The organism is Enterobacter sp. B79-1, assembly GCF_057444735.1.
Map to the genome: position 1 here is coordinate 1 of NZ_JBYAZJ010000005.1, position 57,671 is coordinate 57,671.

The 57,671-nt window shown below is 52.5% G+C and carries 49 protein-coding genes, 1 other RNA gene, 2 pseudogenes and 1 other annotated feature (1 of these 53 running past the window's edge); of the genes and pseudogenes, 26 read left to right on the plus strand and 26 right to left on the minus strand.

The window, feature by feature from the left end; genetic code table 11:
- A partial coding sequence (locus AC2T6E_RS14780) for a hypothetical protein (protein ID WP_486692336.1) occupies positions 1-220 on the plus strand: 220 nt, incomplete at its 5' end.
- A gap of 144 nt (positions 221-364) precedes the next feature.
- On the opposite strand, the gene clpB is transcribed toward AC2T6E_RS14780, so the two are convergent.
- From clpB to rluD, 3 genes are all read right to left on the minus strand, one after another.
- On the minus strand, positions 365-2,938 hold the full coding sequence (gene clpB / locus AC2T6E_RS14785) for an ATP-dependent chaperone ClpB (RefSeq protein ID WP_089600687.1): 2,574 nt from the start codon (positions 2,936-2,938) through the stop codon (positions 365-367).
- A 129-nt stretch (positions 2,939-3,067) separates the two neighbouring features.
- Positions 3,068-3,799 (minus strand): purine nucleoside phosphorylase YfiH, encoded by a 732-nt coding sequence (gene yfiH, locus AC2T6E_RS14790; protein ID WP_108416521.1) that lies wholly within the window; start codon positions 3,797-3,799, stop codon positions 3,068-3,070.
- Positions 3,796-4,776 (minus strand): 23S rRNA pseudouridine(1911/1915/1917) synthase RluD, encoded by a 981-nt coding sequence (gene rluD, locus AC2T6E_RS14795; protein WP_486692340.1) that lies wholly within the window; start codon positions 4,774-4,776, stop codon positions 3,796-3,798. The genes yfiH and rluD overlap by 4 nt, the downstream gene beginning before the upstream one ends.
- Positions 4,777-4,907: 131 nt before the next feature.
- Between rluD and bamD the strand changes: the two genes are divergently transcribed.
- The 4 genes from bamD to pheA all read left to right on the plus strand — a co-directional run bounded on the left by bamD (position 4,908) and on the right by pheA (position 7,683).
- Positions 4,908-5,645: an outer membrane protein assembly factor BamD gene (gene bamD / locus AC2T6E_RS14800; protein ID WP_486692342.1), complete on the plus strand. Its 738-nt coding sequence runs from the start codon at positions 4,908-4,910 to the stop codon at positions 5,643-5,645.
- A 269-nt stretch (positions 5,646-5,914) separates the two neighbouring features.
- Positions 5,915-6,256, plus strand: a complete 342-nt coding sequence (raiA, locus tag AC2T6E_RS14805) for a ribosome-associated translation inhibitor RaiA (RefSeq protein ID WP_003863162.1) — start codon at positions 5,915-5,917, stop codon at positions 6,254-6,256.
- 110 nt (positions 6,257-6,366) lie between these two features.
- Positions 6,367-6,492 (plus strand) — a sequence feature (Phe leader region).
- A complete protein-coding gene (gene pheL, locus AC2T6E_RS14810; protein ID WP_100249759.1) occupies positions 6,368-6,415 on the plus strand; it encodes a pheA operon leader peptide PheL in 48 nt (15 codons plus the stop codon). It overlaps the preceding feature by 48 nt.
- A gap of 30 nt (positions 6,493-6,522) precedes the next feature.
- The gene (pheA, locus tag AC2T6E_RS14815) at positions 6,523-7,683 is read left to right on the plus strand and encodes a bifunctional chorismate mutase/prephenate dehydratase (protein WP_010434130.1); all 1,161 of its coding nucleotides are present in this window, start codon (positions 6,523-6,525) and stop codon (positions 7,681-7,683) included.
- On the opposite strand, the gene AC2T6E_RS14820 is transcribed toward pheA, so the two are convergent.
- Genes AC2T6E_RS14820 through aroF form a run of 3 tightly spaced genes read right to left on the minus strand, consistent with a single transcriptional unit; the run spans position 7,680 to position 10,815 of the window.
- Entirely contained in the window at positions 7,680-8,552 is an 873-nt protein-coding gene (locus AC2T6E_RS14820) for an SMP-30/gluconolactonase/LRE family protein (RefSeq protein ID WP_108416520.1), read from the minus strand. The two genes, pheA and AC2T6E_RS14820, sit on opposite strands and share 4 nt — an antisense overlap.
- Positions 8,553-8,612: 60 nt before the next feature.
- Positions 8,613-9,734, minus strand: a complete 1,122-nt coding sequence (gene tyrA / locus AC2T6E_RS14825) for a bifunctional chorismate mutase/prephenate dehydrogenase (RefSeq protein WP_120159269.1) — start codon at positions 9,732-9,734, stop codon at positions 8,613-8,615.
- Between the two features lie 10 nt (positions 9,735-9,744).
- Positions 9,745-10,815 (minus strand): 3-deoxy-7-phosphoheptulonate synthase AroF, encoded by a 1,071-nt coding sequence (aroF, locus tag AC2T6E_RS14830; RefSeq protein WP_010434135.1) that lies wholly within the window; start codon positions 10,813-10,815, stop codon positions 9,745-9,747.
- A 214-nt stretch (positions 10,816-11,029) separates the two neighbouring features.
- Here aroF and AC2T6E_RS14835 point away from each other — a divergent pair, with 214 nt between their 5' ends.
- From AC2T6E_RS14835 to AC2T6E_RS14850, 4 genes are all read left to right on the plus strand, one after another.
- Positions 11,030-11,404: a DUF2799 domain-containing protein gene (locus AC2T6E_RS14835; protein WP_089600696.1), complete on the plus strand. Its 375-nt coding sequence runs from the start codon at positions 11,030-11,032 to the stop codon at positions 11,402-11,404.
- A gap of 153 nt (positions 11,405-11,557) precedes the next feature.
- Positions 11,558-12,094: a regulatory sequestration protein YfiR gene (yfiR, locus tag AC2T6E_RS14840; protein WP_182401177.1), complete on the plus strand. Its 537-nt coding sequence runs from the start codon at positions 11,558-11,560 to the stop codon at positions 12,092-12,094.
- Positions 12,087-13,307 carry a diguanylate cyclase DgcN/YfiN gene (dgcN, locus tag AC2T6E_RS14845; protein WP_148400952.1) on the plus strand — a complete coding sequence of 407 codons (1,221 nt, stop codon included), beginning with the start codon at positions 12,087-12,089 and terminating at the stop codon, positions 13,305-13,307. The genes yfiR and dgcN overlap by 8 nt, the downstream gene beginning before the upstream one ends.
- A 13-nt stretch (positions 13,308-13,320) precedes the next feature.
- Entirely contained in the window at positions 13,321-13,803 is a 483-nt protein-coding gene (locus AC2T6E_RS14850; protein ID WP_108416517.1) for an OmpA family protein, read from the plus strand.
- A 2-nt stretch (positions 13,804-13,805) separates the two neighbouring features.
- Here the strand turns inward: AC2T6E_RS14850 and AC2T6E_RS14855 are convergent, their stop codons facing one another.
- The 7 genes from AC2T6E_RS14855 to ffh all read right to left on the minus strand — a co-directional run bounded on the left by AC2T6E_RS14855 (position 13,806) and on the right by ffh (position 19,222).
- Entirely contained in the window at positions 13,806-15,176 is a 1,371-nt protein-coding gene (locus AC2T6E_RS14855) for a PepSY-associated TM helix domain-containing protein (RefSeq protein WP_486692347.1), read from the minus strand.
- Positions 15,177-15,214: 38 nt separating this feature from the next.
- Positions 15,215-15,619: a DUF2946 domain-containing protein gene (locus AC2T6E_RS14860; RefSeq protein WP_486692349.1), complete on the minus strand. Its 405-nt coding sequence runs from the start codon at positions 15,617-15,619 to the stop codon at positions 15,215-15,217.
- Between the two features lie 131 nt (positions 15,620-15,750).
- Entirely contained in the window at positions 15,751-16,098 is a 348-nt protein-coding gene (gene rplS, locus AC2T6E_RS14865; protein ID WP_002914145.1) for a 50S ribosomal protein L19, read from the minus strand.
- 43 nt (positions 16,099-16,141) lie between these two features.
- On the minus strand, positions 16,142-16,909 hold the full coding sequence (gene trmD, locus AC2T6E_RS14870; RefSeq protein ID WP_010434154.1) for a tRNA (guanosine(37)-N1)-methyltransferase TrmD: 768 nt from the start codon (positions 16,907-16,909) through the stop codon (positions 16,142-16,144).
- A 31-nt stretch (positions 16,910-16,940) separates the two neighbouring features.
- Complete coding sequence (gene rimM / locus AC2T6E_RS14875) at positions 16,941-17,480, minus strand: ribosome maturation factor RimM (RefSeq protein WP_021241995.1); 540 nt, start codon at positions 17,478-17,480, stop codon at positions 16,941-16,943.
- Between the two features lie 15 nt (positions 17,481-17,495).
- On the minus strand, positions 17,496-17,744 hold the full coding sequence (gene rpsP, locus AC2T6E_RS14880) for a 30S ribosomal protein S16 (RefSeq protein ID WP_003863133.1): 249 nt from the start codon (positions 17,742-17,744) through the stop codon (positions 17,496-17,498).
- A 116-nt stretch (positions 17,745-17,860) separates the two neighbouring features.
- Entirely contained in the window at positions 17,861-19,222 is a 1,362-nt protein-coding gene (ffh, locus tag AC2T6E_RS14885; protein WP_003863132.1) for a signal recognition particle protein, read from the minus strand.
- A gap of 166 nt (positions 19,223-19,388) precedes the next feature.
- Between ffh and AC2T6E_RS14890 the strand changes: the two genes are divergently transcribed.
- Together AC2T6E_RS14890 and AC2T6E_RS14895 are read left to right on the plus strand one after the other, a co-directional pair.
- Positions 19,389-20,180, plus strand: coding sequence for a cytochrome C assembly family protein (locus AC2T6E_RS14890; protein WP_041951454.1), 792 nt, complete (start codon positions 19,389-19,391; stop codon positions 20,178-20,180).
- An 18-nt stretch (positions 20,181-20,198) separates the two neighbouring features.
- The gene (locus AC2T6E_RS14895; protein ID WP_089600713.1) at positions 20,199-21,485 is read left to right on the plus strand and encodes an HlyC/CorC family transporter; all 1,287 of its coding nucleotides are present in this window, start codon (positions 20,199-20,201) and stop codon (positions 21,483-21,485) included.
- A 50-nt stretch (positions 21,486-21,535) separates the two neighbouring features.
- On the opposite strand, the gene grpE is transcribed toward AC2T6E_RS14895, so the two are convergent.
- Entirely contained in the window at positions 21,536-22,129 is a 594-nt protein-coding gene (gene grpE / locus AC2T6E_RS14900) for a nucleotide exchange factor GrpE (protein ID WP_139157916.1), read from the minus strand.
- Between the two features lie 122 nt (positions 22,130-22,251).
- On the opposite strand from grpE, the gene nadK reads away from it, so the two are divergent.
- The 3 genes from nadK to bamE all read left to right on the plus strand — a co-directional run bounded on the left by nadK (position 22,252) and on the right by bamE (position 25,354).
- Positions 22,252-23,130, plus strand: a complete 879-nt coding sequence (gene nadK / locus AC2T6E_RS14905; protein WP_042717523.1) for an NAD(+) kinase — start codon at positions 22,252-22,254, stop codon at positions 23,128-23,130.
- 85 nt (positions 23,131-23,215) lie between these two features.
- Positions 23,216-24,877 (plus strand): DNA repair protein RecN, encoded by a 1,662-nt coding sequence (gene recN / locus AC2T6E_RS14910; RefSeq protein WP_010434161.1) that lies wholly within the window; start codon positions 23,216-23,218, stop codon positions 24,875-24,877.
- 138 nt (positions 24,878-25,015) lie between these two features.
- Positions 25,016-25,354, plus strand: coding sequence for an outer membrane protein assembly factor BamE (gene bamE / locus AC2T6E_RS14915; RefSeq protein WP_014884883.1), 339 nt, complete (start codon positions 25,016-25,018; stop codon positions 25,352-25,354).
- 108 nt (positions 25,355-25,462) lie between these two features.
- Here the strand turns inward: bamE and AC2T6E_RS14920 are convergent, their stop codons facing one another.
- On the minus strand, positions 25,463-25,750 hold the full coding sequence (locus tag AC2T6E_RS14920; protein ID WP_008502503.1) for an RnfH family protein: 288 nt from the start codon (positions 25,748-25,750) through the stop codon (positions 25,463-25,465).
- Positions 25,740-26,177, minus strand: coding sequence for a type II toxin-antitoxin system RatA family toxin (locus AC2T6E_RS14925; RefSeq protein WP_010434164.1), 438 nt, complete (start codon positions 26,175-26,177; stop codon positions 25,740-25,742). Before AC2T6E_RS14925 ends, AC2T6E_RS14920 begins: the two co-directional genes overlap by 11 nt.
- Positions 26,178-26,333: 156 nt before the next feature.
- Here AC2T6E_RS14925 and smpB point away from each other — a divergent pair, with 156 nt between their 5' ends.
- From smpB to AC2T6E_RS14945, 4 genes and pseudogenes are all read left to right on the plus strand, one after another.
- Positions 26,334-26,816 (plus strand): SsrA-binding protein SmpB, encoded by a 483-nt coding sequence (gene smpB, locus AC2T6E_RS14930; RefSeq protein ID WP_006178063.1) that lies wholly within the window; start codon positions 26,334-26,336, stop codon positions 26,814-26,816.
- Between the two features lie 89 nt (positions 26,817-26,905).
- Positions 26,906-27,269: a transfer-messenger RNA gene (gene ssrA / locus AC2T6E_RS14935) on the plus strand.
- A 194-nt stretch (positions 27,270-27,463) separates the two neighbouring features.
- Positions 27,464-28,665: pseudogene (locus AC2T6E_RS14940) on the plus strand (integrase domain-containing protein).
- Positions 28,665-31,877 carry a P-loop NTPase fold protein gene (locus AC2T6E_RS14945; RefSeq protein WP_486692355.1) on the plus strand — a complete coding sequence of 1,071 codons (3,213 nt, stop codon included), beginning with the start codon at positions 28,665-28,667 and terminating at the stop codon, positions 31,875-31,877. Before AC2T6E_RS14940 ends, AC2T6E_RS14945 begins: the two are co-directional and overlap by 1 nt.
- 262 nt (positions 31,878-32,139) lie before the next feature.
- Here the strand turns inward: AC2T6E_RS14945 and AC2T6E_RS14950 are convergent.
- A pseudogene (locus AC2T6E_RS14950) lies at positions 32,140-32,495 on the minus strand (phage polarity suppression protein); the annotation flags it as partial.
- Between the two features lie 486 nt (positions 32,496-32,981).
- Between AC2T6E_RS14950 and AC2T6E_RS14955 the strand changes: the two are divergent.
- Positions 32,982-33,782 (plus strand): DUF4225 domain-containing protein, encoded by an 801-nt coding sequence (locus AC2T6E_RS14955; protein ID WP_486692357.1) that lies wholly within the window; start codon positions 32,982-32,984, stop codon positions 33,780-33,782.
- Here AC2T6E_RS14955 and AC2T6E_RS14960 read toward each other — a convergent pair.
- On the minus strand, positions 33,763-34,074 hold the full coding sequence (locus AC2T6E_RS14960; RefSeq protein ID WP_215230152.1) for a hypothetical protein: 312 nt from the start codon (positions 34,072-34,074) through the stop codon (positions 33,763-33,765). The two genes, AC2T6E_RS14955 and AC2T6E_RS14960, sit on opposite strands and share 20 nt — an antisense overlap.
- 508 nt (positions 34,075-34,582) lie before the next feature.
- Between AC2T6E_RS14960 and AC2T6E_RS14965 the strand changes: the two genes are divergently transcribed.
- Positions 34,583-35,152 (plus strand): hypothetical protein, encoded by a 570-nt coding sequence (locus AC2T6E_RS14965; protein WP_454539379.1) that lies wholly within the window; start codon positions 34,583-34,585, stop codon positions 35,150-35,152.
- Between the two features lie 17 nt (positions 35,153-35,169).
- Complete coding sequence (locus AC2T6E_RS14970) at positions 35,170-35,565, plus strand: DUF7079 family protein (protein ID WP_486692520.1); 396 nt, start codon at positions 35,170-35,172, stop codon at positions 35,563-35,565.
- Positions 35,566-35,670: 105 nt separating this feature from the next.
- Here the strand turns inward: AC2T6E_RS14970 and AC2T6E_RS14975 are convergent, their stop codons facing one another.
- The 7 genes from AC2T6E_RS14975 to AC2T6E_RS15005 form a co-directional block, all read right to left on the minus strand.
- Entirely contained in the window at positions 35,671-36,681 is a 1,011-nt protein-coding gene (locus tag AC2T6E_RS14975; protein WP_454539380.1) for a taurine catabolism dioxygenase TauD, read from the minus strand.
- A gap of 87 nt (positions 36,682-36,768) precedes the next feature.
- The gene (locus AC2T6E_RS14980; protein WP_010434257.1) at positions 36,769-37,308 is read right to left on the minus strand and encodes a LeuD/DmdB family oxidoreductase small subunit; all 540 of its coding nucleotides are present in this window, start codon (positions 37,306-37,308) and stop codon (positions 36,769-36,771) included.
- The gene (locus AC2T6E_RS14985; protein WP_214606182.1) at positions 37,298-38,653 is read right to left on the minus strand and encodes a 3-isopropylmalate dehydratase large subunit; all 1,356 of its coding nucleotides are present in this window, start codon (positions 38,651-38,653) and stop codon (positions 37,298-37,300) included. Before AC2T6E_RS14985 ends, AC2T6E_RS14980 begins: the two co-directional genes overlap by 11 nt.
- 108 nt (positions 38,654-38,761) lie before the next feature.
- Complete coding sequence (locus AC2T6E_RS14990) at positions 38,762-39,988, minus strand: MFS transporter (protein ID WP_108416449.1); 1,227 nt, start codon at positions 39,986-39,988, stop codon at positions 38,762-38,764.
- Positions 39,985-40,590, minus strand: a complete 606-nt coding sequence (locus AC2T6E_RS14995) for an L-threonylcarbamoyladenylate synthase (RefSeq protein WP_174340969.1) — start codon at positions 40,588-40,590, stop codon at positions 39,985-39,987. Before AC2T6E_RS14995 ends, AC2T6E_RS14990 begins: the two co-directional genes overlap by 4 nt.
- A gap of 12 nt (positions 40,591-40,602) precedes the next feature.
- Entirely contained in the window at positions 40,603-41,829 is a 1,227-nt protein-coding gene (locus AC2T6E_RS15000) for an HlyD family secretion protein (RefSeq protein ID WP_089599033.1), read from the minus strand.
- A gap of 10 nt (positions 41,830-41,839) precedes the next feature.
- Positions 41,840-42,316 (minus strand): YbhB/YbcL family Raf kinase inhibitor-like protein, encoded by a 477-nt coding sequence (locus AC2T6E_RS15005; RefSeq protein WP_431643060.1) that lies wholly within the window; start codon positions 42,314-42,316, stop codon positions 41,840-41,842.
- 234 nt (positions 42,317-42,550) lie between these two features.
- On the opposite strand from AC2T6E_RS15005, the gene AC2T6E_RS15010 reads away from it, so the two are divergent.
- Positions 42,551-43,330, plus strand: coding sequence for an L-threonylcarbamoyladenylate synthase (locus AC2T6E_RS15010; protein ID WP_029485171.1), 780 nt, complete (start codon positions 42,551-42,553; stop codon positions 43,328-43,330).
- Between the two features lie 39 nt (positions 43,331-43,369).
- Positions 43,370-43,963 carry an L-threonylcarbamoyladenylate synthase gene (locus tag AC2T6E_RS15015; protein WP_089599031.1) on the plus strand — a complete coding sequence of 198 codons (594 nt, stop codon included), beginning with the start codon at positions 43,370-43,372 and terminating at the stop codon, positions 43,961-43,963.
- On the opposite strand, the gene AC2T6E_RS15020 is transcribed toward AC2T6E_RS15015, so the two are convergent.
- Entirely contained in the window at positions 43,947-44,861 is a 915-nt protein-coding gene (locus AC2T6E_RS15020) for a LysR family transcriptional regulator (protein WP_042713371.1), read from the minus strand. The genes AC2T6E_RS15015 and AC2T6E_RS15020 overlap by 17 nt on opposite strands.
- Positions 44,862-45,201: 340 nt before the next feature.
- On the opposite strand from AC2T6E_RS15020, the gene AC2T6E_RS15025 reads away from it, so the two are divergent.
- The 3 genes from AC2T6E_RS15025 to AC2T6E_RS15035 all read left to right on the plus strand — a co-directional run.
- Positions 45,202-46,608 carry an MFS transporter gene (locus AC2T6E_RS15025; RefSeq protein ID WP_458667986.1) on the plus strand — a complete coding sequence of 469 codons (1,407 nt, stop codon included), beginning with the start codon at positions 45,202-45,204 and terminating at the stop codon, positions 46,606-46,608.
- Positions 46,609-46,792: 184 nt separating this feature from the next.
- Positions 46,793-47,149, plus strand: a complete 357-nt coding sequence (locus AC2T6E_RS15030) for a hypothetical protein (RefSeq protein ID WP_042713370.1) — start codon at positions 46,793-46,795, stop codon at positions 47,147-47,149.
- A gap of 739 nt (positions 47,150-47,888) precedes the next feature.
- Positions 47,889-57,671, plus strand: the 5' portion of a protein-coding gene (locus tag AC2T6E_RS15035) for a BapA/Bap/LapF family large adhesin (RefSeq protein ID WP_486692364.1). The gene runs 1,641 nt beyond the window's last position; only the first 9,783 of its 11,424 coding nucleotides appear in the window; its start codon is at positions 47,889-47,891; its stop codon lies beyond the right edge, outside the window.

Consider the following 57,671-nt stretch of genomic DNA (forward strand, 5'->3'; position numbering starts at 1 on the left):
TCATTTATTGTCCGAAGACATTAAGAATCCATGTCACTTTGAGTGCCCACACAGATTGTCTGATAAATTGTTAAAGAGCAGTGCCGCTTCGCTTTTCGCAGCGGCGCGGGGTGTGCATATTACGCCTTCCCGCTTCAGAGTCAAGCGTTTATTTTCGCTTTTCTCTGCTGACCCGGCGGCGTGTGTGCCGTTGTTCCGTGTCAGTGGAGGCGCATTATAGGGAGTAATTACGAAGCTGCAAGGATAAAGTGAAAATTATTTACTGACTGCTCACTTTCCAGGCAAAGCACCTCCCAGACCTCAATTTTTGCCTGGTTTTTAAACAAAAACGAGCCGCAAGCGGCTCGTTTTTGAGTTTTGTGATTTACTGCACTGCCACAATGCGATCGTCGTTGGCTTCGAGACGGATAACTTTGCCAGGAATCAGCTCCCCGGAAAGGATTTGCTGCGCCAGCGGGTTTTCGATCTGCTGCTGGATAGCTCGTTTCAATGGACGAGCCCCGTACACCGGGTCGTAACCATTCTCGCTCAGCAGCTTCAGCGCCTCGTCCGAGATGTGGATTTCATATCCACGCTCTTCCAGACGTTTATAAAGACGCTGCAGCTGAATCTGCGCAATCGACGCGATGTGTTTCTCACCCAGAGGATGGAAGACCACGACTTCATCAATACGGTTGATGAACTCCGGACGGAAGCTATGGCTGACCACACCGAGTACCAGATCCTTCATATGGCCGTAATCCAGTTCACCGAAGCGTTCCTGAATCAAATCGGAACCCAGGTTCGACGTCATAATCACTACTGTATTACGGAAATCGACCGTTCTCCCCTGCCCGTCGGTCAGTCGACCATCATCCAGCACCTGCAGCAGAATGTTGAACACATCCGGGTGTGCTTTTTCCACTTCATCCAGCAGGATGACGGAGTAAGGACGGCGGCGAACCGCTTCTGTCAGGTAGCCCCCTTCTTCATAACCGACATATCCCGGAGGCGCACCAACCAGACGCGAGACGGAGTGTTTCTCCATAAACTCGGACATATCGATACGCACCATCGCGTCGTCGCTGTCGAACATAAAGTTAGCCAGCGCTTTACACAGCTCGGTTTTACCGACACCGGTTGGCCCCAGGAACAGGAACGAACCGATTGGACGATTAGGATCGGAAAGCCCTGCACGGCTACGACGAATAGCGTTGGAAACAGCCTCAACCGCCTCGTTTTGCCCAATCACGCGATTGTGGAGATCCTGCTCCATGCGCAGCAGTTTCTCACGCTCGCCTTCCAGCATGCGTGCCACTGGAATACCGGTCCAGCGCGCCAGCACTTCAGCAATTTCTGCATCCGTCACTTTATTACGTAACAAGCGCATCGTTTTGCCTTCGGACTGCGTCGCAATCTCAAGCTGTTTCTCCAGCTCAGGAATTTTGCCGTACTGTAGTTCAGACATACGCGCCAGGTCACCGACGCGACGCGCCTGCTCAATGGCAATTTTTGCCTGTTCCAGCTCTGCTTTGATCGTCTGGGTACCAGAAAGGGACGCTTTCTCCGCTTTCCACTCTTCTTCTAACTCAGAGTACTGACGTTCTTTATCGTCCAGCTCTTCGTTCAGCATATCCAGGCGTTTCTTACTGGCTTCATCAGACTCTTTCTTCAACGCCTGCTGTTCCAGCTTGAGCTGAATAATACGGCGGTCAAGACGGTCCAGCTCTTCCGGTTTCGAGTCAATCTGCATACGAATGCTAGATGCCGCTTCGTCGATCAGGTCAATCGCTTTGTCCGGCAACTGACGGTCAGCAATATAACGATGTGAAAGCGTCGCTGCGGCCACGATTGCCGGGTCCGTAATCTGCACATGGTGGTGCAGCTCATAGCGCTCTTTCAGGCCACGCAGGATGGCGATGGTATCTTCAACGCTTGGCTCAGCAACAAACACTTTCTGGAAACGACGTTCCAGCGCAGCATCTTTCTCAATGTACTGACGGTACTCATCCAGAGTAGTTGCACCAACGCAGTGAAGTTCACCACGCGCCAGCGCAGGTTTCAGCATGTTCCCGGCATCCATTGCGCCGTCGGCTTTACCTGCACCTACCATGGTGTGCAACTCGTCGATAAACAGAATAACGTTGCCTTCCTGTTTCGCCAGGTCGTTAAGCACGCCTTTGAGACGCTCTTCGAACTCGCCACGGTATTTCGCACCGGCCACCAGCGCGCCCATATCCAGCGCCAGCACGCGGCGGCCTTTCAGGCCCTCCGGCACTTCGCCGTTGACAATACGCTGCGCCAGCCCTTCAACAATGGCGGTCTTACCAACACCCGGTTCACCAATCAGCACCGGGTTGTTCTTGGTACGACGTTGCAGTACCTGGATAGTACGGCGAATTTCTTCGTCACGGCCGATCACCGGGTCAAGTTTGCCCTGTTCAGCACGCTCGGTCAGATCGACCGTAAATTTCTTCAAAGCCTGACGTTGGTCTTCGGCTCCCTGATCGTTCACGCTTTCACCTCCGCGCATTTTCTCAATCGCCTGAGTCACATTGGCGGTGGTTGCACCGGCAGATTTCAGCAGGTCGGTTAAGGTACCGCGTGATTCAAGCGCCGCCAGAACAAAAAGCTCTGACGATATAAAGTTGTCACCACGTTTTTGCGCCAGCTTGTCGCAAAGGTTCAGCACGCGCACCAGATCCTGAGACGGTTGAACATCACCACCGGTACCTTCTACCTGCGGTAAACGGCTCAGCGCCTGATCGATGGCGGTGCGTAACTGGCCAGCATTAATGCCAGCGGACGTTAATAAAGGACGTACCGATCCCCCTTCCTGATTCAGCAAGGCGCTCATTAAATGAAGAGGTTCGATAAATTGGTTGTCGTGCCCCAGTGCGAGAGACTGGGCATCGGCGAGAGCAAGCTGGAATTTATTAGTAAGACGATCCAGACGCATAACTCCTCCCATTACAGGTCAAATTTGCTACTGGAGATTAAATGAGGTCATCCCTCAATTATTCAAGGTTAATGACCTGAATTATGTGAAAAGAAAACGGCACGTGCCGGATCGTCTTGATTCTTTAGGTTATATCAGCCAAATGAAACTTGCCATACGACCCGTCGTCTTGTCGCGGCGATAAGAGAAAAAATCACCCTTTTCGGTGAAGGTACAGCGATCGCCGCCGAAGATCTGCGTTACGCCCACGTTATTCAGGCGCTGACGAGCGAGCGTGTAGATATCGGCCAGATATTTACCCCCTGAAGGCAGGAAGGCTTCCACTGCTTGCGGATCTTTTTCCATAAAGGCTTCGCGGACCTCTGGGCCCACTTCAAATGCGCGAGGACCAATGGCCGGGCCGAGCCAGGCGATGATATTGTCTGGCTCATCGTTAAAGCAGGCGACAGTCTCTTCCAGCACACCTTCACACAGACCACGCCAGCCCGCATGAGCTGCCGCGACTTCAGTGCCCGCACGGTTACAGAACAGAACCGGCAGGCAGTCAGCGGTCATCACGGCGCACACCGTTCCTGGCGTGTTGCTGTAGGAGGCATCGGCACGCTTAGATGCATAGGGTTCCCCCGACAGCATCAACACATCCTTGCCGTGAACCTGCTCAAGCCAGACTGGTTTAGACGGTAACTTGCCCGCAGCAAACAGACGTTTACGGTTTTCTTCAACGTGTTCCAGGTTGTCACCACAGTGAGCGCCGAGGTTCAACGACTCCCACGCACCCTGGCTCACACCGCCGATTCGGGTCGAACTGCAGGCAGCCACGCCTTCAGGCAGCGGCCACTCCGGAACAATCAGTTTGGTCATAACCAGTCCACTTGATCCTTATGTTCTTCGAAATCTGCACGCATGGCGTCAATAAGGTCCACCATATCCTGAGGGATAGGCGCGTGCCACTCCATCTGAATACCGGTGATAGGGTGATAAAGACGCAGCATGGTCGCGTGCAGCGCCTGACGATCGAATTTGCGCAATACGCTGATGAACTCATCCGACGCGCCTTTAGGCGGACGCGGACGACCGCCGTAGACCTGATCCCCCACCAGCGGATGGGTAATGTGGGCCATATGCACGCGGATCTGGTGAGTACGCCCGGTTTCCAGACGCAGACGCAGGCGCGTATGAATACGGAAGTGTTCCATAATGCGATAGTGTGTCACCGCCGGTTTACCCATCGGATGCACCGACATATGGGTACGTTTGGTTGGGTGACGGCTGATTGGCTCTTCCACCGTTCCGCCAGAGGTCATATGCCCAATGGCTACCGCTTCATACTCGCGGGTGATTTCGCGCAGCTGCAGCGATTCCACCAGACGGGTCTGAGCAGGAACGGTCTTCGCCACCACCATCAAACCGGTAGTGTCTTTATCCAGACGGTGCACGATGCCCGCGCGCGGGACATCCACGATCGGCGGATAGTAATGGAGAAGTGCGTTAAGTACCGTACCGTCAGGATTTCCTGCGCCCGGATGAACAACCAGGTCGCGCGGCTTGTTGATCACCAGAATGTCATCATCTTCATAGACGATGTCCAGTGGGATATCCTGCGGCTCGAAGCGGATTTCCTCTTCGATTTCAGCATTGATGGCGACAGCTTCCCCACCTAACACTTTCTCTTTTGGTTTGTCCCAGATCTTGCCGTTTACCATCACGCGCTGGTCAAGGATCCATTCTTTTATGCGTGAACGCGAATAATCAGGGAACAATTCGGCCAAAGCCTGATCTAAGCGTTGACCGAGCTGATTTTCGGAGACTGTTGCGGTGAGTTCTACTCGTTGTGCCATAAACTGCTTCTTCGTTTAACGTTGGGTTTTACGGCTTTGCCGTTTAATATAGTGTGCTATTGTAGCTGGTCTTAATCGGGAGCAGGAACAGAGTTTCTCCCGGACAAACATTTGAGGAAAGTCAAAACGTCATGACGCGCATGAAATATCTGGTGGCAGCGGCCACGTTGAGCCTGGCTTTGGTGGGCTGCTCCGGTTCAAATGAACAGGTCCCTGACAATCCGCCGAATGAAATCTATGCGACTGCACAACAAAAGTTGCAGGACGGTAACTGGAAACAGGCGATAACGCAACTGGAAGCGTTGGATAATCGCTATCCATTTGGTCCCTATTCACAGCAGGTACAGTTAGATCTTATCTACGCGTACTACAAAAATGCCGATCTTCCGCTGGCTCAGGCCACCATCGATCGCTTCATGCGTCTGAACCCAACTCATCCTAACATCGATTATGTCATGTATATGCGCGGACTGACCAACATGGCGTTGGATGACAGTGCGCTGCAGGGCTTCTTCGGCGTGGATCGTTCTGACCGTGACCCGCAGCACGCACGTGATGCCTTCAATGACTTCTCCAAGCTGGTGCGCGGCTACCCGAACAGTCAGTACATTACCGATGCCACCAAGCGTCTGGTGTTCCTGAAAGATCGTCTGGCGAAATATGAATACTCCGTAGCTGAGTACTACACCCGCCGTGGCGCTTGGGTTGCCGTGGTTAACCGTGTTGAAGGTATGCTGCGTGACTACCCGGACACTCAGGCAACGCGCGATGGCCTGAAGCTGATGGAAAATGCCTATCGTCAGATGCAGATGACTTCGCAGGCTGAAAAGGTCGCGAAAATCATCGCCGCGAACAGCAGCATCACCTGACAGAAGCATCAATGCAAATCGGCAGCCTCAGGGCTGCCGATTTTTTATTCATTTCTGTCACCCGCTGAAGCGCTTTAGCCTCAACACATCCCGTCAACTATGGCCCCAATTTTTGTCTTCGACAAGGTAAATCTCACCTCTTCCTGCCCTGCCTCACAAAAAAGATTCCCTGACAAAAAGCGACAAAATAACGTGATATAAATCACACATTTTGACATTAGGTCGGGTATGCTGGAATCACCAAGACGGAAAGACAAGAGGTAAAATTTATGACAATGAACATTACCAGTAAACAAATGGAAATTACTCCGGCAATCCGCCAGCACGTCGCAGACCGTCTCGCCAAACTGGATAAATGGCAAACTCATTTGATTAATCCACATATCATCCTGTCCAAGGAGCCGCAGGGTTTCATCGCTGACGCAACTATCAATACTCCAAACGGCCATCTGGTCGCCAGCGCAAAACACGAGGATATGTACACCGCTATTAACGATTTGATCAACAAGCTGGAACGGCAGCTCAATAAAGTGCAACACAAAGGTGAAGCCCGTCGCGCCGCAACATCGGTGAAAGACGCCAGCTTCGCGGAAGAAGTTGAAGAAGAGTAATCCTTTAAATTGAGTGTACCGCCAACGCGCCTTCGGGCGCGTTTTTTGTTTTTTATTGACAGGGTGAAAACAGTACGGGTACTTTAACGGTATCAATTTCAGGATGACTTTATGAAACTTACGCCGTTCTTCTTCGCATTCTTTTTTACCTTCCCCTGACTGGGAGGCGTTTCGTCGTGTGATAAAGAATGCGAAGACGAACAACAAGGCCTCCCACAGCGGGAGGCCTTTTTTATTGATAACGATAAAACGAGACAGGCAACACTATGACACCGGAAAACCCGTTACTGGATCTGCGCGTAAAAATCAGCGCGCTGGACGAGAAATTACTGGCGCTGTTGGCCGAACGCCGCGCCCTCGCCGTCGAGGTGGGTAAAGCCAAGCTGGACTCTCACCGCCCCGTGCGCGATATCGACCGCGAGCGCGATTTACTGGAACGGTTGATTCAGCTCGGCAAAGCGCATCATCTTGATGCCCACTACATCACCCGTCTGTTCCAGCTCATCATCGAAGATTCCGTTCTGACCCAGCAAGCGTTGCTCCAGCAGCATCTGAACAAAACCAACCCGCACTCTGCACGCGTCGCGTTCCTCGGTCCAAAAGGCTCCTACTCCCACCTGGCTGCGCGCCAGTACGCAGCCCGCCATTTCGAAGAGTTCATTGAGAGCGGCTGTGCGAAGTTTGCTGATATTTTCAATCAGGTAGAAACCGGCCAGGCGGATTACGCCGTGGTGCCTATTGAGAACACCAGTTCCGGCGCCATTAATGATGTCTACGATCTGCTCCAGCACACCAGCCTGTCGCTGGTTGGCGAGCTGACAATCCCAATCGACCACTGCGTGCTGGTCTCCGGCTCAACCGACCTGAGCAAGATCGAAACGGTTTACAGCCATCCTCAACCGTTCCAACAGTGCAGCCAGTTCCTGAACCGCTATCCGAACTGGAAAATTGAGTACACCGAAAGCACCTCGGCGGCGATGGAAAAAGTGGCGCAGGCTAACTCTCCAACCGTCGCCGCGCTCGGCAGCGAAGCGGGTGGCGCGCTGTATGGCCTGCAGGTGCTTGAACGCAATCTGGCAAACCAGACGCAAAACATCACCCGTTTCGTGGTGCTGGCGCGTAAAGCTATTGATGTCTCGGATCAGGTTCCGGCAAAAACGACCCTGCTTATGGCTACCGGCCAGCAGGCAGGCGCACTGGTTGAAGCGCTGTTGGTACTGCGTAATCACAATCTGATCATGACAAAGCTGGAATCACGTCCGATCCACGGTAATCCGTGGGAAGAGATGTTCTACCTCGATATCCAGGCCAACCTGGAATCTGCATCCATGCAGAAAGCCCTGCGCGAACTCGGCGAGATCACGCGCTCCATGAAAGTGCTGGGCTGCTATCCGAGCGAGAACGTGGTCCCGGTTGACCCGGCTTAATGTTCAATAAATCGACTTTTCTTCATCCCTGCCACGCTGGCGGGCAGGGTGAAGATGGCACCGGAGAGGGGGTACTTCGCCACCTCTTCCGCATCCATATTTTCCCGCGTGGTGGTAATAAACAGCGTTTTCATGTCATCACCGCCAAAACAGACCATCGTCGGGCAACGTACCGGCATGCGGTATTCTTCAAGTTGCTCCCCTTGCGGTGAAAAACGGGCAATACGCCAGCCGTCAAACAGCGCGCTCCAGTAGCAGCCTTCTTCATCCATAGCCGCACCGTCGGGTATGCCTTCCCCCTCGTTAAACCGGCGAAACGCCTCGCGCTTGCCGGGTTCGCCCTGCTCATCAAGCGGCGTACGGTAGATCACGCCGTTTGGCGTGTCTGAGGTAAACATCCACTGCTTGTCCGGACTAAACGCTAAGCCGTTATGCCCGTGAATATCACACTGGATCACTTTCGGCGTCAGGTCGTTATCGATACGCATCAGCATGGCACCGTTATAATCTCCCGGGCCCCAGAAGGTGCCTGCATAGAACCGTCCCAGATGGTCGGTACCCCCGTCGTTAAAACGAGCAAGCTGCGGGTTGGACGGGTTATCGCACACCTTGCGCCGGAGCAGACCATGTTTATCGGTCAGCCAGATCCCCGTACGCATCGCCACAATAAACCCGCCACGCTCGCGCAGCGCGAAACAGCCCACCTCTTCGTGAAAAGAGAGCACAGTGTGTTCTGCCGTGGGCAGATGATAACGATGGATCTCCCCTTCCAGAATATCCGCCCAGTAGAGTGCATTCTCTTCCGCACTCCACGTCGGGCACTCTGGCAAATGTCCGGTGTAATTCAACAGCAGCTGCGGTTCAGCCATGACAGATCCCCAAAATGAAAAAAGCCAGCAATGCTGGCTTTCAGTATATACATCATCGCATTACTGGCGACTGTCATTTGCCTGACGCAACAGCGTGCGGCTTTCACTCTGGAAACGCGTGGCGTAATCGCCGAACCAGTGCTCTACCTTACGGAAGCTGTCGATAAACGCCTGCTTGTCTCCGTGCTCCAGCAGCGTAATAGCTTCGCCAAAGCGCTGATAGTAGCGCTTGATCAGCGCCAGGTTGTTTTCGGAGGACATAATAATGTCCGCGTAAAGCTGTGGATCCTGAGCAAACAGGCGCCCGACCATCGCCAGTTCCAGACGATAGATAGGTGAAGAGAGCGCCAGCAGTTGTTCAAGCTGCACGTTCTCTTCCGCCAGATGCAGACCATAGGCAAAGGTTGCAAAGTGGCGCAGCGCCTGAATGAAGGCCATGTTCTGGTCGTGCTCAACCGCGCTAATGCGGTGCAGTCGCGCGCCCCACACCTGAATTTGTTCCAGGAACCACTGGTATGCTTCCGGCTGACGCCCATCACAGTAGACGACTACCTGCTTCGCCAGGCTGCCACTGTCCGGGCCAAACATCGGGTGCAGACCCAGTACCGGGCCCGTATGCGCAGCCAGCATTGCCTGCAGCGGACCATTTTTGACGGAAGCCAGATCCACCAGAATGCAATCATCCGGTAAAGGAGGAAGCTTCCCGATGATCTGCTCCGTCACGTGGATCGGGACGCTGACAATAACCATTCCGGCATCTTTCATGAGTTCCGGGGCATGCTCCCAGTCCTCTTTTTCCAGAATGCGTACCTGGTAGCCAGAAAGCGTCAGCATTTTTTCAAACAGACGGCCCATCTGACCGCCGCCGCCGACAATCACTACCGGGCGCAGCGAAGGACAAAGGGTTTTGAAGCCTTTGTCATTTTCACTGGAGTAAGATTCGCGCATCACGCGGCGCAGGACATCTTCAATTAAATCCGGAGAAACGCCCAGCGCCTGAGCCTCTTTACGGCGGGAGGCGAGCATAGAGGCTTCGCGTTCCGGGACGTAAATCGGCAGGCCGTATTTGCTTTTGACCTCACCGACTTCAGCAACCAGCGCCATGCGGCGCGCCAGCAGGTCCAGCAGCGCCTTATCCACTTCATCAATTTGATCGCGTAATGCGGTCAATTCAGCAACCATAACTACCCTCTTAAGCCAGACGCGTCGCCAGCTGGCCGTTCAAATCTTTGTGGATCTCACGCAGCAGCGCATCGGTGGTTTCCCAGCTGATGCAGGCATCCGTAACGGAGACGCCATGCTTCATTGCGCTACGCGGTTGTTCCGATGACTGATTGCCTTCATGAATGTTGCTCTCAATCATCAGACCGATAATGGAACGGTTGCCATCTTTAATCTGTGCGATCACCGATTCCGCAACCGCAGGCTGGCGACGGTAATCTTTATTCGAATTACCATGACTGCAATCTACCATCAGCGCCGGGCGCAGTCCTGCCTGTTCCATCTCTTTTTCACACTGCGCGACATCAGCCGGACTGTAGTTTGGCGCTTTACCGCCGCGCAGGATCACATGGCCATCGGGGTTGCCCTGGGTTTGCAGCAGGCACACCTGGCCCGCCTGGTTGATACCGACAAAACGGTGCGGCATTGCGGCAGCACGCATCGCGTTAATCGCCGTCGCCAGACTGCCATCAGTACCGTTTTTAAAACCGACCGGCATCGACAGGCCAGACGCCATCTCGCGGTGGGTTTGTGATTCCGTGGTACGCGCACCAATCGCAGACCAGCTGAACAGATCGCCCAGGTACTGCGGGCTGTTCGGATCCAGCGCTTCGGTAGCCAGCGGCAGCCCCATGCTCACCAGTTCCACCAGCAGGCGACGCGCAATTTTCAGTCCTGCTTCCACATCAAACGAGCCATCCATGTGCGGATCGTTAATCAACCCTTTCCAGCCCACGGTAGTACGTGGCTTCTCAAAATAGACGCGCATCACGAGATAGAGGCTATCGCTGACCTCCTCCGCTAATGCTTTAAATCGACGAGCGTACTCAATGGCGGTTTCAGGATCGTGAATGGAGCAAGGACCGCAAACCACCAGCAGGCGCGGATCGCGGCCAGCGATGATGTCAGAAATGGTCTGGCGCGAGTGCTCGATTTGAGCCTCCTGCGCAATGCTCAGCGGAAATTCCGCTTTAAGCTGATCCGGAGTGATTAATACCTGTTCGTCAGTGATATGTACGTTATTCAGCGCGTCTTTTTGCATGATGGCGATCCTGTCAAGCTCGTTTGCGATAGTTGGTTTTCCTCTAAGAGGTGAAACCACCATACCATAAAAAGTAAACATTTCAATCCAAAATACGTACACATTAGTTTACACAAGCCAATTTATTGCAAAAATCAGCCGATAAAAACGTAAACTTTAAATTACAGACAGATTTTCATTAGCCAGGCTATGCTGAAGAAAAAGGAGAATGGCTATGCGTTCAATTGCTCTTACGCTGTTGTCACTGTTCTTATCAGGTTGCCAGATCAATCCTTACACCTTCCAGCCTGACTGGACCAGCCCGAGTTGGTTTGATGCAGGTAAAGAAGACGCCATGAATGGCCTGCCGGTTAAAGATAATCAAACCCTGGCCGATAGTTTTAACGACCCCCATGTCGATCGGAGTGAATATCTCCGGGGTTATACTGACGGTCAGAAGAAAGTGTGTGAAGAGGGTTTTATTCACGCATGGGGATTAGCAGGTAAATCTTTTCCTGCCAGTTGTGATACTGCCGAAAATGCAGCAAAGCTGCATGAGTCATGGCAAAAAGGGATGGATGAAAGTATGAGTACCAGCAGACTTAATTGAGTCTGGCTTTTAATGTCCAAATATAAGCAATTGTAGGATTTAGCTTAAGTCTGGCCTGCGATTTTTCTGACATAATGACGGCGTTGATAAACAATGGTATTCTGCCAACAACTCTTAAGGACAACTATTTCCAGAGCAGTGTGGCGGAATCTGGTGAGAAATTTATTCTTGATCTCTTTGTTCCGATTCACTCTGGTGATAATGCTGTTCTTTACGGCAGGTTCAGCGACGGCAGCTCCGTTCACAGATACCGATAAATCGGTACGTTCGATTGTTTCCGGTATTGTGAGCTATACCCGATGGCCTTCACTCTCAGGGCAGCCTAAGCTCTGTATTTATGCTTCATCTCACTATACGCAAGTACTCAGCAGTGAAGATGCGCAAAGCCAGTTACCTTATACTCCTGTCATTGTACGTAACGATCGGGAAGCACTCTCCGCGACGTGCGATGCTATTTATTTCGGGGCTGAATCGCCTGCAAAACAACTTGAATTAATTAGTCAATATCAGGGCCGAGCGTTGCTATTAATCTCAGAGCAAAATCCTGAATGTGTTATTGGCAGTGCATTTTGCCTGATAACAGAACAGAACCAGGTCAGATTTTCCGTCAATCTGGATGCATTGACGCGCAGTGGCGTGCGCGTCAATCCAGATGTATTAATGCTTGCACGGAATAAAAAGCATGAATAAGGATTTCGCCTCTACACCGCGTCCGACGTTTAAAAGAACGTTGCGCCGGATCAGCATGATAAGCGTCATCATTACAATGACATTTATATGGTTGTTGCTGTGTTTCGCTTCGGTGGTGACATTAAAGCAATACGCGCAAAAGAATCTCGAACTCACCGGCTCAACCATGAGTCACAGCCTTGAAGCCTCATTGGTTTTCAATGATTCACTCGCGGCCAATGAAACACTTGCTGCCCTTGGAAAACAGGGGCAATTTGCCGTGGCGGAAGTTCTCAATGCCCACCAAAAACGTTTCGCTTACTGGTCATGGGATCCGGAAGATAACACCGACACCCTGGGTGCGCTGGTCAGCCGCTGGCTGTTTCCTGTCCCTGTAGCACAACCGATCGTGCATAACGGCACGGTGATTGGCGAAATTCGCCTTACCGCACGAGACAGCCTTATCAGCCACTTTATCTGGCTGTCGTTTGCTGTCCTGACCGGCTGCATTCTGTTTGCATCTGCCGTTGCGCTCACCATTACACGTTCCCTGCATCACGGTATGGTGACGGAGATGCAGAATATTACCGACGTCGTCCATGACGTGCGCGCCAACCGTAATTTCTCCCGTCGGGTGACGGAAGGCCGTATTGAAGAATTCCATCAGTTTGGCGAAGACTTCAACAGCCTGCTGGATGAGATGGAAGAGTGGCAGCTAAAGCTTCAGGCCAAGAATGCCCAGTTACTACGTACTGCCATGCACGACCCCTTAACCGGGCTGGCTAACCGCGCCGCGTTTCGTAATAGCATTGCGGCACTGATGAACGATTCATCGGCAAAGGCAAACTCTGCCCTGCTTTTCCTCGATGGGGATAACTTCAAGTTTATCAACGATACCTGGGGACATGCGGCAGGTGACGGCGTGCTGATTGAAGTCGCCAGCAGGATGGTTGAGTTTGGTGATAAACGTCATCAGTCATACCGCCTCGGCGGCGACGAGTTCGCTATGGTGCTGTACGGCGTCCATTCTGAGCGTGAAGTTCAACATATTTGCGCTGCGCTTTCGCAGCAGTTTATCCGTCCGTTTGATCTGCATAACGGGCAAACTGCATCATTGTCACTCAGCATTGGCTTCGCTCTGGCGTGGGAAAATGCCTCCGTGGAAGCATTACTGGAGCAAGCCGACCGCAATATGTACCTGGTCAAGAATCAGCGTACAAAAACAATAACTTAGAAAGGAATGTACTATGTTAAAGCGATATATCGCGCCCTTGTTACTCGGATCGCTGGCCCTGGCAGGCTGCCAGACACCGCCAGGTAAATTTACACCAGAACAAGTTGCGGCGATGAAGTCTTACGGCTTTAACGAACTGAATGGCGACTGGTCCCTGGGGCTGTCGGATAAAATCCTATTTGATAAAAATGATGCAAGACTGCGCCCGGAGAGCGAAACACAGATCCAGACCATGGCCTCGCGTCTGGCGGCAACCGGCCTGAACCACGCACGGATGGACGGTCACACGGATAATTATGGTGAGGATAGCTATAACGAAGCGCTCTCGTTAAAACGCGCCAATGCCGTTGCAGACACCTGGGCAAAGGGTGCGAATATCCCACGCAGTAACCTCACTACGCGGGGATTAGGCAAAAAATATCCCGTTGCCAGCAACAGCACCTCGCAAGGGCGCGCTGAAAACCGCCGGGTCGCGGTAGTCATCAGCACGCCATAAGGTTATTTAACGGAGGATCCGGCGAGCGACACGCCTGACGCCGCTCGCCAGCGTAGCCAGTCGACAAATATAAACAAGGCCAGACTAACGCCCATCACCGGCAACGCCAGTCCCAGCAGAGCACTAACTACTATCGTGACCACCCTCCCCCAGAATGACAGCGCCAGCCAGCTCTGACAAAGCGTCCGCACCGGGTTCGCAGCTGACCTCGCCGGACGACGCATCCACCACATTCGGTATCCCCAGATAATGAGCACGCAAAGGGCAAGTCCGAACGCAACGAGCAGCAGCTGATTCACCAGCCCGAATAAGATCCCCATATGGAAATCCACGCCCCAGCGGGTCAGTTTTGCCATTAACGGGAAATCTTCAAAGCGGGTTCTGTCCATGACCTGCATCGTATTGGGATCAACCGCAACGGCATCAACCTGCGTTGGCCAGCCGCGATCGATTTCCGTTACCGTCCAGGCTCGATCGGACGTACTGGCGGGGCGGATCTCAAGCTTGTTAGCATCAATTCCTGCCTTTCGCGCAGCACTCAGCACGCCATCAAACTGCGTCAGATCCATCGCCATCTCCGGCACGATCATTCCCCCATGATGGCCGCGATGTTCGGCGTGTTCGTCCATGACCATGGGCGTACCGGAGAGCATTGTATTGACCTGCGGCGTCAGCCAGTTCATCTCAGTACGCAGCTTATCAACGTTCCCCCCCGCCCACTGGGACCAGGTCAGCCCGGTTGCTGAGAATAACAACATTCCGCCCAGCAGCGTCCAGCCTAACGCCACATGCACTCGACGCCGGTTCTGAAAGGAGTTGTTAATGCGCCGTTTGGGTCGGGTATAAAACCACAGCGCAATGCCGCCGAGCGCAGCGACCCACATCCACGAGGCCGCCAGCTCGCTGTAGAGCCGCCCAACATCGCCCAGCATCAGCGACGTATGCAGATAATCAATGGTCTGACGCAGCGGTAAAATTCCGCTGGTGCCGTATACCGTCATATCCCCCAGCACCGCCAGGCTTATCGGATCGACAAAGATAGCCCGATGTTCCGACGGACCAAGCGACGGGTCAGCAAACATCACGCGGGTGGTTTCACCTTCAGCCAGCCCCGGACGAAAGGCGTGCAAACGCAGATCTGATCCAACGGTTTTTTCCGCCACGGCAATTTGTTCCGCCAGCGGCTGCAACTCGCCCACGGAATTCGTGTGGAGCGCGTGCCGGTAGAGCGCATTCTCCAGCTGCGGGGTTGCCACATACAGCGTACCGGTCAGCGCGGCGAAGAAGATAAACGGGCCGACAAACAGCCCGACGTAGAAATGAAGGCGACGCAGCAGGTTTCCCCATGCCGCGCGCGGCGTGCAGGTAGTCATACTTTTCCTTTTTAAGGCAGTAAGTTATCGGTTTAGTTTTAAAGGGAAAAAGCAGACTGCCGCGGCGGCGCGCGGGTATCAGGGTAAAGCCAGGGGAAAAAGTGCCAGTGGCTGACCGCCTGGCGCGGCGGCTTAACGCGCAGCCTTTGCAGCACCGCGCTGAGCAGGACGATCAGCGCCAGCATCACGCCAGGAACATGCGCTAACAGCACGCAGTAGCCGCAGGCCTCCGCATGGTCAACAGGCATGGAATGCTGCATACCGCCGTGATGGTCATCCATCGACATCATGCTCATATCATGATGCATGCCCGGCATGGAGCTCATGGGATCTTTTTGCAGCGAGACAGAGATAAGCGGCGCGACCACGATCAGCAGGATCGCAAACAGCGCGGTCAATGCCGCTGCACGTTTCCCATTATGCTGATGCAGTACGTTACCCACTTACCCTCCGGTGAAGAGGCAAGCATTGTAAATGATTTATGTCGAAAGAGTTAATGCGTGAGATGCGATTACAAAAAAAAGGGCCAGCCTTTCGGCCAGCCCTTTCTAACAGGATGTCGCTTAAGCGAATCTTAGTTCAGACGCTCTTTAATACGAGCAGACTTACCAGTACGCTCACGCAGGTAGTACAGTTTAGCTTTACGTACAGCACCACGACGTTTAACAGCAATGCTGTCAACTACCGGAGAGTGAGTCTGGAAGACACGCTCAACGCCTTCGCCGTTGGAAATTTTACGAACAGTGAATGCAGAGTGCAGACCGCGGTTACGAATAGCGATAACCACGCCCTCGAATGCCTGCAGACGTTTTTTGGAACCTTCAACAACCCATACTTTCACTTCCACGGTGTCACCTGGACGGAAGGAAGGTACGTCCTGCTTCATCTGCTCTTGTTCAAGTTGCTTAATAATGTTGCTCATAATTTAATCTCTTATCCTGGGTAAACTGATATTCGGGAGCGTATTACGCATTCCCATCATGTTCATGCTGCTGGTGCGCGTGTTCAGTTTTGAACTCGGCTAGCAGCTTTGCTTGCTCTTCAGTCAGAGCCAGGTTTTCCAGAAGTTCAGGTCTTCTAAGCCAGGTTCGGCCCAGCGACTGCTTCAAACGCCAGCGACGTATCTCGGCATGGTTTCCAGACAGTAACACTGCCGGGACGTCCATCCCTTCTAACACTTCAGGACGAGTATAGTGTGGACAGTCCAGCAATCCATCGGCAAAGGAATCTTCCGTTGCCGAAGCTTCATGGCCCAGTACCCCCGGAATAAACCGGGCGACGGAGTCAATCAGCGTCATTGCGGGTAACTCACCACCGCTGAGAACGTAATCGCCGATAGACCATTCTTCGTCAATCTCGGTTTGAATTACGCGCTCATCTATCCCTTCGTAGCGACCACAGACCAGAATCAGCTTTTGATTCGTCGCCAGTTCGCTCACGCCCGCTTGATCAAGCTTGCGTCCCTGAGGTGACAGATAAATCACCTTTGCGCCTTCACCTGCCGCGGCTTTTGCTGTGTGAATGGCGTCCCGTAAGGGTTGCACCATCATTAACATCCCCGGTCCGCCGCCGTAAGGACGATCGTCCACGGTACGGTGCCGGTCATGAGTGAAGTCACGAGGACTCCAGCTCTGGATGCTCAGCAGGCCATTCTTTACTGCCCGGCCAGTTACCCCGTAATCAGTAATCGCGCGGAACATTTCAGGAAACAGGCTAATTATGCCAATCCACATAGCGCCGTCTTTTACCGTTTATCCGGAGAATTTAAAAACCAGGATCCCAATCTACTTCAATGGTTTGAGTAGTGAGATCGACTTTCTTGATAACCTGTCCATCGAGGAACGGAACCAACCGCTCCTTGATGCCAAATGCATCTTTCAGGTTTGCCTTAATGACGAGAACGTCATTTGACCCGGTTTCCATCATATCGATGACTTTCCCCAGGCTGTAGCCTTCGGTAGTGACTACCTGGCAACCCATAAGGTCTTTCCAGTAGTAGTCGCCCTCTTCCAGCTGTGGCAACTGCGACGAATCCACGACAATTTCACAATTAGTCAGGGCATTCGCGGCATCACGATCGTCAACGCCTTTCAGCTTGATGATGATGTCCTGATTGTGGTGACGCCAGCTTTCCAGCTCGACCTCTTCCCACTTACCGCCTTTCTGGATAAACCAGGGCTGGTAATTAAAAATGCTATCAGCGTCTTCAGTGGAGGAAAACACTCTGAGCCAACCACGGATACCGTAGCAAGAACCCATTTTTCCCAATACGATCGGTTCAACAGGTGCTTTATTGCTCATCATGACCACCGTGACAGATTAAGCTGCTTTGTTTGCTGCTTTGATCAGCGTAGCAACGCGATCGGAAACAGTAGCGCCCTGGCCAACCCAGTGAGCGATACGATCCAGATCCAGACGAGTTTCTTCTTCTGCGCCAGCGGCCAGTGGGTTGAAGAAACCAACGCGCTCGATGAAGCGACCGTTGCGTGCATTACGGCTGTCAGTCACAACAACCTGGTAGAACGGACGCTTTTTAGCGCCGTGACGAGCTAAACGAATAGTAACCATAACATCCTCTTGTGTGAATAAAACAACCGGGCCCCATCGAGGAACGGAGCCCGGGTGTCATATTAAAAGCCCGAAAATTTTACTCATTTTCGGGCAAAAAGCAATCTCAAAAGCGATTAACGCCCTGGAAAACCGGGTGGCATCATGCCTTTCATGCCGCGCATCATCTTCGCCATGCCGCCTTTCTTCATTTTCTTCATCATGCGCTGCATGTCGTCGAACTGTTTCAGAAGGCGGTTTACGTCCTGCACCTGCATGCCGCAACCGGCCGCGATACGGCGTTTACGGGAACCTTTGATGATTTCTGGCTTCGCACGCTCTTTCAGCGTCATCGAGTTAATGATCGCCTCCATACGCACCAGCACTTTGTCATCCATCTGGGATTTTACGTTGTCAGGGATCTGACCCATGCCCGGCAGTTTGCCCATCAGGCTGGCCATGCCGCCCATGTTTTTCATCTGACGCAGCTGCTCAAGGAAGTCGGTGAGATCGAAACCGTCACCTTTTTTCAGCTTGCTGGCCAGCTTCTCGGCCTGCGCGCGGTCAACCTTGCTCTCGATATCTTCGATCAGCGACAGCACGTCGCCCATGCCGAGAATTCGGGAAGCAATGCGGTCCGGATGGAACGGCTCCAGCGCTTCGGTTTTCTCACCGACGCCGAGGAACTTGATTGGCTTACCGGTGATATGACGAATGGAGAGCGCCGCACCGCCGCGGGCGTCGCCGTCCACTTTGGTCAGCACCACGCCGGTTAACGGCAGCGCTTCGTTAAACGCTTTCGCGGTATTCGCCGCATCCTGACCGGTCATGGCGTCAACAACAAACAGGGTCTCTACCGGGTTGATAGAGGCATGCACCTGCTTGATCTCGTCCATCATCGCTTCGTCGACGTGCAGACGACCGGCGGTATCCACCAGCAGCACGTCGTAGAATTTCAGCTTCGCTTCTTTCAGCGCCGCGTTAACGATGTCGACAGGCTTCTGCGCCACGTCCGACGGGAAGAAATCCACGCCAACCTGCTCTGCCAGCGTTTCCAGCTGTTTGATCGCCGCCGGGCGATAGACGTCCGCAGACACCACCAGCACTTTTTTCTTGTGCTTTTCGCGCAGGAATTTACCCAGCTTACCAACGCTGGTCGTTTTACCCGCACCCTGCAGGCCCGCCATCAGCACCACGGCCGGAGGCTGAGCGGCCAGGTTAAGCACCTGGTTCTCTTCGCCCATCGCCGAAACCAGCTCGTTACGTACGATTTTGACGAATTCCTGACCCGGAGTCAGGCTCTTGTTAACTTCATGTCCAACCGCTTTTTCTTTTACGCGGTTGATAAAATCACGCACGACCGGTAACGCAACGTCTGCTTCGAGCAGCGCCATGCGCACTTCGCGCAGCGTTTCCTTGATATTCTCTTCGGTGAGGCGTCCGCGGCCGCTGATGTTGCGCAGCGTGCGCGACAAACGATCGGTTAAATTATCAAACATTGTCTCTCGCCTGGGGTAGAAACGTTGGGTCGCGTAAGCGACACATACACAGAATTTTGCCGGAGTATAACATGAAGGCAGCTTTGTTGTTATGCAACGGTTGGAGCACGCGTCACGTAACGTTATACTGCTTATCTTTCTTATTAAGACAACTGTCGACGCCTATATGCCTGTTTTCGCACTGATCGCCCTTGTTGCCTACTCTGTCAGCCTCGCGCTGATCATTCCCGGCCTGCTGCAAAAAAACAGCGGCTGGCGGCGCATGGCTGTTCTTTCGGCGGTAATAGCACTGATAAGCCATGCTTTTGCACTGGAATCTCGCATTATTCCTGGCGACGGCAGCGTGCAAAACCTGAGCGTATTGAATGTCGGCTCACTGGTCAGCCTGATGATTTGTACGGTGATGACCATTGTTGCGTCCAAAAACCGCGGCTGGCTTCTGCTGCCGATTGTTTATGCCTTCGCGCTGATCAATCTGGCGTTAGCCACGTTTATGCCCAATGAGTTCATTACCCATCTGGAAGCGACGCCGGGGATGCTGGTGCATATCGGCCTGTCGCTGTTTGCCTACGCGACGCTGATTATTGCGGCGCTTTACGCCATGCAACTTGCCTGGATTGATTACCAGTTGAAGAACAAAAAGCTGGCCTTCAATCACGAAATGCCGCCCCTGATGGTCATTGAGCGTAAGATGTTCCATATCACCCAGGTCGGCGTGGTGCTGCTGACACTCACGCTCTGCACCGGTCTGTTTTACATGAAAAACCTGTTCAGCGTAGAGAATATCGATAAAGCGGTGCTCTCTATCATCGCGTGGTTTGTCTATATTGTCCTGTTATGGGGCCATTATCACGAAGGCTGGCGCGGTCGTCGCGTAGTCTGGTTCAACGTCGCGGGCGCGGGCATTCTTACCCTTGCCTATTTTGGAAGTCGCTTCATACAGCAATTTGCTGGCTAAGTAACAAAGGAGTTCCCCCTGGAACACATCTCCACCACCACGCTGATCGTCACCCTGATCATCATGGTGGTCATCTCCGCCTATTTCTCAGGCTCGGAAACCGGCATGATGACGCTCAACCGCTATCGGTTACGCCATCGCGCCAAACAGGGTAACCGTGCCGCCCGCCGTGTCGAAAAGCTGCTGCGTAAACCGGATCGCCTGATTAGCCTTGTGCTTATCGGTAATAACCTCGTCAACATTCTCGCCTCGGCACTGGGCACCATCGTCGGGATGCGCCTGTATGGCAACGCTGGCGTCGCGATTGCCACCGGGGTACTGACGTTTGTCGTGCTGGTGTTTGCTGAAGTACTGCCCAAAACCATTGCCGCGCTTTACCCGGAGAAGGTTGCCTACCCGAGCAGCTTCCTGCTGGCACCGCTGTTGATCCTGATGATGCCGCTGGTCTGGCTGCTGAATATGGTGACTCGCCTGCTGATGCGCATGGTCGGCATCAAAGCGGACGTCACCATCAGCAGCGCGCTCAGCAAAGACGAGTTGCGCACCATCGTGAACGAATCCCGCTCGCAGATCTCCCGGCGCAATCAGGACATGCTGTTGTCGGTACTGGATCTGGAAAAAGTCAGCGTGGACGACATCATGGTGCCGCGTAACGAGATCGTTGGGATTGATATCAACGACGACTGGAAAGCCATCGTCCGACAGCTGACGCACTCCCCACACGGGCGCATCGTGCTGTATCGCGATTCTCTGGATGATGCCATCAGCATGCTGCGCGTGCGTGAGGCGTATCGTCTGATGACCGAGAAAAAAGAGTTCACTAAAGAGGTGATGCTGCGCGCCGCAGATGAAATTTACTACGTGCCAGAAGGGACACCGCTCAGCATACAGCTGGTGAAGTTCCAGCGTAACAAGAAGAAAGTCGGTCTGGTAGTTGATGAGTACGGCGATATTCAGGGATTAGTGACGGTCGAAGATATTCTGGAAGAGATTGTCGGCGACTTTACCACATCCATGTCGCCTTCCCTTGCCGAAGAAGTCACCCCGCAAAATGACGGCTCGGTGCTGATCGACGGCAGTGCCAACATCCGTGAACTCAATAAAGCTTTCAACTGGCATTTACCGGAAGATGAAGCGCGCACCGTAAATGGAATGATTCTGGAAGCGCTGGAAGAGATCCCGGCAGCAGGAACGCGTGTGCGTATTGAACAGTATGATATTGATATCCTGGACGTGCAGGACAATATGATTAAGCAGGTGAAAGTCCTGCCCGTTAAGCCTCTACGCGAAAGTATTGCCGAATAAATGTAGGCCGGGTAAGGCGAACGCCGCCACCCGGCACTACAGGCAGCACGTTACGCTTTCGCTTTCGCCACGGTCACCATTGCCGCGCGAATGGTACGGCCATTCAGGGTATAACCTTTCTGCATCACACCCAACACCTTACCGGCTTCAATCTCTTCAGATTCCACCATGGCGATCGCCTGGTGTACGTTCGGATCCAGCGGTACATTGGTATCGGCAATCACTTCCACGCCAAACTTACGCACCACGTCCAGCATCGACTTCAACGTCAGCTCGATACCTTCGATCATTGCCGCGTTATCCGGATTCGCTTTGTCTGCCACTTCCAGCGCACGATCCAGGCTATCGATGACCGGCAGCAGTTCATTGACGAATTTTTCCAGCGCAAATTTGTGCGCTTTCTCAACGTCCAGCTCGGTACGACGACGCAGGTTTTCCATTTCCGCTTTGATACGCAGCACGCCATCGCGTTCGCGATTTTGCGCTTCTACCAGCTGGGCTTCCAGGTTGGCAATTTTTTCATCGCGCGGGTCCACCTGCTCAGCAGACGCTTCTGGCTCTACAGCCTCAACTTCATCGTGCTGTTCCGTGATAATTTCTTCAGGGGCTTGCCCCTCAGGCGTTTTCTGTTCTTTACTACTCATGAATTTCTCCGCGTTTTTCTGCATTCATCTCGCTAACTTCGCTTATTATGGGGATCAGTTTCCGGGATTCAAGGGAACAAGACAGATTGTCATCATTCATCAGGCACAAGGACCTCCAGAAAATGAATAATCATTTCAGGTGTATTGGGATCGTCGGGCATCCGCGTCACCCTACCGCATTAACGACACATGAAATGTTGTATCGCTGGCTGTGTGGCAAAGGCTATGAAGTGATGGTCGAACAGCAGATTGCTCAGGAGCTGCAGCTGAAGGGCGTTAAAACCGGCACGCTGGCAGAAATTGGTCAGCAGGCGGATCTCGCCGTGGTGGTGGGCGGCGACGGCAACATGCTTGGCGCAGCCCGCACGCTGGCACGTTATGATATTAAGGTCATCGGCATCAACCGTGGCAATCTCGGTTTTTTAACCGATCTCGACCCGGATAACGCCCAGCAACAGCTGGCTGACGTGCTGGAAGGGCACTACATCAGCGAAAAACGCTTTTTACTGGAAGCGCAGGTGTGCCAGCAGGACTGCCAGAAGCGCATCAGCACCGCGATCAACGAGGTGGTTCTCCATCCCGGTAAAGTGGCGCACATGATTGAGTTCGAAGTGTATATCGACGAAATCTTTGCCTTTTCGCAGCGCTCTGACGGGCTGATTATCTCAACGCCGACGGGCTCTACCGCCTACTCGCTTTCCGCTGGTGGCCCAATCCTGACGCCATCACTGGATGCCATCACCCTGGTGCCGATGTTCCCGCACACGCTCTCCGCCCGCCCGCTGGTTATCAACGGCGACAGCACGATTCGTCTGCGCTTCTCACACCGCCGTAATGACCTGGAGATCAGCTGTGACAGCCAGATAGCGCTACCGATCCAGGAAGGTGAAGATGTCCTCATTCGTCGATGTGATTACCATCTGAATCTGATTCATCCGAAAGATTACAGCTATTTCAACACATTAAGCTCGAAGCTCGGCTGGTCAAAAAAATTGTTCTGATTTTGCACCCAGCACTTTACTGTATAAAAAACCAGTTTATACTGTATGAAAACACAGTCATGGTTTTTCATACAGGAAAACAATTATGCTGGCACAACTGACCATCAGCAACTTTGCCATTGTTCGTGAGCTTGAGATCGACTTCCACAGCGGCATGACGGCAATCACCGGTGAAACCGGTGCGGGTAAATCTATTGCCATTGATGCCCTCGGCTTGTGCCTTGGCGGCCGCGCAGAGGGCGATATGGTGCGCCGGGGCGCAACCCGTGCCGACCTGTGCGCCCGTTTTTCCCTGAAAGACACCCCTGCAGCCCTGCGCTGGCTGGAAGCGAACCAGCTCGAAGACGGACGTGAGTGTTTACTCCGCCGCGTCATCAGCAGCGACGGTCGTTCCCGCGGTTTTATCAACGGTACAGCGGTCCCCCTCTCCCAGCTTCGCGAGCTTGGCCAGTTGCTTATCCAAATCCACGGTCAGCACGCGCATCAACAGTTGATTAAACCCGAGCAGCAGAAGGCCCTTCTTGATGGCTATGCAGGTGAGTACGCGCTTACTCAGCTTATGGCGGAACACTATCGCCAGTGGCATCAGAGCTGCCGTGAACTCGCTCAACATCAGCAGCAAAGTCAGGAGCGAGCAGCCCGTGCGGAACTGCTGGCGTATCAGCTTAAAGAGCTGAACGAATTCAACCCGCAGGCGGGAGAGTTTGAGCAAATCGACGAAGAGTACAAACGTCTGGCTAACAGCGGTCATTTACTTTCAACCAGCCAAAATGCACTCAACATGCTGGCAGATGGCGAAGACGTAAATCTACAGAGCCAGTTGTATAACGTCCGTCAACTGGTTACCGAACTGGTCGGGATGGACAGTAAACTCTCTGGCGTCCTGGATATGCTGGAAGAAGCGGCCATTCAGATCTCCGAAGCGGGTGACGAACTGCGCCACTACTGTGAACGTCTGGATCTCGACCCGAACCGTTTGTTTGAGCTTGAGCAGCGTATATCCCGTCAGATCTCACTGGCGCGTAAGCACCACGTCACGCCGGAGGAGTTGCCAGCCTTTTATCAGTCTCTCCTTGATGAACAACACCAGCTCGACGATCAGGCTGATTCACTGGAAACGCTGTCTCTGGCGGTAAACCTGCACCATCAGCAGGCGCTGGCAACAGCGAAACAGCTGCACGATATCCGTCAGCACTATGCGCAGGAGTTAAGCCAGCACATCACCGACAGCATGCACACCCTGGCGATGCCGCACGGCGTGTTCAGTATTGATGTTCGCTTCGAAGAGAGCCACCTGACTGCGGAAGGCGCGGATCGCATCGAATTCCGCGTCACCACGAACCCAGGTCAGCCTTTGCAGGCCATCTCTAAGGTCGCCTCCGGCGGCGAACTGTCGCGTATTGCACTGGCGATTCAGGTGATTACCGCGCGTAAAATGGAAACCCCGGCGCTGATTTTCGATGAAGTGGATGTAGGGATCAGTGGTCCGACAGCGGCCGTTGTAGGCAAACTGTTGCGCCAGTTGGGCGAATCGACTCAGGTGATGTGTGTCACCCACCTTCCACAGGTGGCTGGCTGTGGTCATCATCACTTTATCGTCAGCAAAGAGACGGATGGTGAAATGACCGAAACGCACATGAAACCGCTGGATAAACGCGCGCGTCTGCAGGAGCTGGCGCGCCTGCTCGGTGGTAGCGAAGTCACCCGCAATACGCTCGCGAATGCGAAAGAACTGCTGGCGGCATAAACTTTTTCGGGATCTCAGAGTCATAGAGAACAACAAAAACGCCGCCAGACCGGTTTCAAAGTGGGGCAAGGTCTATTATCATCGGCATATTACATATGAGCCGCGTTCTGCTCGGGCCCGAAAAGGAATCAAATCACTATGCGTTGTAAAATGCTGACCGCTGCCGCAGCGGTTCTTCTGATGTTGACCGCAGGCTGTTCCACTCTGGAGAAAGTGGTTTACCGTCCTGACATCAACCAGGGGAACTACCTTACCCCTAACGATGTGTCCAAAATCCGCGTGGGAATGACACAACAGCAGGTCGCTTATGCACTGGGAACCCCGATGATGTCCGATCCGTTCGGTACAAATACATGGTTCTATGTATTCCGTCAGCAGCCAGGCCACGAAGACGTGACCCAGCAGACCCTGACGTTGACCTTCAGCAGCGCCGGTGTCTTAACCAACATCGACAACAAGCCTGCCCTGACCAAGTAATCAGGTGTCAGAAATGCAAAAAGGTGCTCAATGAGCACCTTTTTTGTATCTGAGTTCTTACGAAGTATCGTAGCCCCGGTAAGCGCAGCGCCACCGGGGAAGAAAGCGCTACTTACTGGCCTTCTCCGCACGCTGACGACGCAGTTCTTTCGGGTCAGCAATCAGCGGGCGATAAATCTCAACCCGGTCGCCCTCTTTCAAGACGTCGCCAAGTTTCACCGGACGGCTGTAAATCCCGACCTTATTCTTCGCCAGGTCGATATCGCTGCGAAGCTCAAGGATGCCGGACGCGCGAATAGCCGCCTCGACGGTGGCCCCCTCTTCCAGCGTCACGCGCTGCAGATACTGCTTTTCCGGCAGCGCATACACCACTTCCACCGCAATCTTATGCGACACTGTAAACCTCTTTGGCGCGGGTCGTGAACGCCTGAACCATGTTAGACGCCAGCTCTTTGAAGATGCGGCCAAACGCCAGCTCAATAAGCTTGTTGGTAAACTCGAAATCCAGCTGGAATTCGATACGACAGGCATCTGCGCTCAGCGGCGTAAACTTCCAGCCGCCCATCAGGGTCTTAAACGGACCATCCACCAGATGCATCAAAATACTCTGATTATCGGTCAGCGTATTGCGGGTGGTGAACGTCTTGCTGATCCCCGCTTTGGAGACATCCACCGCCGCCGTCATCTGCGTTGGGCCGGACTCCAGAACACGACTCCCGGTGCACCCGGGGATGAATTCAGGATAAGACTGAACGTCGTTCACTAACTGATACATTTGTTCCGCGCTGTAAGGCACGAGCGCAGTACGGCTAATCTGAGGCATAGCATTTTCCATGGTCACACAACGGACAAATAATAACATTTATCACCTGTTAAAAAAACGCTAAGCCTCATCTCGTGCTAATATAGCGCGTTAGACCTCACGGGACGCAATGAGGTGACTTTTTGAAATCAGATTACCGACGGCTTTACGACACTTATGACGAAGAAAAAAGCACATAAACCAGGATCGGCGACCATTGCGCAAAACAAGCGTGCTCGCCACGAGTATTTCATTGAAGAAGAATTCGAAGCAGGTCTTGCGCTGCAGGGCTGGGAAGTAAAATCGCTGCGCGCGGGTAAAGCAAACATTGGCGACAGTTACGTGATCCTGAAAGACGGCGAAGCTTTCCTGTTCGGTGCGAACTTTACACCGCTGACCGTCGCCTCTTCACACTACGTATGCGACCCAACGCGCACGCGTAAACTACTGCTGAACAAGCGTGAGCTTGAATCTCTTTACGGGCGCATCAACCGTGAAGGCTTTACCGTTGTTGCGCTCTCTATGTACTGGAAAAATGCCTGGTGCAAAGTGAAAATTGGCGTGGCGAAAGGTAAAAAACAGCACGACAAACGTACTGACCTGAAAGAGCGCGAATGGCAGTTGGATAAAGCGCGCATCATGAAAAACGCAGGACGTTGATTCTGCACACTTATTGTACTATTCAATAAGTTAGCGTTTCGGGCTGGTATCCAGGAAGTGAAATCTGGTATACTCAGTTCAACACTATTGGGGCTGATTCTGGATTCGACGGGATTTGCGAAACCCAAGGTGCATGCCGAGGGGCGGTTTGCCTCGTAAAAAGCCGCAAAAAAATAGTCGCAAACGACGAAAACTACGCTTTAGCAGCTTAATAACCTGCTAAGAGCCCTCTCTCCCTAGCTTCCGCTCTTAAGACGGGGATCAAAGAGAGGTCAAACCCAAAAGAGATCGCGTGGAAGCCCTGCCTGGGGTTGAAGCGTTAAAACTAATCAGGCTAGTTCGTTAGTGGCGTGTCTGTCCGCAGCTGGCGTGCGAATGTAAAGACAAACTAAGCATGTAGTACCGAGGATGTAGAAATTTCGGACGCGGGTTCAACTCCCGCCAGCTCCACCAAAATTCTCCATCGGTGATTACCAGAGTCATCCGATGAAGTCCTGAGAGCCCGCACGGCGCAAGCCCTGCGGGCTTTTTTGTGTCTGTCGTTGTCCGAGGCTATCCGCCTGAATCCAGTAAAAATTGGTACACGTTTAGGTACACGCTATACTTTGCTCCATTAAACGTGTACCAATTATGGAAGGGATCCAGACATGGCGCGCATCACACGCCCCCTCACTAACAACGAAATTCTGAAAGCTAAACCTCGCGAAAAAGACTTTACCCTTCATGATGGTGACGGTCTTTTCTTACTCGTAAAAACCTCTGGTAAAAAACTTTGGCGCTTCCGTTACCAACGACCGGGAAGCAGCAGCCGCACAAATTTGAGTCTCGGCTCATACCCTGCCCTTACACTCGCAGCAGCTCGTCAGATACGCGACCAGCACTTAACCACGCTCGCGCATAGCATGGATCCACAGCAGCAACAGGAACAAGCGTCAGAACAACGTAAAATTGAGTTAGACAGCATTTTTTCAACAGTGGCTGCTACTGGTTTCAGATAAAAATCAGAAGTGTCACAGAGGATTATGCAAAGGATATTTGGCGTTCTTTGGATAAAGACGTGTTCCCGGCAATCGGTGCGATACCCGTACAGGAGATAAAGGCCAGAACGATTGTTGAAGCACTTGAGCCAATCAAAGCACGAGGGGCACTGGAGACAGTTCGCCGCTTGGTACAGCGTATTAACGAAATAATGATTTATGCGGTTAACACGGGTCTGATTGATGCAAACCCAGCATCAGGTATAGGTATGGCCTTTGAGAAACCCAAGAAGCAAAATATGCCGACACTGCGGCCAGAAGAATTGCCGAAGCTAATGCGCTCTTTGATGATGTCGAATCTCTCTGTTTCGACTCGCTGCCTGATTGAATGGCAACTCCTGACACTCGTTCGCCCTTCGGAGGCTTCTGGCACTCTATGGACAGAGATTGACTTAGGTTCAAAGCTCTGGACGATTCCTGCCGAACGAATGAAGGCTAAACGTGAGCACATTGTTCCTTTGTCTCCTCAGGCATTGGATATTCTTGAAGTGATGAAACCCATTAGTGGTCACCGAGAACATGTTTTCCCGAGTAGGAACGATCCAAAAAAACCGATGAATAGCCAGACTGCTAATGCCGCTTTAAAGCGTATAGGATATGGTGGTAAGTTAGTTGCACACGGTCTGCGTTCTATCGCCAGTACCACTTTAAACGAAGAAGGATTTAATGGAGATGTTATAGAATCAGCTCTAGCGCACACAGACAAAAATGAGGTACGCAAGGCTTATAATAGAAGTACATACCTGAATCAAAGGCGAGATCTTATGGCATGGTGGGGCATTAAGATTAAAAACAGTTATGGAGAATGGTAATGTCATTTATTTTACACACAGAGTCACCTTCTACTGAAGACATTATTGATGGTAACAGTCACAATAATATCTCGTTAAAAATTGCTAATACTCTTATGCGAGATGACGTAAATATCGTTGGGATAAACGGGCCATTAGGTTCAGGGAAATCCACAGTTATAAAACTTCTTGAGAAAAATCTTCCCAATGGTAATTTTCATTTTATTAATTTCGATGCAGAGTTATACCAGCAAGGTTCAACAAAAAAAGCTCTAATAACAAAAATATACGATGGTTTAGAACCCAATATACCTAATTCACTTAAGCCAAACCTAAGAGAGTTTAAAGATAATGCTCTTGGGAACAATGTTACCTATAAGAAGACTCAAGATAGTGAAATAAGCACTTGGGCTATACTTTTTTTATTCTCTCTTTTTATATGTACACAGTCAATTCGGCCACTTCAGACTGAGTGGGGTAAACCATCAGAAAGCATGAGTTATTGGCTCATGGGTTTGTTTATTTTATTCCTCACATCACCATTGCTTCTGTCTGCAATTTTTTTCATTCGTTCATTTTGGGATAGATCTTTAAAATTCGGGAATATTATTAAAAAAAATTCTGTAGATATAATCTCAGAGAAAATGCTTGTTTCAAAGGATGTAGGTAGTATTGAGTTGCATAATGCCATTAGTGGATTTAAGGAGTGTATACCACCTGGATTAAAATTCCTCTTAATTGTTGACAATCTAGATAGAATTCCATCTGAAAAAGTTAAAGAGCTATGGAGCGACATTGAATTAATCAGTAATTCATCTGAAAAAAGACTAAAGCTATTAATACCCTATTCATCAGAACATGTAGCAAAATCATTATCACAAGATATTTATGAGGGAAGAGAGTTTATTTCCAAGAGAATACCTATTAGTTTCCAAATCCCACCAATATTATCAGCTGGATGGCGGAATGTTTTTTCTCATTTTTGGCAGCAAAGTTTTCCAAGTGAATCCGAAAATTTGCACCATGACACATCAGAACTGATTGAAATCTGGCTTCCAAAGGCTTATCAACCAATAACCCCAAGATATTTAAAAAAACTTATCAATGACATACAGATAACTTCGCTATCAACCCCTTATGACGTAAGAAACATAACATGTGCATATTATATTTTAACTACGAAGCATAATGACCTTCCTTTCGAATACCTTTTAATTGATAATTTTGAAAGCAGCGATCTGGATGAAAAGACAAGGGATAAGTATAAAAAGAGCATTAGAAAGCTTCAACGAATTTATAATAATGACCGTAAGAAATGGATTGATGAATTGCTATGCATAAATTTCCAAACTAACGCTCAACTCGCTGAAGGAGAGTTAATTGATGAACCTCTTAAACTCGCACTAACTCAGTATAACTCAGAGGAGCTAGCGCGAATTTCAAATATGTTTGGTTTTGTATCAGCATGGAGAAGAGTTATTGACACAACAGATCCAACTGATTGGTTCATAACGCTTTCAAAAATGACTTCTGAAAAGAACGAAATTATTAAAGAAATACTGCCTGAGGTTATAAAAGCATTAGATACCATGGACATATCAGGTGCGTCAACTTTGGATAATGAAAATTTCTTGCCTTCATTAAACTCTTTGAAAAAAGATGGATTTAATGTTCATGGTTTATATCTAAGCAATATCCAAAAAACAATAGTACAAGATATCGCTAAGTATATTACTTGTGATGATGATAAGTTGATCGAGCTTGGTCAAAACAATACGGAAATACAACAAGCATTACATCATGGAGAATTGCTTTCACAATTAATCGGATACAATGTATTAAATAATCTATCAAGTGCCCCCAAAACTGTTTTCTACATACTTAACCTCAAAGATAAACCCCTATCATTTGAGAGTTTGGAGATTGAACAGATTAAATTAGAATCAAAAGATTTCATTGGTGGCCTACAATCACTCTTCGCAGGTGGAGTTGACTTTAACCTTACTGAAAAAAATGTAAGTAAGCATATTGAATTTGAAAGTGACGGAATCAAGTTGGTTTTGAAAGAAGGATTGCAGGCTGGATTGGAGTCAATCTTTAACAGTTTTACAAGTGTCAGCATACCTCAAAATATTTTATTATTTGAGATGATGGTGCTGACTCCACAATGGCATTCTGCAAATCTCAACCCTCATTACGCGCGAATTATAAATTATAATATTGATTGGAAGAGCAATTGTCTTGCACATTGGATGTCACACATGATTGCAAGTAAAAATATTGCATCAATAGATAGCTACAAGCAGTATATCTCTGTCGAAGACGATTTAACTTACTTCTTCAGTTGCTACCTAAAGTATATATCTAATTTCACGCACATATTTGAAGCGTTAACCAATGAGACCTTGAATGAATACTTGGTTCCTTCTTTGGAATTATTAGCAAATAATAAAATGCTAAAAATTAGCGATGTAAATCCTATTGTGGCTGACTTCTTCTCAGTTATGACACAGTATCTCTCAGATAATTTCATTGAATGCTTCATACAAAATAATCATAGTGCTTTATGCGATGCAATTGAGAATACCTACATTACAGACATTGATGATTCCCTAATCGATTACGTTGTTAATAACCCAGAAACGAATGAATTAACAAGATCGCTGATTCAAAGTTTCAAAGGTGAGGTAGATACACAAGATAAATTCGATAAAATCGCTAATGAAAACCACCCTTCCTACTCGAAGATTCTAGAGTTCTCGAAGAAAAATTCTGAGCATTTCGATTTTGCTAAAGATTTCATTTTTAATTTCTATGAAACATATAAAATTGACGCTATAGACAGACCGCTCCCTCGCCTCATTTTTGATACCTTATCAGATAACACCAAAGAAATAGCATTAAGAGATCTAAGTGATTTGATATACATGAGAGACCTTGATGTTAAAAGACCACTCGCTTTATTAAAGTATTTTTCAGACGTCTTGAATTATTCAGATGATGAATCAACATCAGGTTCAAGAGCAATTGCTCGTCTATTTAATCAAGTCGGCACTAATCCAGACATAGCTTCATGGCTAGACCGGCAAAATATAAACTTTTCAAAATGGAATATCAGTGATAAACAGTCTGTAGTAACTATCATCGCGAGTAACGCTGAGTTATTCCCTCGCCTTAAGGAAAAGGGCCCCGTTAAAAGCAAAATTCAGGAATTGAGCTTAGAGAACGACTAAAAGGCATAGCCCCCTCAATCTTAGATATTGAGGGGGGATTAAAAATTAATTATTTCTATCCATGCGCGCAATGCTCTCCCCGCCACGCCTGCCCGCTTAAGGGGGCGCTTTTAATGCAGGTGCATGACCGGCCTCAGGGTGCGCCAGTGCTGGTGCTGGCAAGGGATCCAGTGTTTGTAAAACGCATGCAAAACCATGCACCTTATGAATGCATGGCTTTTATACGTAAAAATGGCGGGATTTTCGGGGATTTTTAAGCGGACTACTGCACGACCAGTTCTGCACGACGGCGGATGTAATTCAGGTTCTGTGCAGGCGTGAATTTTTCACGACTATCCTCGCGCGAAGCCGTGCCAGGCCTGAATCCGATGGCCGTTAAAATGTCATTATCCTGCGCCGAATAATTAATTTTTTCACCGGCGACCAGCCAGAGCTGTAGCACCTCGCGCAGACAGTCGAGTGAGTGCTGCATGACGCAGCGCTGAATGGCGGCATGCTGCCCGGAATAATTCATCAGCTCGGGGACAAGGACGGCGGCCAACTCCGCGCCCTGCGCCTGCATAAAGTCATTCAGACGGTTAGGATGCTGATGCGCTGCAACTCTTCATGCGAATGAAGCAAGCTTTTCGCGGTATGCCTTTTCGACCTACGTTAGTTTATCCCTGAGTTGCAGCCGGGTGGAAATGCTTGCCTGACTCCTCATACCTTTGAGTAGCGTCAGTATGATCGCTTTAGTCACTTCGGATGGCTGTTCATACTGGTGCGCCAGCACATTAAACGGCTACCGCCCATTTAGACATAGAAGCACTATTATTGCCAAAAGATAGTGAGAATCAGCATCGAGTACTATTTCAGAAAGTCTCTATTCCGACATCAGTTAATAATACGCTGTCAGAGACATACAGTTCTCTATTACTTGTATTACTAATTGGATACAATTCGGCTGGGGAGTTACAGCATGTCATAAAGGTAGCAAAGAGGGCTTTCCTGGATTAGGAAAATTGCTTCTGCATAGCTTCTTTCATGGCAAGAATATGTACAAACGAATACAGATTGTTATATGCTCTTGGCCGGTACTACCGTAAATCGTACATGAGGGTAATAATGGATATTTCGCTTCTTACAGGACAACGGACTAACGCATGGTCAGCGACCATGATTAATCTTGAAGCTCGAAAACTCATTAATACAGCAAACATGGTAGCGGCTAGCCACCTCAAAGATGGGCTCACCAGAATTCATTTCATGGAAGACATTAAGTCTTTCATCACTGAGCAATTTTCTCTTGCCCGCAAAGCGAAGTCTGAGGAAGAAGGGATTTCCTACATAAAAAATCTAAGGGCTGAGAACGAAAATCTTCTTGAACAGGATCGTTTACTCAGGACAAAGGCTGCACAGATTTATGCCAAAGTTGAATTCATCAAGGAAAACAACAAAATCGTTGGTTATGTGATTTCCGCTGTGCAGGTTGTTTTTGCAGGTTTACAAGCCGCGGGTGGATTGATCCTTGCTAGTTCAATGACACCTGTCGGAGTCTTGTTAGGTGCCACATTAGTGATTGATGCGGCAAATACCGTATCCAGAGAAGTAAATAATCAATTACTGAAAAAATCTGGGTCCCAAGGGTTTGTCGCTGACACAGCGATGTCAGTAGCGGAGTTTATGGGATTTCGCAGTGAAACAGGTCTGGCAGCCTATAAAACGGTAAGTCTTGCTGCAAATGCGTACAGCGTATTCGGTTTACTTCGAAAACCAGGCTCCTGGCGCCTGTTTTATTTTATGCGCTCAGATTTTTACAGAAAAATGGACTCAATGAGTCGACCGAAACTAACTATGAAAATAATCGGATATGGCATAAACGCAAAAATCGTTTTCGACTTACTGACTATTGATAATCCTTCTTAAACCGCCAGGCTTTATACGTTAACTTGAGGGGAGTCATCCAGCAGAAGATACTAAAGATAAACAGTACAGCTACACCTGATGAGATGATATTTTCTGGGGACGCGAAGCACACTGCCAGGATGAACAGAACGATAAGTATGGCTGATAGAATGACAATCCCTTTAAATCGATTTGAAAGAGCAGGAAGCAAAATATCCAATGTAGTACTTTGCGTATCCACATAGCGTTTAAGCTTTCGAAGCTCTTCATTTGTAAAACCAGATTTAAGTAACACTTCTTCCGATATCGCCACGTCATTCCCCTTCCCTCTACGCGAAGCCAGTATACCGAGATCTCAGAAAAAAAAAACTGGCCAACTGACATGAACTTTATGCAGCCCCCTGATAAGCCTAGTTCTTGCTAAATTGTTCGGACAAGTTATTAAGCTGATGCAAGAGCTGTAATAGCTTAATTGGATACAGTACGNGCTCTTCATTTGTAAAACCAGATTTAAGTAACACTTCTTCCGATATCGCCACGTCATTCCCCTTCCCTCTACGCGAAGCCAGTATACCGAGATCTCAGAAAAAAAAAACTGGCCAACTGACATGAAGTTTATGCAGCCCCCTGATAAGCCTAGTTCTTGCTAAATTGTTCGGACAAGTTATTAAGCTGATGCAAGAGCTGTAATAGCTTAATTGGATACAGTACGGGGCCCTGCCATCGCGAGTGGTCATGCTCCAAAACATGAACGACAACACCCGAATGCGGCTCTCCATTGATAAATTCAGTAACATGAACAGCTCTACAACCAGGCAAATTTGTTTGCCAGTAAACCATCAAAAGCTTATGTTTTCTTCTTAGCGAACCCACAGCCACAAAACGCTTCCAGTCCAGACATGGAAACATACCCGGAATTAATGATGCAGCAGGTTCAATCACTATCTCTGATATTAACCCGCGAAGCTAGCGAGTTAACCCAGGCTCAGTGTGACGTCGTACTTAATGGCGAAAGCATGGGTATTCTCGTTCCCGGGCTCGTACTGGAAGCAGCTGTTCAGGTTAATGACCAGCGTTACATCCTGTTTCTGACAGACGATGTCATTTTCGAGGAATCGTTGACCATTGCCCTTATCGACGTGCATGACGGGCTTAAAGAAGTTGTTCGTTTAGATAATGAATACTCGACAGGAAGTTTTGCTGACCTCCAGATCACTGACGATAGCGTGAATTTCAGGTTTATTGGGGATTATATCTGGGCAGTGGAAGTATCAGATTCACCTCGCTTGCGTCTCCCTTTTGTTTCCGACCCGAAAGGTGTTAAACGGGAGCCAAGCCTGAAAAAACACATAGCGATTTCTGCCACTTCCACTCCGGAGAACATAAGTTGAAGCCATTATTAAACAGGATGTTCTCCTTAAATGATGTAGAGCTGATCGCCCGCGTCACCGTCTGGCACGCCTTATCAGAACTCTTTACCGGCCGCGAACTCCAGGAGTATGACTATCAATGGATGGCAGAGGTGCTGAAAAAATCCAGATTAAACCGGGAAGAGATCTTCAGAATTGTGGATGAGGAAGTCACCCCTGCTCTACAGGCTAATCTGCTTTACAACCCAACGCCGGTGATGGACGGTTGGTCAGAGGAAGACATCAAACGGCTTGTCACAGCGTATTTGAAAAGAATGCCGACAATTATCGAACGCATCATTTCTGCCCGGCTACTGTTAAAACAACGGCGTAAACACATCAGCAAGGAACTTAACGGGCTATCCGCTGAGCTGGATAAAGGTGTAATAAGTTAGAAAGCGAGATGATAACTAAAGGATGTTAATAGCACAGGTCTTCTCGCACAGACAAAAAACCGCACACCTCAGGCATGCGGTTTTTATATACCCGTCAGGTCAAGCTTACTCGGCGACCACAAACCCCGGCAGCTCGGCATCGAAATAGTTGTGATACATATTCATCACCTCAGGGTTGCGGAAGCTGTAGGTTTTTAGCAGCCAGCGTTTTTCCGCGGAGTAAGGATCTCGCACCTGGATGATTTCCCGGTTATGCAAAGAGTCCTGATTGGCGAAGGAGAACAGGTCGCCTTTGTTAATCGCGACGCGGCCTTTTGCCGCTTTGGTGATCGACACCTTAAGGTCAATCAATGCTTTGATCGCCTCTGCTGGCGCGTCCGGAGAATAAGTCGTTCGTGTGTCGTAGTAGCGAAAAGTATGAATATTTTCCAGGATCGGATGCAGTTCAGAATCAATCTGGCTGGCGTTCGAATCGCGAGAGTATTCATCAAAAGGGGTAAGAAAAAGCGGCTTTCGTAACCACTCCTGGGATTCAGCTTTCAGGTTATCCAGAATCGCTTTACCGTCCAGGTAGCCGGTAAAAATCAGGTTTTCTTCGCTGCAACGCATGCCTAATAAGCTGAGAAAATCAGCGCGCACGGGGTGAGCGGTACGATCGTTGTGGTAGTAAAGTTCGCCGTCCGTTTTTTGCGTTTGTGTGTTGCTGTATTTTTTGTCGGCATAAACATCATGGAAAAAATCACCGTTGTTGCGCGTGCGGTAGGCCAGTAACGGGGAGTCGGTGAGCTGAGCGAACAGTTCCAGCAGCGCCTCTCCAACAAAGGTCAGCTTTTTGGCGTACTTATCGTTAACGGGATTGGTCTGATCAAATTCAGGAATGATGGTGTCGAGTGGAACGTTTTTTAATAAATGCGCGTTAATCCCCTGATCCTTGCGTTCTTGCCTGACGCGCTCGCAGGCCTGTACAAAAAAAGTAGGCACCAGACCATGTTCAATGAGTTCGGTGATGGACTGCTTGAAAAGTTTGTAGTCCGTATAAGGGCTGATGGTGACGCGGCTGATAAGTTTTGATAGCTCATCTTTTTGAAGATCGTTAAACTCTAGCTGGGTGATCATAGTTTGATTGCCTTATGTACGCTCAAAACAGACGCTGCACCCTGAGAAAGTAAGGCGTCTTGTTTTGAGTCTTATGGTTGTAATGGATTAAATCTTTCCTGTTTGCCTTGCGTAAGCGAACAAGCCACCCGCGGCGACAATGTTCGCAAGTTCCCCTACCGGAGCGGTTTTCAGAATCCCATCAGCAGTAGCGATCTGATGAGCGTCTAAATCGATTTCAATGGTATCCCCCGTTTTCAGCGCACGGATATCGCAGCCTTCATTCAGCGTGACGGGCATGATTTGCCCCGTGGATACACAGTTGCGGAAAAAAATACGGGCGAACGACTGCGCGACAACGGCCTTCACGCCGGATGCTCCCAGTGCCACTACCGCATGCTCGCGCGAAGAGCCACAGCCAAAATTTTTCCCGGCCACAATAAAGTCATAACCGGCACGCTGCGTCTGCGGATTGATAAACGGCAGCGCCCCTTCCGGCAGTCCGCACATGGCAAGCGTTGCCAGCTCTTCACGCCCCTCCGCAGAGGCCGGGTTAATTTTCAAATATTCCGCCGTTAATATCTGGTCGGTATCGATATTGTCGCCTAACACATAAACCGTACCGCGCATTACGTTATTAATAGTCATTAGTTAAGTACCGTTCTGGATTAGTAATAAAACCGGACACTGCTGCGGCAGCCACGGCATACGGTGAGGCCAGATAAATCATCGCGCCCTTATTTCCCATTCGTCCCACAAAATTACGGTTGGTGGTTGAAATCACGCTTATCGGATCCCTGACTCTGCCAAAGGTATCCGCGGGTCCGCCGCAGCAGGCCGCGCAGCCGGGTTCAGACGATAATTTGACGCCAGCACGGGTCAGAATTTCGTATACGGAACGGCCCTTCACCTGCGTGGTGATCAGATTATGTAATACCTCTTTGGTCGCAGGGACGGCATAGGTTGGAATGGTCACCTTGCGCTGCCAGAGTATTTCTGCAGCAGCAATAAAATCATCCGTTTTACCGCCCGTGCAGGAGCCAATATAGGCTTGTGAAATAGCAATGTTTTCCAGCTGCGCTACCGCCACCACATTATCCGGCGAGTGTGGCCGTGCAATAACGCTGGTTAATCCCGAGACGTCAATATCAATCGTGCGAACGTATTGAGCATCTTCATCAGGCGTCATCACGGTATACGGGATGCGGGTTCGGGTCGCCAGATAATCCAGCGTGGCCTGATTCGGCACCATAATGCCGTTTTTAGCCCCGCACTCCACGACCATATTGCACATCGTCATCCGCTCTTCGACCGATAATTCGTCGATGACGTTTCCGGTAAATTCGATGGCATTATAGGTCGCCCCTTCCACGCCCAGTTCTTTCATCAACACCAGAATTAAATCTTTCGCCTGGACGCTTTTCGCTTTCTTTCCGTAGTAATTCACTTTTATGGTGGCGGGAACCATCAGCGGGATCTCCCCCGTGCCCAGGGCATACGCCCCGTCAGTGATCCCCACGCCAATGGCGAAAGTGCCAAAAGCGCCAGCGGTCACGGTGTGAGAATCAGTCCCCAACAGCACCTCTCCCGGCCGGGTATGTCCCCCTTCCGCCAGACCGATATGGCACACACCTTTATAGTCTGGGGTACCCACATCATAAAAATGCGTAATATTTTGCGCGTTTGCGAATTCCCGCATCACCCGAATATTTTGATTCGCCTGTGGGTCTGCGGAATAAACAAAGTGGTCAGGGATCATAATAAAACGATCCGGGTCCCAGACTTTTGCTTCCTCACCAAACTCTTTTTTAAATACGCTGGCGACGCCAGGCGTGCAGGGGTCGTGGGACATCAATACATCAACATTCACGAAAATAACTTCACCCGGTGAAACATGCGTTCTGTTACTGGCTTTGGCGATAATTTTTTCGGTTAACGTCATCCCCTGATTGATATTTACCGACGCATAATCATCAGTCTCGTGAATATTCATTTTTTTCTCCTCATTATCTGATGAGGAAATTACACCGTACAGAGGAGGGTCTTTCAACGGGAATCCGTTATTAGTCAGGTTAGTTTCATTTTGCGTGTGAATTGTTCCTCAGGTGGAACTGTGGTCCCCGCTGCGCAGATTCTTTAAGTAAAGAAGAGCAGATATGCATACCACCGAAATATAGATCAGACAGAAGATCAGCATTAGCGTGGTAAAGTCCCGACTCACAAGCAGCCACGCCCCGACAGCCAGTAAAAATGCATTGGCCAGCCCGAAATCACGCTCCATGCGTGCAAACACGCGCATGCGTTCATCCGGGGTATTGGCAGAGAGATCGAGGTTAGCAAGCGTGACGGGCCGAATCGTCCCTGAGCCAAACCCCAGCAGCACCAGCGCCAGCAGTCCGGAGATAAAATAGTCCATGCCTTTCGCTGCAAGCCATTCATTGCTGGCAAAAAGGCCCAGCGCCGCCGTCATGAAAAGGCTGGTCGTCGCCAGCAGCGCCGTTACCCCAAACCGGGCGATGAAAGGTCCGGCTATTTTGATTGCCCCCCAGGACGAGAGCGTGAAGCAGCTCAGCACGGCACCGAAAAGCAGAGGGTCGACGTTCACCATAATAAAGTAGAACGGAATAAAGCCGATGAAAGGCGCCAGCGTAAACGCTCTTGAGATGGAATAGAACAGCATCCAGAAGAGCTGATCCCCTCTGGGCGAAAAAGAGACCCGCTCAACAGGCCGCGCAGGTTCATGCTCTGCCCCCTGCACGCGAATCAGCAATACGCATCCGGAGGAGATAACGCTCACCAGAATGGCGGCGATAAACGGCCACTGGGGATTATAGTCAAACAGAATGCTCCCCAGCGATCCTGCCACCAGCGTGGCAATAAACATCCCGCTTTGCGACGTGGTCTGGATCTGCATAAACCGGTGCTGATCGCCTGCGGTGAGCTGGCGCAGCAGGGCCGCATCCGTGGTTAGCGCGATGGTAAACCCCGCGCCGCCAAGCAGCTGCGATGCCACCAGCAGAGTAAGATTGACCTCACTTTGCCGGGTACTCCACAGCATCAGCGCCATTCCCAGCGCCTTCAACAGTTCGCCTGCAATCACCGTCTGTCTGGGAGACGAGAAGCGCAGCAGCCAGCCGGGTATGCCGCTGCTGAAAGTACTGGTTAATCCATACAGCGCCAGCAGGAAAATAATCCGGTACATCCCCATATCTATCGTCCAGAAATAGAGTAACAAGACGGGAAGATGGAAATAGCAACGGGAAATAATACGGTAGGCCAGGAACAGGCCATGGTTGCCAGATCCGGGATGTGACCGGCGCGTCGTCATGACGACAGCATCGCCATAATGTCCATATCTCCCGCACGAAGGATGTTAATCTCCTCCTCCAGCAGCGAGACGATGGTGCTCGAGACCGTTGTCACAGGGCGCTGGGCTGCGGGCAGAATATAACCCACACGGTCGCCAAACGTCTGGCGGGCGGCATCAATGTCGATCAGGCAGTCAGACTCCACGCCGGAGATATTGGCAGAACTCATCCCCAGCGGGCGGCCAAACAGCGCAATGACCTCTCGCAACACGCTCTGATGGTTGCACACCAGAGAAACAGATTCAGGCTTCAGATACGGGTTCTGCGGTACTTTATCCGATGCCGGAACCACCACATTCAGCGCGCCGGGCATGGCACCAATCAGCTTGTCGAGCGCAGCGCGGTGCTGAAGCTTATCAACAGCGATGTACTCCCACGCCTGTGCCGGTTCCGCGACAAAAAGCGTCAGCGGTTTCTGTCGTTCGCGTTTTTTGAGATCGTAAATTTTCTGGCAGGCGTCAATATTCCACGGGTCTGCCGCCAGGGCGTAATTGGTATCCGTGGGAACCAGAACCACCTCACCGCGCTTGAGGGCGGCGACCGTATTGTGTATATGCTGCATCTCTTTTCCTGTTTAAATGTTGACGGTTACGCTACGGCCCGCGAGACAGAAACTGGCGGGATCCGGCACGTCTTTCCAGTCGATATCGATATGTGCAGTCAGGACTTTCACGGGCAACTGGCGCCGCGCGATTTCAGGTGGGGGCTGAACGTCCCTTTCCCCTACTGCCACACGTCCACTCCCCGCGCGGAGGGTTCTTATTGTTCCTTTCCAGCGCATGGCTGACGAGGTGCTCAGGCGAACCGTGACGGCCATCCCCGGACGCAGACGATCGGCATCAGACTCATCAAAAAACGCCTCAACCCAGCGGGTGCGGCAATCCAGAATGCGCACAATCGGCGAGCCGTTCTGAACGCTTGCGCCATTCTCCTCGGTGACGTCCCAGATCACGCCGTCCGTGCTGCTGCTGAGCGTCGCCTGCTGACGAGAGTGAAGGAGCGCGGCAACTTCCTGAATGCTTTGCGTCGTCGCCTGCCTGCGGGCAATCAGCTGCAGCCTCTCCTGCTGCATATTCTCGATCGTGAGCGACATATCGCGCTGATTTTGCTGTGGCGCATCCAGCGTTCTTGGCCCTGTCAGCTGAAGGCCGGATTTCGCGGCATTCACGTCCAGTAAACGCTGACGCAGCTCGGCCGCTTTCGCCTCCTGGCTGGCCTGTAGCACCCGCGTGTTGTTCTTGCGCTCTTCATACTCCATGCTGCTGATAAAACGCTGCTGGTAGAGGTTTTTATAGCGCTGAAGCTGCTGTCGGGAGAATGCGGTTTGCGCCGTAATCGCGCTCAGTTCCTCCTTCAGTTGCACAAACGTGGCTGCCGATTGTTTCTCACCTAGCTGCTGCTGCATCCTGCTCTCGGCGAGGTATTGCTGTCGCTGCTGCTGATAAACCTGCAGTCGCTGATCGATCCCCGAAATGTGCTTGTCGAGCTCAGCAAGCTGGATCTCCAGCGCGCTGCGCTGGGCCACCAGGCCAGGGATCTGATCGTTTGCCTGTGTGGTCACCACATTGCCCAGGGACTGTCGGGCCTGGACCGCCTGGCCCGGCGCGATGTTCTTCGCCAGCACGAGCTGTCCCGGCAGCGGGGAGAGCACCGTGGATATTCGGCCATTGATAAAGGCCTCCTTGCTGGAGACCCCCATTCCCGCGAAAAATAGAAGAACAATGGCCGCCAGCACGCCACCCGCCACGCCCCATTTGAGGAGGCTATGCCGGGCGAAAACCGCTCTGATTCGGTTAATCACACACGCCTCATTAACGCTTGTACAGCGTGACGACGCTGGCTTTCTCAAGGGTATGCATGTTGATGAGGAAACGTATCACCGCGTTGGGCAGATCCGGCGTCACGCCCAGATCATCACAGCTCAGGGCGTGCAGGGTGAAGATGTAGCGGTGCGGAATATCTCCTTCTGGCGGGCAGCAACCGCCGTAGCCAGGCGCGCCAAAATCTGATTGTGCGTGTTTGATGTCGGGTGTGTTCGCCGGGTTTCCCGCTCCCGCCGCAAGCGCGGTCAGGCTGGCAGGAATGTTATAGGCCACCCAGTGCCAGAAACCGCTGCCCGTTGGCGCATCAGGATCGTAAGCGGTGACGGCAAAACTTTTGGTCCCCTGCGGGACATGTTCCCAGGACAAGGCGGGAGAGACATTATCGCCATTTCCGCCAAAATTATGATATTCGTTCGCTTTAGTAAGAAAACCGTAGTCGTATAAACCTGCAATAGATAATTTCATAGCGTTAACCTCTGCTTGATTGTTGGCATTTACCGGTGGGTTGTTCTATTGGTAACCGATTGAAAGCAAAACCGGTAACAGAATTCGCCAACCCGGCGAATTGCCCAGGAATAACGCGATATTGTTCCAACACTGAAACAATGCGGTGAAAATTTCTCTGCCGATTGCGAAGCCTCTTATTACACGACATCCTTGCCCTAAATTTATGACACCAGTGTGGTGCAGGGAGAATGAATGATGAATAAGAAAGTCGCGTGGAATGGTCAGGTTCAGCCGGAAGCGATTAACGTATTATCGGCGGAAGGCGGAATGATTGTTTGCCCTACGAAAGTGGGTTATATCATTATGACCTCGGATAAAGAGGGGCTTGAGAGAAAATTCGAAGCGAAACAGCGAAACCGTAATAAACCCGGCGTGGTATTGTGCGGCAGTATGGAACAGCTGAAATCGCTGGCGGAAATGAACCCGGAAATTGAGGCATTTTATCAGGCACACTGGGATGCAGACGTATTACTGGGCTGTATTTTGCCGTGGCGAGAAGATGCCATCGCCAGATTGCCTGATAACGGCCTGAAAGATCTGATGATGGACGGCAGAAAAACCAGCTGCTTCGTGATTAAATTTGGCAAACCCGGTGAAATGATTGCCAAAGAGCTGTGGGAAAAACATCAAAAATTCTCTTTTGCCAGCTCGGCGAATCCGTCAGGCAAAGGCAACCGCGGCATGGTGGAGTTCATTGGGGAACGCATCGAAGCGCGTGCAGACGTCATTATTTGTGCCAACGAGTACGTTAAGTCTATTCAGCCTGATGAAACGCAGGAGAGTCGCTATGAACAAGGCGTCATGGTGTCAATGGTAGACAGTGAAGGGAAACTGGTTCCTGAACAGGGTAGCGCCCGAAAAGTGACCCCTTGCCCGGTATTAATTCGCAAAGGTCTCGACGTCAATAAAATTATTAACTTCATGTCAGCCCAGTTTAATACCTGGGACTATCGCCACGGCGATTATTATTAATATTTCGGGTTTAACCACGTCACAGGGATGTCGATAATTATGTCATTTATAGACAAGGCCATTACCGTATTGCGTAATAGCGGGATCATACTGATCCCTACCGATACTCATTTTGCACTGGCGGCCGATCCTTACAGCCTGGACGCCATGGAAAAATTGACGCTGTTAAAAAGATCGCCCGGTACGAGAGAGATGACGTTTTGCTTCTGCGAACTGGCTGATATATGGGAATGGGTGGATGTCAGCCCGTGGCAAAGAAGCAAAATTGAAATGCTCAGCCGGGCCTGCTGGCCCGGCACCCTGAAAATCAGCCTGCGAAAGAAACAGCGAGCCGGTTTTCTTCCCGGCGCAGGCGATATTCTTCCGGTCGTCTGCGTGAAAAACAGTCAGATGCGAACCATCATCAGCCGGTTAGGCAGGCCTTTGGCGGTCATCCCGGCAGGATATCCGCAGGCTGAGGGCGATCTTGTGAGTTTTACGCTCGCCCGGGAAGACATGGGAGACCGCGTCGATCTGGTCGTCCCGTCCAACTGCAAAAATCCCAGCCGTACCGCCACCACGCATATCTCTTTGCTTGATGACAATGTCTCGATCCTTCGTCATGGCGAGCTGGATATCAGTAGCCTGCTTTGACCTCAGCTCCGGTGATAAGCTGCTGAAGTTCGTCGCTAAAACGCTTAATGCCTGACGTCATCGTATTTTTATTTTTTGACAGCAGCCAGACTTTATATTCATCCATCTGCCAGCCGGGTAAAAGCCGGACCAGTTTTCCGGTGGCGAGACTTTCTCGCGCAATGTAATTGGGCAAGTAGGCAATGCCCAGACCGGAAAGTGCCATGCTGATCAGCGCAACGCTGTTATTGCTTCTGAAGCGGCTATGGACGTCAATATTGACCTTCTGTTTCTCTTTTCTGAACGGCAGCGAAACCGTACGTGCCACACCACGGAACAGGATGTAGTTATGGGCGGGGAGATCGCTCGGGGTCTGGACAGGACGCATCCGGGCGATAAAGTCAGGGGTGGCATACAGCCCCCACTGGATGGAGCATAAAAATTTGGTATGCTCATGCGTTGGCGTGTCCTGAGCCACGATGATGGACAGATCGTACGGGCTCTCTTTGATATCCACCGCTTTATCGGATAAATCGAGATCGACGTTGGCCATAATATTTCGTTCTAAGTAAGCATTTAAAGCTGGCACAACATACTCTTTTCCGAACGTCACCGGGGCAAGTATTTTTATTGTCCCCGCCGGCTCCTCATAATAATCCCGTATAAAGCGTTCTGCGGCACGCAGCTCATTTAATATTTTGAAGCAGTGCTGATAGTAGCTCAACCCCAGCTCCGTAATCTCTATTTTCCGGGTGGTACGCTTAAGCAGCATTGCACCAATACGTTTTTCCAGCGTTGAAATATCCCGGCTAACTGACGACTTCGACATTCCCAAAGAGAGTGCGGCCTCGGTGAAGCTCAGGGTTTCGACGACACGCGCGAAAACCACCATCGGAATTAAATTCTCGATTTTTTCCATTCTACAATCTGCACCCGATCAGCAAACGTCACCCGACAATTAGTCGCAAAAGTCCTTGCTAGCGTCAAGTGAAAAATTCCCAGCGTGCCGCCCTCTTTGCGTTTGTTATTAACGCAAAGAGGGCGTGTTGATATTTTTTCTCATCGTCACAAGGATATATTTTCGTCGAAAAATGAGAGAAGCTGGCAGGTGAATATCCACGCACTAAAAGAAAAATATCTGGTTTTTTATGCTTTATTTATTGCTTCTGAATACGAATTAAATATTTAAATCCGCTAATTTCCCACTAGCATAACGACTCAGGGTGAATGTTAGTAGAGGGTTAACAGTGAGTGAATGCATAGTTTCAGGAACACAGTGGGGGGCACAAAACCCCATCCGCGAGGACGATCTTGCGACAAGGATCGATGCCTTACCGGCTTCCGCCGGGCTGTGGCGATTCATCGCCTTGCTGTCTCTTGGCGGTTTTTTTGAGCTTTACGATCTGTTTCAAACTGGCTACATCAGCGCCGGGCTCATTGCTGATGGGATCTTTCATACCGGGCAGCAGGGTGTGTTCGGTATGGCCGACCAGGCCGCATTTGCTTCCGCGACCTTTCTGGGTCTCTTTATCGGTGCCAGCCTGCTGAGCCCCTATGCTGACCGCATTGGCCGACGCGCGACCTTTATGTATGCCCTGCTCTGGTACGGGCTGTTTTCCCTCGTCATGGCGTTCCAGCATCAGGCGGAATGGGTGATCTTTTTCCGTTTTATGGTGGGGATCGGGCTCGGCGTTGAACTGGTGACCATTGATACCTATCTGACAGAGTGGGTACCCGCTCACCTTCGCACCCGCGCATTTGCTTTCGCCTTTTTCATTCAGTTTCTCTCCGTCCCTGCCGTGGCGCTGATGTCGTGGTGGCTGGTCCCGCAGACGTGGTTTGGCCTGAGCGGATGGCGGTTCGTGGTGATTGCCGGCGCGCTGGCGTCCATCGTCATCTGGCTTGTACGTAAGGGGCTGCCGGAATCGGCACGCTGGCTGCTGCAGCAAAAGCGCTATCTGGAGGTGAGGAACGTCATACATGAGATGGAAAAACGCTGCGGTGCCGACGAGCAGGCTGATTTCCCTCTCCGTGCCGGGCAGCACAGCGACCAGGCTTCCCCCAAGGGCAGATTTAAGGACATCTGGTCCCCGCGCTATCGTGGCCGGGTTGTCATGCTGGTGGTGATGAATATCTTTCAGGCGATCGGCTTTTTTGGCTTCGGAAACTGGCTCCCTGCCCTGCTGTCCGGCAACGGGACATCGGTCACGCACAGCCTGCTGTATGCCTTTTTCATCACGCTGGCCTATCCTCTCGGCGCGCTCATCTGTAGCCGCTATGCCGATCGGATGGAAAATAAATGGCAAATCGTCTTGTCCTGTCTGACCACGGTCATCTTTGGTTCGCTGTTCGCGCTTCAAAGCAACCCGCTGCTGTTGATTGCCTGCGGCTTCTTTATTACCTGGTCCAATGCCTGGCTGACCTACAGCTACCACTCCTATCAGTCTGAAATTTTCCCCACCCGTATTCGGGCGCGTGCGGTCGGCTTTTGTTATTCCTTTAGCCGTTTATCCACCGTATTCAGCAGTATAATTATCGGCCTTATCTTGCAATATAGCGGCTCGACGGCAGTCATTGCCTTCATTGTAATAAGTATGCTGATTGTGATGCTGACCATTGGTATTTTTGGCCCCAACACGCGCGGTATCGACCTGGAAAATATTTAATCACCGTGACTAATGAAATGCCGTCTCACGCCGAGTGAGCGGCATCCATGATTATTTTTGCTGCCCCGGAAATAATTGCGCCGTCATGGCATCTCCTTTTTTACAGTTTTTTCCTAAAGCCGCTTCGCTTCGTCTGTGACATGCTGAATCACGCTCATAACCGATAACGTTAAATGAGGATATTATGAAAAAAACAATTATCGCATTATCTGCCGTTCTGCTGGCTTCCCCCGTTTTTGCTGCTACCACACATGCAACTGACGACACTGTCGCCGCGGCGAAAGCAAACGCCAACGACGCGAAGCAAAAACTGCACGAAGAACAGAACAAAGGTGAAGAACTGAAGCTGAAAAACGAGCATGCCGCAGAAGGTAAAAGCGAAAGCTTTGGCAGCAAGGTCAGCGAAGACTCCCAGAAAGCCTGGCATAAAACCAAAGAAGGCACCGAAAAGGGGTGGGATGCCACCAAAGAAGGTGCTGAGAAAGGCTGGAATAAAACCAAACAGGGTGCCAGTGAGTTAGAAAAGAAAGTCACTGAGTAATCCCCAAAGAGGTCGCGTTAGCGGCCTTTTTTTTGTCTCTCCGAACAAAGACGCAAGATACCAGCGTGGCGTGCAGAAAAAGATCGGTGTTGCTATCAACCGAATGTATTTACCCTTCTCTCAACGACGTTTAGCGCGCTCTAATTAGCAGAAATTTGTCTGCGCATCAGAATATATTTTATTACTTCAAAAACATAATATATCTTACATCAAAAATGTTACCCTAACTTAAACACGAATTAAGCAACCATAAATAATATAATTTAAAATAAAGGGTAACTTTCTTTCTGCCGCATTAATTTACTTCTTAAGAAACGTTCAAAAAGATGTCAGGCTTTAATAAAAAACCTTCAAAAACAGATGGTTAATTATTTGCATCGATAATTAACATCAATATATTAATGCCAACTTCACAATATCCACCTGTATTTACAGCAGCTTAATTTGCATATCGAGACTTTTCTGACTATATCATTTTCATACCGTTTCGGATTAATTCCTCTATTAATTACAGGGTTATCTAGAGCACAAAAAAAAGAATACGCAATATTTTCCATCAAATAAATAGATTCGCTCTGATGTTGCCACTCTATATCCTGGCGGGCATCGTTCGCTCTAAAAAAAATACGGTGAGTACTGCTTAATTGCAGTGACTCCGCCGGGGGCGCGCTTTTCCCTTCATAAACAGATGGCTCATCTTGCACGCCGTTCACGACAACTCGTCTGGAGTAATGACTAAATGAGCCAAATCTCTGTTATATCGAAACTTACTGGCGTGGAAACCACCACCGAGGGCACCCAGGTTACGCTGAGCCATTCCTCTATCGTGGAGCTACACGTAGAGCGAACCGATATTTCTCATTTTGCCCGTAGCGGTAACGATCTGGTGGTGACGCTGCACTCCGGCGAGGTGATCACACTAAAAAACTTCTACGTCACGGATGCCCAGGGCGTGAGCCAGCTGGTGCTGGAGGAGAGTGACGGCGCGCTGTGGTGGATTGAGGACCCTACCGGGGCCGCCACATACGAATCAATCGCCTCCACGGACGTATTACTTGCCGCGTCAGGGAGTGATGCAGGCGGTGCCGCCGTCTGGCCATGGGTGCTGGGTGGTCTTGCGGTAGCGGGTGGGATTGCCATCGCGGCGGGCACCGGCGGAGGTGGTGGCGGTGACGATGATGACAACAGCAACCCCGGCAATCCGGGCACGCCGACGGATCCCGATACCACGGCGCCAACTGCGCCAACCAACTTACAGTTCTCCGACGATGGCAAAACCGTCACGGGTACCGCGGAGCCGGGCAGCACCGTCACGCTAAAAGATGCCGACGGTAACGTGGTCGGCACCGGAAAAACGGGCAATGACGGCAAATTTACCATCGTGCTGGATAAGCCCCTGACCAACGGCGAGGTGATCACCGCTACCGCGACGGATTCATCCGGTAATACCAGCCAGGCCGGGCACGTCACCGCGCCCGATACCACCGCACCGGATGCGCCCACCAATCTGCAGGTATCGGATGACGGCACCACCGTCACGGGTCGCGCTGAACCGGGCAGCACTGTCACGTTAAAAGATGCCGACGGTAACGTGGTCGGCACCGGGAAAGCTGGCAGCGATGGCACATTCACAATTGAACTGGGTAAACCGCTGACCAACGGCGAGCAGCTTACCGCCACCGCGACGGACACCGCGGGCAACACCAGCCAGCCTGGTCAGGTCACCGCTCCAGACTCCACCGCGCCGGATGCGCCAAACCTTCTCATCGTAAACGATAATGTCGGCACGGAAACGGGCCCGCTGGACAATGGCCAGCGCACTGACGACGCCCGCCCTACCCTCAGCGGCATTGGCGAAGCCGGAACCACCCTCACCATTTACGATAACGGCACCCAGATCGGCACCACCAAAGTGGATGCTAACGGCAACTGGAGCTTTACCCCAGCAGGCAATCTCGCCAACGGAAGCCACACCATCACGACCACGGCAACCGATGCGGCGGGCAACACCAGCGCGCCATCGACCGCCGTGACCTTTATCGTCGATACCGTCGCCCCGACGGCGCCGGTCGTCATCAGCGTTGTTGATGATGTCGCCCCCATTACCGGTACGCTGGGCAATGGCAGCAGTACCAACGATCCGCGGCCACAGCTCACCGGTACCGCAGAAGCAGGCTCAACCGTCACCATTTATGACAACGGTATCGCGATCGGTACCGCCGTGGTAGCCGCTAACGGAAGCTGGACGTTTACGCCCTCCGTGAACCTCAGCGAAGGCAGCCATCAGCTGACCGTGCGTGCCACCGACGTCGCAGGCAACACCGGCCCAGCCTCCCCGGCGTTTACCCTTACCGTGGATCTCACCGCACCGTCAACGCCGTCTGCATTCGTGGTTAATGATGATACCGGAAGCCTCAAAGGTGCCATCAGCGCAGGACAGTTTACGGATGCCTCACAGCCGCGTCTGACGGGCAGAGGTGAACCTGGTAGCACCATTACCGTTTACGATAACGGCGCGCTCGTAGGGACTGCCACGGTGCAGCCTAACGGCACCTGGAGCCTGACCCCGACATCACCTCTTGCAGAAGGCGCGCACTCGATTACGGTGCGTGAAACCGATGCGGCAGGCAACCAGAGCAGCCTGTCCCAGCCGATTAATTTCATCGTTGACACCACACCGCCGGATCAACCCGTCATTTCTCTGAATCCGGCTGGCACGCAGATTACCGGCACCGCCGAGCCCAACAGCAGCATTGTGATCACCAACAGCGACGGAGACGTCATTGGCCGTACGACCACGGACGGCAACGGTAACTTTGTTGCCACGCTTACCCCTGCGCAAACCAACGGCCAGCTGATCTCCGTGGTGGCGTCTGACGCTGCAGGTAACCAGAGCACGCCAGCGACCGCTACCGCGGCCGATACCACCCCGCCAGCCCTGCCCGGCAACCTCGTGGTGTCCGACGATGGTCAAAGCGTCAGCGGGACGGCAGAACCGGGCAGTACCGTCACCATTAAAGCCCCGGATGGCACAGTCATCGGCGAGACGACAGCCAATGGCGACGGGACCTTTAGCACGCCAATCAGCCCGTCCCAGACAAACGGCGAAGTGCTGACGGTTATCGCAACCGATGACAGCGGTAACGTTAGCCTGCCGGCTACGGCCACTGCACCTGATTCGACGCCACCTCTCGCGCCGGATAACGTCGTCGTGTCCGGCGACGGCACAACGGTCACGGGCACCGCTGAACCGGGCAGTACGGTGACTATTCGTGAAGGTAACGTCACGGTGGGTCAAGGCAAAGCCAATGATGACGGTAGCTTCAGCGTCACGCTCACGCCGCCAAAAGCCAACGGCGAAAGTTTGACCGCAGATGCCACCGACGCCGCAGGCAACACGGGGCCAACAACCCCTACCGTTGCGCCGGACATCACGCCTGCGCAAACGCCGGTGATTATTTCCGTGGTGGATGATGTGCAGGCCACCACGGGTCCTGTCGCCCAGAATGACCTCACTAACGACCGGACGCCCACCATCAACGGGACGGGTGAACCCGGTACAACCATTACCGTTACCAGCGGCAGCACCGTCATCGGTACCGTGACCGTTCCGGCGTCCGGTGAATGGAGCATTACCCCAACGGCACCGCTGCCTGATGGCGGTCACGTCCTGACGGCAACGGCGGTCGATGGAGCAGGTAACCCGAGCGGATCCTCAAATACCTGGAGCATCACCGTTGATGGCACTGCGCCGGTCGCACCGGTCATTACGCAGGTCGTGGATGATGCCCCTGGACGCACCGGCCCGCTCGATGCCGGTGAAACGACAAACGACGCCACCCCGACGCTCAACGGTACCGCCGAGCCGGGTTCAACAATCACCATTCGTCTTGATGGCAACGCTATTGGTACCGCGCTGGTCGACAGCAACGGTGCGTGGACCTTCACGCCCACAACGCCATTGAGCGAGGGGCCGCATACCCTGACCGCCGTCACCACCGACGCGGCGGGTAACACTAGCCCGGCATCCGGCGGCTTTACGCTGACGGTCGACGTTACGCCGCCGGTGGCGGCCACTATTGAGACGGTGCTGGATAACGTGGGTCCGGTGCAGAACCCGCTTCAGGACGGTGATACGACGGACGACACCCAGCCTCAGCTGCAGGGGACGGCACCGGCGGACACCATCATCACGCTTTATGATGGTAATACCCTGCTCGGCACAGCGACTGTAACGGGGGGAACATGGACATTCACGCCAACCACCCCGTTAACCAACGGCCCACACTCCCTGACGGTGCACGCCACGGATGATGCCGGTAATACGACGATTTCGCCTCCGTTCGTGCTCACTATTGATACCATCGCGCCTGATACACCGGCGATACCGGATATCACCGTAAACCCGGACGGCAGCACGCCGGGTACCGCACTGAACCCGGGTGAAACGACCCGCGATACCACGCCAACCCTGAGCGGAACGGGCAACCCGGGTGACGTGGTGAATATTTATGATGGCACGACCAAAATCGGTGAATCTCTGGTGGACGGTGACGGCAACTGGACCTGGACGCCGAACCCACCGCTGGGTAACGGGACCTACGATCTCTCCCTGACGGTCACCAATCAGGATGGCGCAGGCAACGAAAGCGCCCCGTCCACACCGGTGACGATCACCATTGATACTGAAGCCCCTCTGGCCCCAACGGTGCCGGTCGTGACCGACAGCGTGAGCCAGATCACTGGCCCCGTAGCCGACGGCGAAACCACCAACGATCCGCGCCCGGTATTGAGCGGAACAGGTACGCCAAACGATGTGATCACCATCTATGACAGCCGCGATGGCGGCACAACGACGACAGCCGTAGGCACGGTGACGGTAGACGGAAACGGCAACTGGAGCTGGCGCCCTGAGAGCAACATTGGGGAAGGCACGCATGAATATACCGCCACGGCCACCGATGAGGCGGGCAACGAATCAGATCCGTCAACCGGCATCACCATTACGGTAGACACGATCGCGCCCGATACACCGGCGATCTCGGCCATCGGTGGTGCACAAAACGGTGGTTCTACGACGGATAACACCCCAACGATCGGCGGAACCGGTCCTGACGGTGAAACGGCGATCATTTACAACAACGGTGTTGAACTGGCGCGCGTGGATATCGTCAATGGCCAATGGACATACACGCTTCCGACGGCCCAAACAGACGGCCCGCTGAATATTACCGTTGCGGCAGTGGATAGCGCAGGTAACGTCAGTGCGCCAGGCCCGGTCTTTACCGTGACGATCGATACGCAGGCTCCCGCGACGCCAGCTATCGACGCGGTTTCTGATAGCCAGCTCACCAACGGCACTCTGTACTCACGCGACGGCACGCCAACGCTCTCAGGAACAGGTGAGCCCGGAACGATCATCACCGTCACCGTGGATGGCACCGCCTCAACGGTGACCGCGACGGTACAAGCTGACGGTACATGGGAGTGGACCTCGCCTGTAACATTAACGGATGCCCCGCATACCTTCTCGGTCGCCGCGAACGATCCTGCCGGCCTCAGCTCCGGCAGCTCTCCAACCCTGAACGTCACGGTCGATACCCTCGATCCCGCCGCGCCGACGGGGATCAGCGTGGCCGCTCAGGGTACCCCGATGACCGGGAGCGCCGAAGCAGGCTCCACCATCACCGTAACTGATGCTGACGGCAACGTGGTTGGCACTGGCGTTGCTGCCAGCGGCGGCAGCTTCTCTGTTGCGCTCAGCCCTGCTCAGCCAAATGGTGCAGTGCTGACCGTGACGGCTACCGATGCCGCAGGTAACTTAAGTCCTGATGCCTCCTACACCGTCACCAACACTTTACCTAATCTCCCTGACGTGCCGATCATCACCGCTATCAATGATGGTGTTTCCCCGGTGACGGGTGATGTAAAAGACAAAACGACCAACGACACCACACCAACCCTCGTCGGCACAGCTGAAGCAGGCAGTATCATCACCATCTATCAGGACGGGGTACAGATCCCACTGATTAACGTGGTTGCGGACGCGAACGGTAACTGGAGCTATACGCCGGTTCTACTTACTGAAGGGGAACACACCTTTGAAGTCACCGCCACGCTGAATTTACAAACCAGCGGACGCTCTCCTGTCGCAACCGTCACTCTTGACCTGACCGCACCCGACACACCGGCTATCGGCTCCATCATTGATGACGTCGGTCCGGGCATTGGGCCATTGAGCGACGGTCAGACCACCAACGATAACCGCCCAACGCTGAACGGCGTGGGGAACGTGGGTGATACGATTACCATTTACAATAACGGTACTCCGTTAGGCAGCGTGGTCGTCGGCTCAACGGGCACATGGACCTACACCCCGCCTGCGCTGGCTGATGGCGATCATACCCTGACGGTCCGGGCCACCGATCCGGCGGGCAACGCGAGCGGACTCTCTACGGGCATCACCATCACCGTTGACACCGTCTCTACGACGCCGGTGATCACCAGCGTGACCGACGACGCGGGGAATGCCGCGACCGTAGTACCTAACGGTGCGCCAACCAACGACGCCACGCCAACCCTGACCGGGACGGCGGAAGCGGGCAGTGTCGTCGTTATTTATGATGGCACAACGCAGATCGGTATCGTGGCAGCAGACAGCGTCACCGGCGCATGGACCTTTACGCCTGAAACCGCCCTCGTGGAAGGCTCTCACTCCTTCACCGTCAAAGCCACCGATCCGCAGGGCAACGTGAGCCAGACCTCCAACGCCTGGAGCGTTGACATCGACCTGACGGCGCCAACGGTGCCGACGCTCGATACGGTTAACGACAACGTGGCGGGCGGCGTGACCGGTAACCTGACCGCCGGCCAGGTCACCAACGACAATACGCCGACGCTGAGCGGGACCGGTGCGCTGGGCAGTACAATCCACATTCTGAATAATGGGGTGGAGATTGGTACCACCACGGTAGACAGCAACGGCAACTGGACCTTTACGCCTGGCACTGCGCTTGGCGATGGCAACTATAACATTCGCGTCAACGCCACGGATGCCGTAGGCAACGTCTCGGCTAACTCTCCGGTATTCGCCTTCACCGTGGATACCGCAGGCCCTGACGCGCCGGTTGTAACGACTGTCATTGACGATGTCGGGCCGGTCACCGGGACGCTCCTCACCGGCAACAGCACCAACGATGCGCGCCCAACCTTCAACGGCACGGGCGAAGTCGGTGCGACGGTTCATGTGATTGTGGATGGCACTGAAATTGGCACCGCCGTGGTGAACGCTCAGGGGAACTGGACCTTTACCCCGGGCACGGCGCTCGGTGAAGGGCTGCACGCCATCACCTTCAACGCCACCGATACGGCGGGTAACACCGGCGCCACCTCGCCAGCGTTTAATCTGACGGTGGATACCGTCGCACCGCTGGCACCGGTCTTTACGCCAGCAACGGATAACCAGGGTACCGTTCTCAACCCACTGACCTCGGGGCAAAGTACCGACGACACTACGCCAACGCTGAACGGAACCGCAGCGGCCAACGCCACTATCACCCTTTATGAAAATGGTCAGCAGGTCGGAACCGTTCAGGCCAACGGCAGTGGCGTATGGAGCTTCACGCCTGCTAACCCGCTCAGCAGCGGCAGCCATACCTGGATCGCCACGGCAACCGACGCGGCAGGCAACGTCAGCCCGGCTTCACCGGCCTTTACGCTGATTGTCGATACCACTCCACCGAATGCGCCGGTTATCTCGCAGGCTATCGATGATGTCGGCACGGTGACGGGCGCGCTTGGTTCAGGGCAAAGCACCGACGATACCGTACCGCGTCTTGTGGGCACCAGCGAGCCGTTTGCTACGGTGTACATCTATGAAGGCACAACGCTTGTCGGCACGGGCACTGCAGACGCCAGCGGCAACTGGAGTATCTTGCTCAACACGACGCTGGCCACTGGCCCGCACAGCTTTACGGCACAAGCCACCGATGCGGCGGGCAATACCAGCGCGTCATCAGCCACCTTCACGCTGACCATCGACACCACGCCGCCAGCGCTGCCGGTGCTGACAAGCATCACGGATGACGTCGGTAACGCCGCCACGCCAATCGCCAACGGTGGCTTAACCAACGATGCGCAGCCGACGCTCACGGGCACGGCAGAAGCGGGCTCGACGGTGAAAATCTTCGATAACGGCGTGCAGATAGGCAGCGTCGTTGCGACCGGCGGAAACTGGAGCTTTACCCCTTCTCCGGCGCTGGGCGACGGCTCGCACAGCCTGACCTTCTCGGCGACCGATCCGGTAGGTAACGCCAGTGCGCAAACCCCTGGGTATGTGATTAACGTTGACGCAACCGCGCCAACCGCGCCGGTTATCAGCTCTGTTGTCGATGACGTGGGCACCGTCACCGGTCCGGTGACGGGCAGCAACCCGACCAACGACACGCGCCCTACGCTCAACGGCACCGCGGAAGCCAACGCCACCGTTCGCATCTATGACGGTACGACGCTTGTGGGTACCGTGACGGCGGATGCCAACGGGAACTGGACGCTACCGCAAACCAGCACCACGCTGGCGGAGGGGCAACATAACTTCACCGCCACGGCGACCGATGCGGCAGGCAACACCAGCGCACCATCGTCGGTCACCACCATCACCGTTGACCTGACGCCGCCAGCGGTTCCTTCCGGCCTGGCGGTGATCACCAACGGGACGCACGTCACCGGTACCGCCGAAGCGGGCAGCACGGTTACCATCACCACCAGCACCGGTACGGTCCTCGGTACGGCGGTAGCGGACGGTAGCGGCAACTTTAACGCCACGATCTCCCCCGCGCAGACGGGAGGAGAGTCGCTAGTGGTCTACGCCACCGACAAAGCCGGAAACGCCGGTGTGAGCGCATCGGTTACCGCGCCGTTCACGACGCTGCCGAACGCGCCGGTAATCGCCACCATTACCGACAACGTCGGTACGGTCACCGGTAATCTGACCAACGGCAAAACGACCGATGACACCACGCCAACCCTGAGCGGAACGGCGCAGCCTAACGCCACCGTCACGCTCTACAATAACGGCGTCGCAATGGGCAGCGTTGTCGCCGACGGATCGGGCAACTGGACCTTCACCACTCCGGCGATGAGCGAAGGCTCCCATGCGTTTACTGCCACCGCGAGTAACGGCTCGGGAACCGGTCCGTTCTCTTCCGCCACGACGGTGATTGTCGACCTCACCGCGCCAAACACGCCAACCGGCAGCTTTAACGCCGACGGTAGCGTCCTGACGGGTAACGCCGAAGCGGGCAGCACTGTCACCATCCGTCTGGCAGATGGCAGCACGGTGACCACAACGGCAGGCAGCAACGGTACCTACAGCTATACCTTCCTCAATAAACAGACCGAAGGTCAGACGCTGCAGGTCACCGCGACCGATGCCGCAGGTAACGTTTCGCAGCCAGGATCGGCCCTCGCCCCGGTCGTGCCGCTGTCGGCCAGCAGCAACGTTGAAGAGTTGGACCTCACCACAACCGCAACGGTCACCAACTCGCAGTACAGCGATTACGGCTTCCTGCTGGTGGGCGCGCTGGGTAACGCGCTGACGCTGCTCGGCAATGACACCGCGCAGGTCGGCTTTACGGTGGGCAGCGGCGGCAGCGCAGACATCACCGTCAACGCCAACGCCACGGGTGCAGTGCTGTCGCTGCTCAATACCCTTGAACTGGTGGTGCAGCGGTTCGACAGCGTCAACAACACCTGGACAACGGTAGTGGATACCGGCCAGCCGCAGTTTGCCGATCTGCTCACGCTCGGGGCGACCGGCGTTTCGCTGAACCTGAACGGCCTGGCCAACGGTCAGTATCGCGTCCTGAGCTACAACACCAACCTGCTGGCGACGGGCTCTTACACCAGCATTGATGTGGGCGTGAAAGAGACCAGCGCAGGCACCGTCACCGGCGAAACCAGCCTGGGCGGCAACGTCATCCTCGACGTTGACCCGACTACCGGTAGCGATAACGCCCCGGCGGGCACCACGGTTACCGCCGTCACTAACGCGCTGGGGGTAACCACCAGCGTCACCGCCGACGGCACGGCAATTCAGGGGCAGTACGGTACGCTGACCATCAACCGCGACGGCAGCTACACCTATACCCTGACGAATACCAGCGCCTCGGTGATTGGCCGTACGGAGAACTTCACCTACACCATCTCCCACAACGGAACCAGCGCCTCGGCGAACCTGGTGCTGTCGCTGGGAACAGGCACGGCCACCAGCGGCATCGTGGCCGTAGATGACACCGCATCGCTGACCTTTGACACCACCGTGAGCGCCATTAACAACGGCACCTCGTCGCAGGGCGGCTTTACCGTGGTCGGGATTAACCTCGGTAATACCCTGGGCCTGAATCTGCTGGATGATTTGAGCAATCCGATCATCTACAGCGTGGAGGAAGGCACCACCCGCACCATGACCATTCAGGCCTCCGTGGGGGGCGTAGCGCTGGCCTCGGTGTTTGACCTGTACATC

Excerpts from the sequence above, each read along its gene's own strand:
- clpB (WP_089600687.1), bottom strand. The coding sequence starts at position 2,938 with ATGCGTCTGGATCGTCTTACTAATAAATTCCAGCTTGCTCTCGCCGAT.
- yfiH (WP_108416521.1), bottom strand. The coding sequence starts at position 3,799 with ATGACCAAACTGATTGTTCCGGAGTGGCCGCTGCCTGAAGGCGTGGCT.
- rluD (WP_486692340.1), bottom strand. The coding sequence starts at position 4,776 with ATGGCACAACGAGTAGAACTCACCGCAACAGTCTCCGAAAATCAGCTC.
- bamD (WP_486692342.1), top strand. The coding sequence starts at position 4,908 with ATGACGCGCATGAAATATCTGGTGGCAGCGGCCACGTTGAGCCTGGCT.
- raiA (WP_003863162.1), top strand. The coding sequence starts at position 5,915 with ATGACAATGAACATTACCAGTAAACAAATGGAAATTACTCCGGCAATC.
- pheA (WP_010434130.1), top strand. The coding sequence starts at position 6,523 with ATGACACCGGAAAACCCGTTACTGGATCTGCGCGTAAAAATCAGCGCG.
- AC2T6E_RS14820 (WP_108416520.1), bottom strand. The coding sequence starts at position 8,552 with ATGGCTGAACCGCAGCTGCTGTTGAATTACACCGGACATTTGCCAGAG.
- tyrA (WP_120159269.1), bottom strand. The coding sequence starts at position 9,734 with ATGGTTGCTGAATTGACCGCATTACGCGATCAAATTGATGAAGTGGAT.
- aroF (WP_010434135.1), bottom strand. The coding sequence starts at position 10,815 with ATGCAAAAAGACGCGCTGAATAACGTACATATCACTGACGAACAGGTA.
- AC2T6E_RS14835 (WP_089600696.1), top strand. The coding sequence starts at position 11,030 with ATGCGTTCAATTGCTCTTACGCTGTTGTCACTGTTCTTATCAGGTTGC.
- dgcN (WP_148400952.1), top strand. The coding sequence starts at position 12,087 with ATGAATAAGGATTTCGCCTCTACACCGCGTCCGACGTTTAAAAGAACG.
- AC2T6E_RS14850 (WP_108416517.1), top strand. The coding sequence starts at position 13,321 with ATGTTAAAGCGATATATCGCGCCCTTGTTACTCGGATCGCTGGCCCTG.
- AC2T6E_RS14855 (WP_486692347.1), bottom strand. The coding sequence starts at position 15,176 with ATGACTACCTGCACGCCGCGCGCGGCATGGGGAAACCTGCTGCGTCGC.
- rplS (WP_002914145.1), bottom strand. The coding sequence starts at position 16,098 with ATGAGCAACATTATTAAGCAACTTGAACAAGAGCAGATGAAGCAGGAC.
- trmD (WP_010434154.1), bottom strand. The coding sequence starts at position 16,909 with ATGTGGATTGGCATAATTAGCCTGTTTCCTGAAATGTTCCGCGCGATT.
- rimM (WP_021241995.1), bottom strand. The coding sequence starts at position 17,480 with ATGATGAGCAATAAAGCACCTGTTGAACCGATCGTATTGGGAAAAATG.
- rpsP (WP_003863133.1), bottom strand. The coding sequence starts at position 17,744 with ATGGTTACTATTCGTTTAGCTCGTCACGGCGCTAAAAAGCGTCCGTTC.
- ffh (WP_003863132.1), bottom strand. The coding sequence starts at position 19,222 with ATGTTTGATAATTTAACCGATCGTTTGTCGCGCACGCTGCGCAACATC.
- AC2T6E_RS14890 (WP_041951454.1), top strand. The coding sequence starts at position 19,389 with ATGCCTGTTTTCGCACTGATCGCCCTTGTTGCCTACTCTGTCAGCCTC.
- grpE (WP_139157916.1), bottom strand. The coding sequence starts at position 22,129 with ATGAGTAGTAAAGAACAGAAAACGCCTGAGGGGCAAGCCCCTGAAGAA.
- nadK (WP_042717523.1), top strand. The coding sequence starts at position 22,252 with ATGAATAATCATTTCAGGTGTATTGGGATCGTCGGGCATCCGCGTCAC.
- recN (WP_010434161.1), top strand. The coding sequence starts at position 23,216 with ATGCTGGCACAACTGACCATCAGCAACTTTGCCATTGTTCGTGAGCTT.
- bamE (WP_014884883.1), top strand. The coding sequence starts at position 25,016 with ATGCGTTGTAAAATGCTGACCGCTGCCGCAGCGGTTCTTCTGATGTTG.
- AC2T6E_RS14925 (WP_010434164.1), bottom strand. The coding sequence starts at position 26,177 with ATGCCTCAGATTAGCCGTACTGCGCTCGTGCCTTACAGCGCGGAACAA.
- smpB (WP_006178063.1), top strand. The coding sequence starts at position 26,334 with ATGACGAAGAAAAAAGCACATAAACCAGGATCGGCGACCATTGCGCAA.
- AC2T6E_RS14945 (WP_486692355.1), top strand. The coding sequence starts at position 28,665 with ATGTCATTTATTTTACACACAGAGTCACCTTCTACTGAAGACATTATT.
- AC2T6E_RS14955 (WP_486692357.1), top strand. The coding sequence starts at position 32,982 with ATGGATATTTCGCTTCTTACAGGACAACGGACTAACGCATGGTCAGCG.
- AC2T6E_RS14970 (WP_486692520.1), top strand. The coding sequence starts at position 35,170 with ATGTTCTCCTTAAATGATGTAGAGCTGATCGCCCGCGTCACCGTCTGG.
- AC2T6E_RS14975 (WP_454539380.1), bottom strand. The coding sequence starts at position 36,681 with ATGATCACCCAGCTAGAGTTTAACGATCTTCAAAAAGATGAGCTATCA.
- AC2T6E_RS14980 (WP_010434257.1), bottom strand. The coding sequence starts at position 37,308 with ATGACTATTAATAACGTAATGCGCGGTACGGTTTATGTGTTAGGCGAC.
- AC2T6E_RS14985 (WP_214606182.1), bottom strand. The coding sequence starts at position 38,653 with ATGAATATTCACGAGACTGATGATTATGCGTCGGTAAATATCAATCAG.
- AC2T6E_RS14990 (WP_108416449.1), bottom strand. The coding sequence starts at position 39,988 with ATGACGACGCGCCGGTCACATCCCGGATCTGGCAACCATGGCCTGTTC.
- AC2T6E_RS14995 (WP_174340969.1), bottom strand. The coding sequence starts at position 40,590 with ATGCAGCATATACACAATACGGTCGCCGCCCTCAAGCGCGGTGAGGTG.
- AC2T6E_RS15005 (WP_431643060.1), bottom strand. The coding sequence starts at position 42,316 with ATGAAATTATCTATTGCAGGTTTATACGACTACGGTTTTCTTACTAAA.
- AC2T6E_RS15010 (WP_029485171.1), top strand. The coding sequence starts at position 42,551 with ATGATGAATAAGAAAGTCGCGTGGAATGGTCAGGTTCAGCCGGAAGCG.
- AC2T6E_RS15015 (WP_089599031.1), top strand. The coding sequence starts at position 43,370 with ATGTCATTTATAGACAAGGCCATTACCGTATTGCGTAATAGCGGGATC.
- AC2T6E_RS15020 (WP_042713371.1), bottom strand. The coding sequence starts at position 44,861 with ATGGAAAAAATCGAGAATTTAATTCCGATGGTGGTTTTCGCGCGTGTC.
- AC2T6E_RS15030 (WP_042713370.1), top strand. The coding sequence starts at position 46,793 with ATGAAAAAAACAATTATCGCATTATCTGCCGTTCTGCTGGCTTCCCCC.